The 56,917-nt window shown below is 65.4% G+C and carries 57 protein-coding genes, 1 tRNA gene and 2 pseudogenes (1 of these 60 cut by a window edge); 42 read left to right on the top strand and 18 right to left on the bottom strand.

All coding sequences use genetic code 11. The annotated features are described in order from the left end of the window. From ACFV9H_RS09110 to ACFV9H_RS08950, 33 genes and pseudogenes are all read left to right on the top strand, one after another. Positions 1-704 carry the final stretch of a phage tail tape measure protein gene (locus ACFV9H_RS09110; RefSeq protein WP_385395448.1) on the top strand. 1,486 nt of this gene lie to the left of the window's left edge, so 704 of the gene's 2,190 nt are visible here — the last part of the coding sequence; the start codon falls outside the window, past its left edge; it ends in the stop codon at positions 702-704. A gap of 39 nt (positions 705-743) precedes the next feature. Continuing rightward, positions 744-1,547 (top strand): hypothetical protein, encoded by an 804-nt coding sequence (locus ACFV9H_RS09105; RefSeq protein ID WP_385395445.1) that lies wholly within the window; start codon positions 744-746, stop codon positions 1,545-1,547. Then, entirely contained in the window at positions 1,547-2,605 is a 1,059-nt protein-coding gene (locus tag ACFV9H_RS09100; RefSeq protein WP_385395441.1) for a hypothetical protein, read from the top strand. Before ACFV9H_RS09105 ends, ACFV9H_RS09100 begins: the two co-directional genes overlap by 1 nt. Next, complete coding sequence (locus ACFV9H_RS09095; protein WP_385395438.1) at positions 2,595-3,410, top strand: hypothetical protein; 816 nt, start codon at positions 2,595-2,597, stop codon at positions 3,408-3,410. Before ACFV9H_RS09100 ends, ACFV9H_RS09095 begins: the two co-directional genes overlap by 11 nt. Positions 3,411-3,421: 11 nt before the next feature. After that, positions 3,422-3,712: a hypothetical protein gene (locus ACFV9H_RS09090; protein WP_385395436.1), complete on the top strand. Its 291-nt coding sequence runs from the start codon at positions 3,422-3,424 to the stop codon at positions 3,710-3,712. Beyond that, positions 3,709-6,045, top strand: coding sequence for a hypothetical protein (locus ACFV9H_RS09085; RefSeq protein ID WP_385395433.1), 2,337 nt, complete (start codon positions 3,709-3,711; stop codon positions 6,043-6,045). The genes ACFV9H_RS09090 and ACFV9H_RS09085 overlap by 4 nt, the downstream gene beginning before the upstream one ends. A gap of 53 nt (positions 6,046-6,098) precedes the next feature. Further along, complete coding sequence (locus ACFV9H_RS09080; protein ID WP_385395430.1) at positions 6,099-6,878, top strand: peptidoglycan-binding protein; 780 nt, start codon at positions 6,099-6,101, stop codon at positions 6,876-6,878. 245 nt (positions 6,879-7,123) lie between these two features. Next, entirely contained in the window at positions 7,124-7,696 is a 573-nt protein-coding gene (locus ACFV9H_RS09075) for a hypothetical protein (RefSeq protein ID WP_385395428.1), read from the top strand. Positions 7,697-7,826: 130 nt separating this feature from the next. Then, a complete protein-coding gene (locus tag ACFV9H_RS09070; RefSeq protein ID WP_385395425.1) occupies positions 7,827-8,012 on the top strand; it encodes a hypothetical protein in 186 nt (61 codons plus the stop codon). 126 nt (positions 8,013-8,138) lie between these two features. Continuing rightward, positions 8,139-9,641 (top strand): hypothetical protein, encoded by a 1,503-nt coding sequence (locus tag ACFV9H_RS09065; RefSeq protein ID WP_385395423.1) that lies wholly within the window; start codon positions 8,139-8,141, stop codon positions 9,639-9,641. A 292-nt stretch (positions 9,642-9,933) separates the two neighbouring features. Then, entirely contained in the window at positions 9,934-10,317 is a 384-nt protein-coding gene (locus ACFV9H_RS09060; protein WP_385395420.1) for a hypothetical protein, read from the top strand. A 261-nt stretch (positions 10,318-10,578) separates the two neighbouring features. After that, complete coding sequence (locus ACFV9H_RS09055; protein WP_385395417.1) at positions 10,579-11,421, top strand: hypothetical protein; 843 nt, start codon at positions 10,579-10,581, stop codon at positions 11,419-11,421. A gap of 1 nt (position 11,422) precedes the next feature. Next, positions 11,423-11,596 carry a hypothetical protein gene (locus tag ACFV9H_RS09050; protein ID WP_385395414.1) on the top strand — a complete coding sequence of 58 codons (174 nt, stop codon included), beginning with the start codon at positions 11,423-11,425 and terminating at the stop codon, positions 11,594-11,596. Positions 11,597-11,867: 271 nt separating this feature from the next. Then, entirely contained in the window at positions 11,868-12,599 is a 732-nt protein-coding gene (locus tag ACFV9H_RS09045) for a hypothetical protein (protein ID WP_385395411.1), read from the top strand. 156 nt (positions 12,600-12,755) lie between these two features. Continuing rightward, positions 12,756-13,055: a hypothetical protein gene (locus ACFV9H_RS09040; RefSeq protein WP_385395409.1), complete on the top strand. Its 300-nt coding sequence runs from the start codon at positions 12,756-12,758 to the stop codon at positions 13,053-13,055. 249 nt (positions 13,056-13,304) lie between these two features. Continuing rightward, positions 13,305-13,670 (top strand): HNH endonuclease, encoded by a 366-nt coding sequence (locus tag ACFV9H_RS09035; RefSeq protein ID WP_385395406.1) that lies wholly within the window; start codon positions 13,305-13,307, stop codon positions 13,668-13,670. 57 nt (positions 13,671-13,727) lie between these two features. Continuing rightward, complete coding sequence (locus ACFV9H_RS09030; protein WP_385395403.1) at positions 13,728-16,229, top strand: phage/plasmid primase, P4 family; 2,502 nt, start codon at positions 13,728-13,730, stop codon at positions 16,227-16,229. A gap of 28 nt (positions 16,230-16,257) precedes the next feature. Next, on the top strand, positions 16,258-16,758 hold the full coding sequence (locus ACFV9H_RS09025) for a DNA cytosine methyltransferase (RefSeq protein WP_385395400.1): 501 nt from the start codon (positions 16,258-16,260) through the stop codon (positions 16,756-16,758). A gap of 214 nt (positions 16,759-16,972) precedes the next feature. After that, on the top strand, positions 16,973-17,182 hold the full coding sequence (locus ACFV9H_RS09020) for a hypothetical protein (protein WP_385395397.1): 210 nt from the start codon (positions 16,973-16,975) through the stop codon (positions 17,180-17,182). A 70-nt stretch (positions 17,183-17,252) separates the two neighbouring features. Continuing rightward, positions 17,253-19,109 (top strand): DNA polymerase, encoded by a 1,857-nt coding sequence (locus ACFV9H_RS09015; RefSeq protein ID WP_385395394.1) that lies wholly within the window; start codon positions 17,253-17,255, stop codon positions 19,107-19,109. 530 nt (positions 19,110-19,639) lie between these two features. Beyond that, positions 19,640-20,665: a hypothetical protein gene (locus tag ACFV9H_RS09010; protein ID WP_385395392.1), complete on the top strand. Its 1,026-nt coding sequence runs from the start codon at positions 19,640-19,642 to the stop codon at positions 20,663-20,665. After that, positions 20,662-20,946 carry an endonuclease VII domain-containing protein gene (locus ACFV9H_RS09005; protein ID WP_385395389.1) on the top strand — a complete coding sequence of 95 codons (285 nt, stop codon included), beginning with the start codon at positions 20,662-20,664 and terminating at the stop codon, positions 20,944-20,946. The genes ACFV9H_RS09010 and ACFV9H_RS09005 overlap by 4 nt, the downstream gene beginning before the upstream one ends. 401 nt (positions 20,947-21,347) lie before the next feature. Then, positions 21,348-21,758 (top strand): hypothetical protein, encoded by a 411-nt coding sequence (locus ACFV9H_RS09000; RefSeq protein ID WP_385395387.1) that lies wholly within the window; start codon positions 21,348-21,350, stop codon positions 21,756-21,758. 12 nt (positions 21,759-21,770) lie between these two features. Then, on the top strand, positions 21,771-22,064 hold the full coding sequence (locus ACFV9H_RS08995) for a hypothetical protein (RefSeq protein ID WP_385395384.1): 294 nt from the start codon (positions 21,771-21,773) through the stop codon (positions 22,062-22,064). Next, the gene (locus tag ACFV9H_RS08990) at positions 22,058-22,243 is read left to right on the top strand and encodes a hypothetical protein (protein WP_385395381.1); all 186 of its coding nucleotides are present in this window, start codon (positions 22,058-22,060) and stop codon (positions 22,241-22,243) included. Before ACFV9H_RS08995 ends, ACFV9H_RS08990 begins: the two co-directional genes overlap by 7 nt. Before the next feature lie 50 nt (positions 22,244-22,293). Beyond that, positions 22,294-22,485, top strand: a complete 192-nt coding sequence (locus tag ACFV9H_RS08985) for a hypothetical protein (RefSeq protein ID WP_385395378.1) — start codon at positions 22,294-22,296, stop codon at positions 22,483-22,485. Positions 22,486-22,668: 183 nt separating this feature from the next. Beyond that, the gene (locus ACFV9H_RS08980) at positions 22,669-23,079 is read left to right on the top strand and encodes a deoxycytidylate deaminase (RefSeq protein ID WP_385395376.1); all 411 of its coding nucleotides are present in this window, start codon (positions 22,669-22,671) and stop codon (positions 23,077-23,079) included. Between the two features lie 50 nt (positions 23,080-23,129). Next, positions 23,130-23,471, top strand: coding sequence for a hypothetical protein (locus ACFV9H_RS08975; RefSeq protein ID WP_385395374.1), 342 nt, complete (start codon positions 23,130-23,132; stop codon positions 23,469-23,471). Positions 23,472-24,311: 840 nt separating this feature from the next. Next, complete coding sequence (locus ACFV9H_RS08970; RefSeq protein WP_385395371.1) at positions 24,312-25,064, top strand: helix-turn-helix domain-containing protein; 753 nt, start codon at positions 24,312-24,314, stop codon at positions 25,062-25,064. A 64-nt stretch (positions 25,065-25,128) separates the two neighbouring features. Next, entirely contained in the window at positions 25,129-25,389 is a 261-nt protein-coding gene (locus ACFV9H_RS08965; protein WP_385395368.1) for a hypothetical protein, read from the top strand. A 303-nt stretch (positions 25,390-25,692) separates the two neighbouring features. Beyond that, positions 25,693-26,055: a hypothetical protein gene (locus ACFV9H_RS08960; RefSeq protein WP_385395366.1), complete on the top strand. Its 363-nt coding sequence runs from the start codon at positions 25,693-25,695 to the stop codon at positions 26,053-26,055. Between the two features lie 79 nt (positions 26,056-26,134). Further along, a pseudogene (locus ACFV9H_RS08955) lies at positions 26,135-26,590 on the top strand (aminotransferase class I/II-fold pyridoxal phosphate-dependent enzyme); the annotation flags it as partial. Positions 26,591-26,730: 140 nt separating this feature from the next. After that, positions 26,731-27,921, top strand: a complete 1,191-nt coding sequence (locus ACFV9H_RS08950; protein WP_385395364.1) for a hypothetical protein — start codon at positions 26,731-26,733, stop codon at positions 27,919-27,921. A 3-nt stretch (positions 27,922-27,924) separates the two neighbouring features. Here the strand turns inward: ACFV9H_RS08950 and ACFV9H_RS08945 are convergent, their stop codons facing one another. Next, the gene (locus tag ACFV9H_RS08945; RefSeq protein WP_385395362.1) at positions 27,925-28,470 is read right to left on the bottom strand and encodes a YbjN domain-containing protein; all 546 of its coding nucleotides are present in this window, start codon (positions 28,468-28,470) and stop codon (positions 27,925-27,927) included. A gap of 113 nt (positions 28,471-28,583) precedes the next feature. Next, positions 28,584-31,184: an ATP-dependent chaperone ClpB gene (gene clpB / locus ACFV9H_RS08940; RefSeq protein WP_385395359.1), complete on the bottom strand. Its 2,601-nt coding sequence runs from the start codon at positions 31,182-31,184 to the stop codon at positions 28,584-28,586. 117 nt (positions 31,185-31,301) lie between these two features. Between clpB and ACFV9H_RS08935 the strand changes: the two genes are divergently transcribed. Then, a complete protein-coding gene (locus ACFV9H_RS08935) occupies positions 31,302-31,715 on the top strand; it encodes a pyridoxamine 5'-phosphate oxidase family protein (RefSeq protein WP_385395356.1) in 414 nt (137 codons plus the stop codon). A 131-nt stretch (positions 31,716-31,846) separates the two neighbouring features. Here the strand turns inward: ACFV9H_RS08935 and ACFV9H_RS08930 are convergent, their stop codons facing one another. Beyond that, a complete protein-coding gene (locus tag ACFV9H_RS08930) occupies positions 31,847-32,161 on the bottom strand; it encodes a (2Fe-2S)-binding protein (protein ID WP_385395353.1) in 315 nt (104 codons plus the stop codon). A gap of 305 nt (positions 32,162-32,466) precedes the next feature. Between ACFV9H_RS08930 and ACFV9H_RS08925 the strand changes: the two genes are divergently transcribed. After that, on the top strand, positions 32,467-33,489 hold the full coding sequence (locus ACFV9H_RS08925) for a helix-turn-helix transcriptional regulator (RefSeq protein ID WP_385395350.1): 1,023 nt from the start codon (positions 32,467-32,469) through the stop codon (positions 33,487-33,489). An 87-nt stretch (positions 33,490-33,576) separates the two neighbouring features. Here ACFV9H_RS08925 and ACFV9H_RS08920 read toward each other — a convergent pair whose 3' ends face one another. The 4 genes from ACFV9H_RS08920 to dnaK are packed head-to-tail and all read right to left on the bottom strand — an operon-like array spanning position 33,577 to position 37,780. Next, positions 33,577-34,047, bottom strand: coding sequence for a heat shock protein transcriptional repressor HspR (locus ACFV9H_RS08920; RefSeq protein WP_385395348.1), 471 nt, complete (start codon positions 34,045-34,047; stop codon positions 33,577-33,579). Positions 34,048-34,049: 2 nt separating this feature from the next. Continuing rightward, entirely contained in the window at positions 34,050-35,237 is a 1,188-nt protein-coding gene (gene dnaJ / locus ACFV9H_RS08915; RefSeq protein WP_385395345.1) for a molecular chaperone DnaJ, read from the bottom strand. Positions 35,238-35,276: 39 nt separating this feature from the next. Beyond that, a complete protein-coding gene (gene grpE / locus ACFV9H_RS08910) occupies positions 35,277-35,930 on the bottom strand; it encodes a nucleotide exchange factor GrpE (protein WP_385395343.1) in 654 nt (217 codons plus the stop codon). After that, positions 35,930-37,780, bottom strand: coding sequence for a molecular chaperone DnaK (gene dnaK, locus ACFV9H_RS08905; protein WP_385395340.1), 1,851 nt, complete (start codon positions 37,778-37,780; stop codon positions 35,930-35,932). The genes grpE and dnaK overlap by 1 nt, the downstream gene beginning before the upstream one ends. 316 nt (positions 37,781-38,096) lie before the next feature. On the opposite strand from dnaK, the gene ACFV9H_RS08900 reads away from it, so the two are divergent. Both ACFV9H_RS08900 and ACFV9H_RS08895 read left to right on the top strand, forming a co-directional pair. Beyond that, entirely contained in the window at positions 38,097-38,627 is a 531-nt protein-coding gene (locus ACFV9H_RS08900) for a sugar transferase (protein ID WP_385395338.1), read from the top strand. A 110-nt stretch (positions 38,628-38,737) separates the two neighbouring features. Next, positions 38,738-40,987, top strand: a pseudogene (locus tag ACFV9H_RS08895) ((Fe-S)-binding protein); the annotation flags it as partial. 479 nt (positions 40,988-41,466) lie between these two features. Here the strand turns inward: ACFV9H_RS08895 and ACFV9H_RS08890 are convergent. Continuing rightward, complete coding sequence (locus ACFV9H_RS08890; protein ID WP_385395335.1) at positions 41,467-42,444, bottom strand: hypothetical protein; 978 nt, start codon at positions 42,442-42,444, stop codon at positions 41,467-41,469. Between the two features lie 239 nt (positions 42,445-42,683). Here ACFV9H_RS08890 and ACFV9H_RS08885 point away from each other — a divergent pair, with 239 nt between their 5' ends. Beyond that, positions 42,684-43,583, top strand: coding sequence for a Yip1 family protein (locus ACFV9H_RS08885; RefSeq protein WP_385395332.1), 900 nt, complete (start codon positions 42,684-42,686; stop codon positions 43,581-43,583). 86 nt (positions 43,584-43,669) lie between these two features. On the opposite strand, the gene ACFV9H_RS08880 is transcribed toward ACFV9H_RS08885, so the two are convergent. After that, positions 43,670-44,170, bottom strand: coding sequence for a phosphoribosyltransferase (locus ACFV9H_RS08880; RefSeq protein WP_385395330.1), 501 nt, complete (start codon positions 44,168-44,170; stop codon positions 43,670-43,672). After that, positions 44,167-44,754, bottom strand: coding sequence for a dCTP deaminase (dcd, locus tag ACFV9H_RS08875; protein WP_365164857.1), 588 nt, complete (start codon positions 44,752-44,754; stop codon positions 44,167-44,169). The genes ACFV9H_RS08880 and dcd overlap by 4 nt, the downstream gene beginning before the upstream one ends. Before the next feature lie 459 nt (positions 44,755-45,213). On the opposite strand from dcd, the gene ACFV9H_RS08870 reads away from it, so the two are divergent. Next, positions 45,214-45,284 (top strand) — tRNA-Gly (locus tag ACFV9H_RS08870). A gap of 846 nt (positions 45,285-46,130) precedes the next feature. After that, a complete protein-coding gene (locus ACFV9H_RS08865; RefSeq protein WP_385395327.1) occupies positions 46,131-46,730 on the top strand; it encodes a restriction endonuclease in 600 nt (199 codons plus the stop codon). A 166-nt stretch (positions 46,731-46,896) separates the two neighbouring features. Here the strand turns inward: ACFV9H_RS08865 and ACFV9H_RS08860 are convergent, their stop codons facing one another. The 3 genes from ACFV9H_RS08860 to ACFV9H_RS08850 form a co-directional block, all read right to left on the bottom strand. Continuing rightward, complete coding sequence (locus tag ACFV9H_RS08860; protein WP_385395324.1) at positions 46,897-47,334, bottom strand: hypothetical protein; 438 nt, start codon at positions 47,332-47,334, stop codon at positions 46,897-46,899. Between the two features lie 29 nt (positions 47,335-47,363). Continuing rightward, the gene (locus ACFV9H_RS08855) at positions 47,364-47,792 is read right to left on the bottom strand and encodes a restriction endonuclease fold toxin-2 domain-containing protein (protein WP_385395322.1); all 429 of its coding nucleotides are present in this window, start codon (positions 47,790-47,792) and stop codon (positions 47,364-47,366) included. A gap of 68 nt (positions 47,793-47,860) precedes the next feature. Next, entirely contained in the window at positions 47,861-48,073 is a 213-nt protein-coding gene (locus ACFV9H_RS08850; protein WP_385395319.1) for a hypothetical protein, read from the bottom strand. A gap of 544 nt (positions 48,074-48,617) precedes the next feature. Here ACFV9H_RS08850 and ACFV9H_RS08845 point away from each other — a divergent pair. Then, a complete protein-coding gene (locus tag ACFV9H_RS08845; RefSeq protein ID WP_385395316.1) occupies positions 48,618-50,729 on the top strand; it encodes an MMPL family transporter in 2,112 nt (703 codons plus the stop codon). A gap of 156 nt (positions 50,730-50,885) precedes the next feature. Further along, complete coding sequence (locus tag ACFV9H_RS08840; protein WP_385395314.1) at positions 50,886-51,110, top strand: hypothetical protein; 225 nt, start codon at positions 50,886-50,888, stop codon at positions 51,108-51,110. Positions 51,111-51,232: 122 nt separating this feature from the next. On the opposite strand, the gene ACFV9H_RS08835 is transcribed toward ACFV9H_RS08840, so the two are convergent. The 5 genes from ACFV9H_RS08835 to ACFV9H_RS08815 form a co-directional block, all read right to left on the bottom strand. After that, the gene (locus ACFV9H_RS08835) at positions 51,233-51,850 is read right to left on the bottom strand and encodes a histidine phosphatase family protein (protein ID WP_385395311.1); all 618 of its coding nucleotides are present in this window, start codon (positions 51,848-51,850) and stop codon (positions 51,233-51,235) included. Between the two features lie 5 nt (positions 51,851-51,855). Continuing rightward, a complete protein-coding gene (locus ACFV9H_RS08830) occupies positions 51,856-52,371 on the bottom strand; it encodes an SRPBCC family protein (protein WP_385395308.1) in 516 nt (171 codons plus the stop codon). Further along, on the bottom strand, positions 52,368-54,128 hold the full coding sequence (locus ACFV9H_RS08825; protein ID WP_385395305.1) for a carbamoyltransferase: 1,761 nt from the start codon (positions 54,126-54,128) through the stop codon (positions 52,368-52,370). The genes ACFV9H_RS08830 and ACFV9H_RS08825 overlap by 4 nt, the downstream gene beginning before the upstream one ends. Before the next feature lie 55 nt (positions 54,129-54,183). Beyond that, positions 54,184-55,230, bottom strand: coding sequence for an NAD(P)/FAD-dependent oxidoreductase (locus ACFV9H_RS08820; protein ID WP_385395302.1), 1,047 nt, complete (start codon positions 55,228-55,230; stop codon positions 54,184-54,186). Positions 55,231-55,342: 112 nt separating this feature from the next. Beyond that, complete coding sequence (locus ACFV9H_RS08815) at positions 55,343-56,290, bottom strand: hypothetical protein (RefSeq protein ID WP_385395299.1); 948 nt, start codon at positions 56,288-56,290, stop codon at positions 55,343-55,345. Between the last annotated feature and the right edge of the window lie 627 nt (positions 56,291-56,917).

Here is a 56,917-nt window from a genome sequence, read left to right as displayed (position 1 = left end):
TCGCCTACATCATTTACGACAATTGGGAAAAGATCAAAGCGTGGACCCTTGCCGCATTCAATTGGGTGTGGGAAGCCGTCAAGGCCGTGTTTGGGTTCCTGGTTGATCTGTTCCTGAATTTCACGGGCCCCGGCTTGATTATCAAGCATTGGGACACCATCGTGAGCGCCACACGAACGGCATTCGATTGGGTGCGCAATCTCGCGAAGACCGCGCTTGATCAAGTGGTCGGTTTCATAACGGGACTTCCGGGGCGCCTTCTGTCGGCAGCTAGCTCCTTGCTGAATGTTGGCCGGAGCATCGGCGGGTACGTCATTGACGGAATCTCAAATGGCCTTTCCAAGCTGAGCGGCTTTGCCTCTTCGCTTGCTGACGCCGTATCGGGAGCGACGAAGAGCGCCATTAACAGTGTGGTCGATCTTCTCAACTGGGCAATTCCGAACTCGCTCGGAATGGGTCCCCTGTCGATTGACATTCCCGACAACCCGATTCCGCGCATCCGCGCAATGGGTGGCTCTGCCGCTGGTCTCACCCTCCTTGGTGAGCGCGGCCCCGAGTGGGTCAACCTGCCGAAGGGGTCAACGGTCATCCCGAATCACGCCACCGTAGCCGGCGGGGGGATCGTGGTTAACGTCCAGTCGAACGCTGATCCGTTCGCCATTGGGCGCGAAGTTGCTTGGGCGCTCCGTACGTCGCCCATGTAGTCAGCCGACTCACGGTGAGTCGGTTAGAGGGGGGTTGAAATGGCGGAGTTGGCTGACTGGACTTGCTCATTCAATGGGTTGGTCATGGGGGAACCTGACTCCGCCATTTCGATTGTTGCTGTGGACGGGCTACTGACGCTGCCCGATGTTCGGTCTTCGGATCTGACACTTGTGCAGCGTCACGGCCTTTACGCGGGTGACGACTACATGAACGGCCGTACTGTGACGCTGACCCTTGAGGTTTACGGCTCCTCGCGTGAGGAGTTCACGGCGGCCCTGAACGCCGTTCAGGCAGCCTTTCTGCCGGCTGAGGCTGAGAAGCCTTTGACGTTCCGGTTTCCGGGCGCTACAGCGGACCGTACGGCCTTCGTGATGGTGCGCCCCCGAAAGCGTAGTGCGCCCCTTGATCTCAATTTCGCGAACATGGTTTGCAACGTGATGGTTGAGTTGTACGCAACTTCGCCGTACATGGAAGCTGACGACCTGACTACGCTGCCAACGCTTGCGTCGCCATTTTCGGGCACCAGCCCCAAGCTGAACTTTGCCGTTGACTCAAACGTGCCGGTGCTGCCGCTCATCACGATTTCCAACGTGAAGAACGTGAGGCTGACGGACGAGATTACCGGCCAATACTTCGGAGTGGTCTACACGGGCCCCACGGTCATTATCGATTCGGTGAAGCAAGAGGTTCTGTCCGCTCCGGGTGAAGGCATGCCGGGTGCGATTACTCCCGGGTCTACGTGGCCGGAGTGGGGCTTTGGTGCTCACCGGCTAGCGCTCTACAGCGAAACCACAACCGCCCCATCTACGGCACTGATCGAATTCCGAGACAGGTGGGTCTGATGAGCGCTGCACGATATCGAGTGATTCAGATCAGCGCGCGTGACGGCGCATTCGTGCGTGAGTTGCCGGTTACTGGAATCGTCTACGCGGAAACGCTGAACGGGGACGGTTCCGCTTCTGTCGGCATTCCCCTCACCTGCCCAGAAGCCGACCCAGAAAGCCTGATACCCGGGATTTCCGGGCTGATCATTGAGCGTAACGGGGTTCCCGCATGGGGCGGGATCGTGTGGACGATGGCCGCTGATCTTGCTGCGGGAACTCTCACGCTGAACGCTGCGGGGTTCCACTCGTACTACAAGGGGCGGGTGCTGCATGACGGGTACACGCGCCGTGGCGATCAGACTGCCCTGATCAAGGATTGGATCAACGCGTGTAACGCTGACAACGGCGTTGGGACGGACGTCAGCGCGCTCGCCAATACCGGTCGGGAACGGTTCCGTACGTGGACTCAGTTCGAGCTTAAGAACGTCGCTGAGGCGATACAGGAGCTTGCCGAAGACGATGGCGGGTTCAACTTCCGGTACGTGCCGTATACCGGTGGCGGGTTTCACGGGCACCGACTTGTCATGTCTCCGCGTGGCGGAGCGGTAATCCCCTCCGCTCTAGTACATGGGACGAACTGTGATGTGACTCAGGTCAGCTACGACAGTGCGTCTATGGCTACGCGGGCTTATGCGGTCGGTGCAGACAACGGCAACGGCACAAAGCTTGTCGGGATCACGGACAACCTTGATCTTGCAACCCGCATGGCTACCAAGCATGTCGTTGCGTCGTTCAGCGACGTGAAGCACACAGAGACGCTTCTCAACAAGTCGGCAGCCATCATCAGCGCCGGCCGTGAGCCGGTGGCCATTCCCGCTCTGACCCTGTACCCGAACGTCTTTGATCCGACCACCTTCATACCGGGGGACAGTGGCCCCGTTCAGGTGGACTGCGGCTATGTGGCGTTGCTGGATGACTTCGTGATCACGGAGCGGCGGACGAGCGTGGACGCGAATGGCACGGAGATTACGACGCTCGCTCTAGCCAATAAGGAGCTGTTCACTAGTGCCGACTAACGCCAATGCGCTACAGCCTTCGCTTGTAAATGAGCTGAACGAACTGAAGCGTCGCCTCTCTGCTGTGGAGCGCAAGCCTGACGTTCTCGCGAAGTTCGACCGGTACCCAACTACGGAGTGGGCAGCGATCGAACGCGGGAGAGTTGCCGGCAACTTCTGGTCGTCGTGCGGTATCGCCAACGTGACCGGGCTTGTGTACGACCGAATTGAGTGCAAGTTCATTACCGACCGTTTCATCGTGGACAGGTCGGAGGGTGAACTTCGGCTCGCTGCGTTCCGGCACTTCGGAACCGGTCAGAAGGAATGCGTGAGCGCGTCCCGCTCATTCGTAATTCACGGTGCAGCTACCGCGATTGTCGGCAAGGGCATTCTCCGTTGGGTTCACGGAATCCCCTTTGGTTGGGATTACGAGGATGGCACGTCCACGTACACGATTGAGCTACAGCACCGGTACGTGACGGACCAGACCCCCGACGTTCCGGCGGTGTCTCAGATGTTCGGTTTCGTGAAGATGTCAGATCAGGCTGCCGATTGGCCGGAAGCGCTGATGACTGACGGAAATGGCAATTGGGTGCCGGCGCTCAAACCGGATGCTGGCAACGGTGTTCCTGCGTCGGGATGGGCTGATATAGCCGACCGCGATAACGCGTGGAACGGTGCATACGGCGTCAGCAATATGCACTACTGCGTTGGCCTGCCGGAGGAGCGAATTCCCGAAGCGACTCCCGACGGTTGGGCTTATTACAGCGGCGGAACCTCTGAATGGGGCGACGCTGGAAACATCAATGACCCGGTTATCGGATAGGGGGTACAGCAATGGAACTCCCTAACCTTGTGGGCATTGCTGAAATTGCCGGCGGCACGGTCGTCTTTCTCATGCTGGTTTACCGGCAGGTTAAGACTGGGGCGCGCGACGCGTGGCGTGAAGAGGCTGAGGCTCAGACTGCGAAGGCTGACCGGCTTTCACTGGACGTTGAAACCCTTGTGCGGGAAGTGCGCGCCCTGCGGGATGAGAACGCGGGCCTTCGCAAGGAAGTTGCCGAACTGCGCGCTGAGAATCGTGAGTTGCGTGAGCACATTGACCGGCTGATTGGGGGGAACGCGTGAGCACACCACTGCCGGTAGACATTCCTACGGTGCGGGTGACTGGCCAGTACCGCGCGCCGAATGGCCGCGCTCTGAGCGGGTCGGTGACCTTTTCTGGGCCGAGTCTGCTGACGTTCGCTGAGTCAAACCTTTTCATCGCAAGCCCGGTTGTTTCAAAGCTTGACTTGGTTGGCCGAATTTCTGACGATGCCGGTAATCCGTGGGTTGATCTTCCGGCCACGGACAGCCCGAACATGAATCCGGCAGACTGGTCATATGTGGTAAAGGAGAACCTGACTGGGGTTTCCGGTGTGCGTACGTACGCACTTCTGCTGCCGGCCGGTACGGGCCCGATTGACCTTGCTGACGTGGCGCCGGCTGACCCTTCTACGCCAACGTACGTTCCGGTTCCGGGGCCTCCGGGGCTAGTGACGTCGGTCAACGGCATCAGCATTCCGCACATTGTCCTCAGCGCTTCCGATGTGGGCGCCCTTTCGCGCTACACGGGCAGTCCGCGCGTGGACGTGTCGCAAGGGTCGGTTGATCTCTTCTACGAGAAGACCCTTACGCATGTGACCGTTGCGCAGTCTACGGCTGTTGACTACGTGAACGGCGTTGTGTACGTGGCTCAGCTAATGGGTGACGCGTACCAACTCCCGGATGAGCCTGCCCCGCTTTCGGCCGCTGAGCGTGACGAGCGTGGCGATATCTGCATCAATCAGCTCAGTCTTACCGGGACGCTTCTCGGCGCAATGCACGTTCGTGGCGCCGGCCATGGAACCAGCGTTGGCGTTGAGTACGGCCGTGATGGGCTTGTGTGGCTTTGGATTGACCGGGATGCAAGCAGTAGCGGTTTTGCGCGCTCTCTGTCGCGTATCCAGTTTGCTGCGGGCACGATTGTTGAGAGCGATTCGACAACTTCGTATGCGCCGTACACGGGCATGCATGGTGTGAGCTGTTTCATTGACAGCTACAACCGGCGTATTGCCGTTCGGTACACGTACCCTGATCCGTCTGATACGGGGCGCCGTTTCGAAATCTACGATCTTGATGATGCTGTGGCACAGCGTTGGGTGCCTCTGGGTTCGTTCCTTCAAGATGCGAATGCCAGTCCCCCGACTCTTCCGGGGCCGGCGGTCGGTGTTTTTCAGGGCCATACCATCTTCGGCAATTTCGTCTACACGGCGGATGGCAGCCCCAACACCGATAACGCGTACATAACCGTAATCAACTGGACTACGGGCAAGCAGGTGCAGCGTGTAAAGGTGACGTCGCATTACGGCCTCACCTATCGGGAACCTGAGGGTATGGCCATTCACATACCGAAGCTTGGTTCGCCGCACCGGTTCCAGCTCCTTTACGGTTTTGCGAGTGGCAGTAGCGGCGCGCGCAAGTACACGTTGGCGGCAATTGACGCTGATTCCCCGCCTCCGCGTATCGGCGTGAATTTGAACGCCGGCGAAACTCCGCAAGCAAACGTGGACGTGGTCGCCACAAGCGGTATTCCGGGTGTTTCGGTACGTGGCAGCGGCGGTGCACATATTTCGCAGTGGACCAACTCGGGGGCGGGCACTCCGGCCACGTGGGTTAGTTCCGGCGGGCACCTTGCCACGATCAAGAACGGGTACTTCGCCGGCGACGCGATCCAAGTCAACTCGCTCGCTACCGACGTTGGCGGCGGCAAGGGTGTTGTGGGTATCACGAACGCGACCACGGTCCCTACCGCGCACCCGAGTGCAGGCGTGATCCTGTACGCCACCGGGGGCGCTGCACGTGTGCGAGGTAACGGCCTTGCTGTGGTGGACAGTTCGGGGCTTGAAACGGAACTGACAGCCAGTCCGCTGCCGTCACCCGCTGATCACGGTTTCTTGGCATGGTCGATTGATCCGGCCACATCCAACGCGGGTACTGCGCCGGCAAGCGGCGTGATGCAGCTTGTACGCGTTCGGCTCCGCTCTCCTCGCACCGTGTCGTCCGTAGTGCTGTTCGTTAACACTGCGGGTGCCGGCTTGACGGCCGGTCAGAGTCTCGTAGGTCTCTACAACATGAGCGGTACGCGTTTGGCGATCAGCGCTGACCAGTCTGCCGCGTGGGCTACGAACGACGAGAAGACAGTCTCGTTCACGTCGCCGGTAACCAACCTTGCCGCCGGCAACTATTGGGTGGCGATCCTGTCGAACGGTACGACTCCCCCCGCGTTCACTCGTGCGTCCGCTCAGGGCGGCAACATGGGCATTCCCCTTGCTGAAACCCGCTTTGGCCTTTACAGCACTGGGCTGACGACGCTGCCCGGAACGATTACGCCGGCGTCGGTAACGCGGTCGGGTGTGGCGTACGCGGTCGGTCTTAAGTAGTGGCTAGGCGACTCACCGTGAGTCGCCTAGCTTCCCCCTTGAAAGGAGTATGCATGTCCACTGTTGAGCGCGTGCTGAGCATCGCGAAGGCAGAAGAGGGATACCGAGAGGGGTATTCCAACGGGAGTTGGAACAACAAGCAAAAGTACTCGCCGGCGGTACCGGGCCTTGAGTGGTCCGATTGGCAGGCATGGTGCGCGACGTTCGTTTCATGGGTTGCGATGACCGCTGAGGTTTCCGCGCTGTTCCCGCGCACTGCGTCGTGTTACACGGGCGTCCAGTGGTTTAAGCGGAAGGGCCGATTCTCGGAGTATCCGGCCGTTGGCGCTCAGGTCTTTTTCGGTTCCGGTGGCGGCACTCACACCGGTCTCGTGTACGCGTATGACGCTGACTACATCTACACGGTGGAAGGAAATACGAACGACCGGGGTAGCGCCCAGGGTAACGGGGTCTATCTCCAGAAGCGCGAGCGTCGGGATGCCTACGTGTACGGCTACGGCTACCCCGAATTCCCCGAGGGCATTGTGTCGGCTGACCCCGCATGGGCCGGCCAGAAGCCGGCTGAGCCCGCACCTGCCCCTGTCTCGTACGTGCCCTTCCCGGGTGCCGGCTGGTTCACGAAGGGCCGTAAGTCGCCGGTTGTACTGGCCATGCGGAAGCGCCTCATTGCGGTCGGCTGCAACCGGTACAAGTCGAGTGCCGACCCTGACGTGATCGGTTCGGGTGACGTCGCGTCGTACGAAGCGTGGCAGCGGAAGTGCGGTTACACGGGGTCGGCTGCAACCTGGCCTCCCGGCAAGACCACGTGGGACGCGCTCAAGGTCCCGAAGTAAACAACAACGAAAGGCAGGTTCCATCATGGGTGACCACAGCAAGCCCGGTGTCTGGTCGGTAGTCGAGTGGGCGCGAACCCACAAGAAGACCGTTGTAGCCGTTGCTGCGGGTGTTGTAGCCATCGTCACGGCCATACGGCCTGACTTCCCCGGAGCGGCGGTCATGGGCGCGCTGAGCATGCTTCTGGGGCTGTAGGAATCCCCTCCGCTCCCTTCTAGGCAACACCACCTAGAAGGGGGCACCCGTGGCCTACTACAAGCACGTAGGGCTGATCGGCAAGGCACGGAGCGGTAAGGACACTGTGGCAAAGCGGTTGGGCGAACGGTGGGCTTATACCCGCGTCGCGTTCGCTGACCCGCTCAAGGAAATGGCACTCGACCTTGACCCGCTGATTCCGACCACACCCGGAATTTGGGTACGGCTTTCCACCCTCGTGCGTGACACGGGTTGGGAGTACGCGAAGGACACGTACCCGGAAGTACGTCGCCTGCTACAGCGCATGGGTCAGACTGTTCGCCGGCAGGATGCGGGGTTTTGGATCGATGCAGCGCTGAGCAAGGTCGACGTTGCCGACTCGTGGAACCTACCGGTAGTCGTCACGGACGTACGGTACGAGAACGAAGCTCAGGCGCTACTCAACCGGGGCTTCGCGCTCATCCGCGTTGTACGGCCTGACGCCGGCCTCACAGACGGCAACGAGGGACACGAGAGCGAGATAGCCCTTGAGTCGTACGCCACTGCGCTGACCATTGGGAACACCGGCAGCCTTGCCGACCTGAACAACATCGTTGACCACCTGCTACTCCCCCGACGATGAACACAGCCCCTCACTGGCCTCACAGCCGGTGGGGGGTTTTCTTGTTTTTGCTTCGCAAGAGGCGACTCACGGTGAGTCGCCTGTGCTACGGTTGTGCCAACAACAACGGCGACACCGAAGGGGCGGGAACATGCTCAAGCGCGCAAAGGACGTCACCTACACGAACCTCCTCGTAATGGAAGAGGGGCTGTACGCGGTTCGCACCGTGGCTACCGACATGATGAGCGGAACCACTCGGGTCAGTGGTGACGGCTTCTCGATAATGTTCCGGTGGGATGAGCCGGTCGAGACCCTCAACGACTCGCTCGACAGTTAGCAGGATGGGGCCCCGCTTAGGTGGGGCCCTTTTCAGCCGACTCACCGTGAGTCGCTAGACAAACCAAAGATCAGCACGCTAGGCTCAGCACCGTAAGAACGGGCGGGCAGCGAAAGGGGCGGGGCAATGAACGAGAAGATCAACGTTGTGAGCGTACGCGGCGGCAAGGTTCACACGGCTACGCCGGACCACGGTGACCACCCGTTCCCGCTGTGCCGTACGGGGGACATGACGAATAGCGGAACGAAGTACCGCACCACTGCCGCCCCCGTTGATTGCAAAACTTGCGGCAGGTATATCGCGCTGCGAGAAGAACGTGAAGCGGCAGAAATGCAGCCGACTCACGGTGAGTCATCTGACGCTCCGTCTGATATGATGCCCGAAACCGACACGAAGGAGACGCCGACCATGGACGCTAAGAAGACCGCTCCCGCCGCTCCCGCCCCCGCAAAGCCGGACACCGATCAGCTCATCAGCGACGTGCACGATGTCATTGACCGCATCAAGGTCATGGCACACCAGGGCCCCAGCACCGCAAACGCCATCACGGAACTCACAGAAGAGGCTGACGCGCTGATCCGTCAGCTTCCGGCGGACAAGCGCGTCTCCCTCCGTGCGGACGTCAAGGCTGCCGGCGAACTCCCGTCTGGCGACACTGCCCCCGCTCCGGTGTCCGGCACGGTCGTTGTCCGTGAAGCCGAAGACTTCAATGAGATTGAAGGCGTGCCGGATCTTGTGGCGGAAGCCAAGGAAAAGTTCACGGCCGGTATCGCACTGGGAGTCAAGACCGCTGGTGTAGCCGAAGAGGTCGCTTCGGTCATCATCAACATGCGTTCGAAGATCACAAACCCTGACACGGGTCTGCCTGACCTTCTGAGCGACCGGAAGACCACGAAGAACGCGGCGGCCGAAATCTACAACGCCGTACGCAAGGGCGTTGACGACGACGACATGCGCGCCGTTGCCGCCTACGACAGTGTGGCCCGGTCGGTCCGTAACAAGATGACTGACGTCTTCGTGGACTGGGTTCGTGCCATGGACACTCCGGAGTCGTACGACGCCTTCAAGGAGCTGTTCCCCGCTGCCGCCGAAATGGTCGAGAAGTCGGCTGAAACGGCTACGGCCATGGCCAACGATCCGGACGTGGCGGAAGAGGACGTTCCGACCCCCCTGTCTCCCTCTGAGGCGCTCCACAAGCTGTACGCGTCGAAGGGCGTGAAGCTGCCGGAGCGTGGCCGTACGGAGATTGAGCGGGAGCGCAAGCAGATTGCCGCGCTGAACAAGGCACGCCTTGAACTGGCAGCGGCAACGGAAGCGGCGGAAGAAGCCACTGACGCCGAGAAGAAGAAGGAGCTTGAGGCGGAAGCCGAGAAGGCTGCCGCTCAGGTGAAGACGGTTGAGGCGAAGCTTCCCGAGAAGGTCCTGAAGGAGCTGCCGGCGCCGGTCGTGAAGACGAAGGGTGACCGCCTCAAGGAGAAGGTAACGAAGAGCCGGGACTTCCTCAGCGCTGCCACGGATGAGGCCGCGTTCAAGAAGTTGGAGGCGGACGAGAAGACTGCCCTTCTCGCGCAGCTTGAGGCACTGTCCGGCTTCATCGCGACTCAGGTTGCAGCCCTCAAGGCCAAGTAACCGTCCGGTCACACACAGTGAGCCCCGCCCTTTCCAGCAAGGGGCGGGGCTCTTCTCGTAAGGGAGTGCAGGAATGATCTACTGCCCGAACTGCAAGAGCACGCACGAGATTGACGACACTGACCAACACTCCTCGCTGTGTCAGGCGTGTGGCAGCGACGGACACGCCATGTGTCAGCACCGTGAAGCCGAAGCGGCTATGACGCGGTCCCCCTATGACGAGTCGGCTCTTCGGCTTATGGACAGCATCAGCGCGCGCCGTGCCCGCCGGTCTCAGGAAGGGGCGTAAGCCATGACTGACCAGTGGTGGATGCGCGTGGAAACCGCCGGCAACCGAAGCGAGTCTCACGCGGCGGAGAAGCCGGCTACGGTCACGCTGTGCGGGCAGTCTGTGACCTTCCCGTTGGGTGGCAACGACATGCCGACGTGTGAGGAGTGCGCGTACGCCGTAGTACAGGGTTCGATCAAGCGGGACTTCGCTCAGGTGGACACCGGCGCGGCTGCAAGCGCTCCGGAGCCGTCTGTTCTGTTCGGCTACTGCAAGACCAGCGGAGACGCGTACACGCACTCGATCAGCGGCGGGCAGGTGGTGTGTGAGGTCCCCATCACTGAGGTAACAGACGGGCCGCCTAACTGCCCTGACTGCTGGTACATCCTGCGCGACCGCAATGAATGAGCCGTAACCCCTAGGTGCCCGTCTAAGCGCCTCACAGCCCCGTTGGGTCTCCATGTACCGGCGGGGCTGTGCCATGCCCGCAGACGGCCGTACAGCGGCTAGTGCAGTAGTGCAGGTTTGTAAGCCTCTTCTGTATTGCTATAGGAAACCCTAAGAGAAAACAGAGTCAGCGTACAAAGCTGCACTTCTGCATTGCCCCGGTGGGAAGCCCCTCCGCGCTAGTAGACGTGAACCACTTACTAGCCGGAGGGGAAACCCACCATGCCCAAGATTCGCACCATCTATCGCGGCGGTAGCCGCTTCTACCTGCATCCCGAAATTCGGGACCTTGCGCACCCTGGGGTGACCAGCATTATCGGGATGCTCCCCAAGCAGAATTTCCTTAGCCCTTGGAATGCCCGCATGACCGCTGAACTTGCCGTCGACTCAATCGACTTCATTTCCAGCATGGCGGAGCGGGACCGTGAGGGCGCTGTTCAGTATCTCAAGGGCGCTGCCCGCCGGTACACGAAGATCCGCGCCGATATCGGCAGCGAGGCTCACGACATTTTTGAGCGCCTGATTCGCGGCGAAGAGGTCTACAGTGTGCGCGCTGACCTTGCGCCGTATCTGCGACACTTCCGTGAGTTCATGGAGGCCGTGAACCCCGAGCTTGTGCGCGCTGAGGATGTGGCTTGGTCCGACACGTACGGGTACGCCGGCAGTTTTGACGTGATTCTGTACGTGTGGCTTGACGAGAAGGGCAACCCGACCCCGGATCGTTCCGGTACCCGATATCTCGTGATGGCTGACTGGAAGACCAGCAAGGCCACGTACCCGGACGTTGCTCTACAGCTTGCCGCCTATCAGCGCGCCGATTTCATCATTGACCCTGAGGGTAAGCGTGAGCCCATGCCGGAGTTTGATGGCGCGTTCGTACTGCACATCACGGATGAGACTTGGTCTTTCAAGCCGGTCGTCACGGACGACGACGTGTTTGAGGAGTTCCTTCGTCTGCGCGGGACGTTCGATTGGGATCGTGACCTTTCGCGGCGTGTGATCGGTAAGCCCATTGCGAAGGCTGCCGGCGGCAAGATTGTTACCGGTACTCAGCGAAGGGCTTGACATGCGCGCGTACCACAAGCGGACACAGCAGCCCTTCTGCCTGTACCTGACATTGGACGAAACGGCACAGCTCCTTGAAGAGTTGGAGTGCCTCAACCTTCCGCAGTACGAAATGCTTGAGCGCGTGCACGTGGCGCTGAATCGCGTGTTTACGGCTCACGAAGAGCGGATGTGACTGTGGCCAACTGTCTCTGTAATCCCTACCGTTCCGGGCTGTGCCCCAACTGCGGTAAGTAGTACCCAACCCCCGACTACCTCACCTGAGGCGGTCGGGGGTTTTTGCATGCCCGTAGGGCGGGAATCCCCTCCGCTCTAGCCCCAGTGAGACACAACGGAGCGGACGGGAAGCTGGCCCCACGTGGCAGCGAGAAGAAGGCTTCGGCCGGATGAGACATGCCACGCGAAGCGCCCTTCCCGTTCGCTCCTCCTATTCCTGGGGAGTACGCATGGCGCTTGACATTTGGGTGACTGATCCGGAGAACAAGCCGGAACCGCGAGTTACCTATTCCGACGACACCGTTGGCCGGCTGCACTCCGGCTACATGGACGAGACCAACCCGAAGAAGCCTCAGCCGGTGGCGCTGACCGAGTGGCGTTTCTCGACTGGCGAACGGACCGTTGGCGACGCTGTGGCGCAGCTTTTCGGCGGTACTCCGGTGGAGAACGAAGAGAGCACGTCCGAGAACTTCATTGACGTTTTCACGAACGCTACGAAGATTCCCGTGATTATCGATCCGGACGGGATCGAGTCGGATATGAAGCAGTGGATTAACGGCAAGCTTGTGCATCACTGCACCGGCGCCCGTTTCCTGTCGCACCCGGACGAAGACAACATTGGTACGCCGTGCGGTTGCCCCGCGCTTTTTGCTGAGCGTAAGCAGCGCGCGAAGGATTACATGGGGCCGAACCCTTCTATCACGGTGACGTTCTCCCTTGCCGATGATCCGGAACTTGGGCTCTTCAAGTTCCAGACTGGTTCTTGGACTCTGGCCAAGATTCTGCATGAGTCGGAAGAGGCGCTTGCCCGTGTTGGCGCCGGCGGTTCCGTGCTTGCCGAGCTGGAACTCAAGTACGTCGAGTTTGTGCTGACGAAGGGCAAGGATCGCGGTAAGACCGTGTCCTACACAAAGCCGGAGATTCACATCAAGAAGTCGTACAACGATGCGATTGCCGAGTAATGGGCGCCGTTGTTACTTGGGCGGAAATTCTACGCGATGCGTCGAATGCAAAGGTGCGCGCGCCGTTGTGGGAATACCCGCCCGTCGCCCGACCCGCTGTGATTCATGAGCGCCGCGTTCGGTTCGGCGTGTACGACGAAATAGGTGATCCGGAGTATGGGTAAGCGCGGAACCGTAGTCGACTACGCGGGTGAGCCCCTGTACCGGGGTGATCTGATCACCTACTCGACACGATGCGGCAACCGGGTGCGCGCGTCCGACGCAATCATTGCCGAGAAGCCAAAGGCCGTGATGGTTGGCGGCCGGCTCACCCCAATGCTCAAGGTACAGCCGACCGGGGTCGATTCCGGCTACGGACTGGGTGAGCGCAAGACGCTGCGGACGGAGTGGATCAGCCCGGAGCATGTACGCCTACTGCGCAGCAACGTAACCGGCGAGCAACGAGAAGACCACTGAGCTAGGGCCGGACGGTTTCCAACACGGAGACTGTCCGGCCCTTTCTCTGTTTCAGCCGACTCACCGTGAGTCGGTTAGGAGGGGAACAAATGGCTTCGGTACTGATCAGCAAGGACACAGCGCCACCCTTGGGGGACCTTAGGCGTATGGGTGCGGGAGATTCCATATTCCTGCGTAGCGGATGGGCTGCCCGGCCGGATAGCGCGCGGTACACGGACGCAATCCTGAGCGCTGTTCACCGTGGCGCTGATGTCAGGTGGATACGCCGTGACGCATGATCCGAAGTGCCCGTGTGCGGCTTGTCGCAAGCGTCGCCAGAAGGCGCACATCAAGAATTTCTACCGCCGGTTGCCGCCCGACAAGCGTCATGAGTTGACCCATAAGAAGCGCGCTGAGGCGTACGGGGTTGAGCACGTTCCGTACAGCCGGACAGACATCATGCGCCGTTGGGGCTACCGGTGCGCGTACTGCGATGCGCGAGCAACGCACCTTGACCATGTGCACCCGCTCAGCAAGGGGGGTGCCGACAAGGAATCCAACATGTTGCCGGCGTGTGCGCGCTGCAACTTGAGCAAGGGCGCGAAGACGTTGGAAGAGTGGTCGCGCACGTTCTAGACCCCGTGGGAATCCCCTCCGCTCAAGGCATGGCAGCAACTGAGCGAAGGGGATTCCATGCACTTCCAAGACATACTTGCCCGGTTCCGTGACGTGTCCGAAGAGGCGGACGGGGGCTATCTTGCCGTCTGCCCCGCGCACGCTGACTCCCGTCCGTCGCTGCGCATTTGGCGGGGGGATGACAACAAGGTTCGGCTCACGTGTCGCGCCGGCTGTAAGACCGATGCTGTACGCGTTGCTGCCCGCCTCAACTGGGCCGACCTGTTCGACGCGATTGGCGAAGGGCAGACGGTGCCGAAGGAGAAGCCGGCGCTTGTCGGCTCCACCCTCGTCACTCAGTTGGCCATGTACGTGGATGCCACGTCGGCACGCTTCGGCAACTGGTCTGACTCGGGGGCCGGCGAAGCCCGTGATTACGTAGAGTCCCGCTTCGGCTTGTCCGCTGAGGCAGCGTCAGAACTCATGCTCGGCTTTGACGATGGCCGGATGCCGGGGCTTGACTACGTTGACGCTCACGGACGTGAGTGCACCTACCGGTCGCGTTCCTTCCGCCAGTACCCGCGCCTCACGGTTCCGCTCAACGACTTCCGTGGTGTGGCACGTGGGCTGCAAGGTCGGGACCTGTCTGGCAAGTGCCCCGGTCGTTGGCTGAGCCTGAGCAACCCTGAGGGGCAGCGGTGGGCGCCGTACGGGGTCTTCCGGGGTCAGGGTGGGTACGGGGCTGTCATCGTCTCTGAGGGGCCCGGAGACGGGCTTACAGCGGTTGCTGTGGGGTACGACGCGGTATGCATCCGGGGCGCCTCACTTGCCGGCAGCCCTGACCTACTTGCCGAACTTGCCGAAGGGCTCAAGGGCAAGCAAGTCATTGCCGCCGGAGACAACGACCCCGCCGGTCAGCGTTTCAATCTCGCCCTTGCCGAAGGACTCAAGCCGTACGGCATTGAGGTCTACGCGCTGCCTATTCCGGTAACGCTGGGCGCCAAAGCAGATATCACGGATTGGCGCGCGCACAACCCCGCAGAGTTCGCGCGTGACTTCCACACGAGCGTGAAGAACGCGCGCCCGGTACAGGATCGAGCCGTTGCAGAAGCGGCCCACCGTAAGGCAGAAGTTGTTCAGCGCACGGGTGCCGTAACCGTGTCCGATGACCAGGGCCGCGACGCTGCCAACATCCTCGCGGAGTTGGTCACCACATACGGCGATTCCGACGCGATGAACGCGCATGCGCTTGTGGCGTGGTCCGATGGCCGGATCAAGTTCGCCCCCGGATTGGGATTCCACGTGTGGAACGGCGTGGTATGGGAGCGCTCTGAGCAGAAGGTGCGTCAGGAGATTCACCGCATGGGTGCGGCCCTTGTGCTGTCCGGCAACGCGAAGGAAGCGCGGGGCTTCACAATGACGACACGCATTGACGCGCTGATGACTGAACTTCGCAGCGTGCCGAGTGTGTACGTGGACGCAGAAGCGTTCGACGCGCGCCCTCAACTCCTTAGCTTCCGCAACGGCGTTGTGGACCTTCGCACCGGGCAGCTCCGTCCGCACGACAAGTACGACATGCTGACTGTGTCGCTGCCGCTGGATTACGACGCGTCGGCAGCGTGCCCGCGCTGGGAGTCGTTCCTTACGGAAATCTTCCCCGGAAACCCTGACCTTGTCGGTTACATGCAGCGCCTCACCGGCTACGGCATCACCGGCAACACGTCCGAACAGTGCTTTGCGGTGCTGTACGGAAAGGGCGCCAACGGTAAGAGCGTGTTCACGGACACGCTGACCACGATATTTGGTGCGGTCACGAAGACCACGCCGTTCGCAACCTTTGAGGACAAGGGCAGCGGCGGAATCCCGAACGACATTGCGGCACTTCGCGGCGCACGTCTGGTCATGGCTTCTGAGGGTGAATCCGGCAAGGCCATGAGCGAAGCGGTACTCAAGCGGGTCACCGGTAAGGACAAAGTCACGGCCCGGTTCCTGCGGCAGGAGTTCTTCACGTTCGCGCCCACGTTCCTGATCATGCTTGCCACGAACCACAAGCCGCGCTTCCGTGGCGCTGATGAGGGTTTGTGGCGACGCGTCAAGCTGATTCCGTTCACGCGCTATTTCGCTCCCTCCGAGCGGGACTACGACCTTGATCGGAAGCTCCTCGCGGAGAGTGCCGGAATCGTCGCGTGGGCTGTGCGCGGTGCTGTCGAGTGGTACCGCGCCGGATTGGGCGATCCGGAATCCATCACGTCGGCAACGAAAGAGTACCGCGCCACGTCCGACGCGCTCGCCGGCTTCTACTCCGACGATCCGAGTATGCCCGCTGTTCTGATAAAGGACCCCAACTCGACCATGCTCGGAGCGGACGCGTTCAACGCCTATCTCGACTGGTGTGAGGCGGAAAACCTTCCGGGCAAGGAGCGTTGGACGCGCCGGACGTTCTTCGCTGCCATGGAGGAGCGCGGCGCTACCCGCAAGCGCGTGGCGAAGGGCAACGCACTGACCGGCATTCGACTTGCCGACACGGTTGAGGGCTTCGGCACCGGCCCCGGAATTTTCGGGAATCCCCTCCGCTCCTAAATGGGCAACCGACAGAAGCGGAGGGTCAGTGCCAATTCTTGAACTGTGCGCTGGGTACGGCGGTCTTGGGCTTGCCGTTGAAGAACTGACCGGCGACAGGGTTATGGCCTACGCCGAAGTTCACAGCGCTGCATGCGCGGTTATGGCGCACCGTTACCCGGATGCGGTGAACGTTGGCGACTTGACACACGTCACGTGGGAAGCGCTGCGGGGGGAAGTCGACACCATCACGGCCGGCTTCCCCTGTCAGGACATCAGCAACGCGGGAAAGGGTGCGGGCATCAATGGCGCGCGTAGCGGAATCTGGTTCAACATCGTTGACGGAATACGGATACTTCGACCGAAGTACGTGTTCTTGGAGAACGTTGGAGCGATCCGAAATCGGGGACAGGGCGCGCTGCTCGGATCGCTTCACGAAATCGGGTATGACGCTGCGTGGACGTCTATTCGAGCTTCCGATATCGGTGCACCCCACGCGCGCGAACGATGGTTCTGCGTTGCGACTCCTTCCGACACTGACGGTTTCTGACGCGAGCCGGGGGCCCGATTTCGCAAAGCGGGAACGGGGGTCAGGTGGTGACGACCTAGTTACGGCAATCGCGCGGCTATTTCCTCGCGACCGGGCTGATGCCCTGTTCAAGGGTGAACCCCCGAACGATGGCGCCCACTCCCCTACTGAGTGGTGGGGTGATTTTGCGCCGGCCATCCGCCATTGGGAAACGATCCGGCAGACATCCGCACCCATGCCGATCGTCCGGGGCCCGCGCGGCGGAGTGAAGATCTCACCCAAGTTTGCCGAATGGCTTATGGGCCTTGAGTCGGGTTGGGTAACCGACGTTCCCGGGTTGAGCCTCAAAGACATGCTTGAGCGTCTCGGCAACGGCGTTGTTCCACAGCAGGCACTGCACGCATTCCGCCATTTGAAATCCGCGCTGGACACGCAACGCGTGTAGGGCATGCAGCCGATTTGGGCTCAGTCGACTCACGGTGAGTCGGCTGGGCCCTTTCTCGTAAGGGGAGACCGTGAGGACGTACGAACACGACGTTGCCGGCGACATTGTCCGCATCAACATTCCGGAGACGGACACCGACCTACGTGAGTTCATGGGCTGGATGCGCGTTGCTGCTCACCGTGGACCCGTGGCGCTGGATACCGAGACGACCGGGCTGGATATCTACAGCCGTACCTACGGCCTTCGCACGGTGCAGTTCGGAGACGCGCACACTGCGTGGGTCATTCACTGGGAACGGGGCGGCCGATTCAAGGAGGCAGTCCTTTACGCGCTGCGCATCGGTCAGCGATTCCTGATCCACAACGCGCCCTTTGACTGGCTTGTGTTGGATCAGCACGCGGAGTACGCGCTTGAACTCCTCGCACCGAAGACCACGGACACGAAGCTTAAGGCTGCCCTGGTAGACCCACGTCAGGCCATGGAGGGTGGCATAGGAACGGGTCTCAAGCCCCTCAGCGCCTTCTACGTGGACCCGGGGGCGCCGGACACCCAAGGGGACCTGACGGCCGTGTTCCGGTCTCTGGGGCTCACCAAAGCAACCGGGTGGGCCGGCATTGACCTCAATCACCCCACGTACAACCTGTACGCAGGATTGGACGTGATCTACACGGCACGCCTTGACCCGTGTCTGACCCGTGAGCTTGCGCGCCTAGGCGTCCGTGACGCGCTCGTTCAGTACGAGCATGAGATTGCGCGTATGGGCGCGATCATGCAGCGCGCCGGTTTGGTGCTGGACACAGACTACGTCCACACCCTGAGCGCGGCCCTTCGCGAGGAAGAGGCCAAGTTCTCTGTCATCGCTGCCCGCTACGGGGTTGAGTCTGTGAACTCCGGTGCGCAAGTGGCTGCCGCACTCGCAGCGATGGGAGAGACGCTCACAGAGCGGACCGATTCCGGAAACATCAAGGTTGACAAAGCCGTACTTCTGGCCCTTGCGGACCTTGACCGGGAATGGAACCGAATTGGGGCGCGCACTCCAAACCCGTTGGCTGAGGCGGTGCTTCGCGCAAAGCGTGCCGGCAAGTGGTGTACCACATATGCGGACACGTTCCTTGAGACCGTTGACGAGAACGGGCGCATTCACCCCTTCGTGAATACGCTGATGGCGCGTACGGGCCGTATGAGCATCACGCGTCCAGCGCTGCAAACGCTGCCGTCGTCCGACTACATGATTCGTCGCGCAATGCTTGCCGACGAAGGGCACGTAATGGTCAGCACCGACTTTCAGGCAATTGAAATGCGCGTGTTGGCAGCGCTTGCCGACGTGAAGAAGATGAAGGCTGGTTTCGTTTCCGGCGGCACCGACTTTGACATTCACATGTATACGGCACAGCTCATCAAGGGCCCGAACGCTACAGCGAAGCACCGGAAGATTTTCAAGGGCGCCGGCTTTGGCAAGGTCTACGGCGGAGGGGTGACCACGGTTGCCCGCCAGACAGGGGCGCCGGAACACGAGATTCGTACGGCGTTCGCTGAGTATGACCGGGTGTTCCCTGAGATCAAGCGTGCGTCTACCCGGTGGCAGCGTGAGGCGCGCGGTACGGGCATGGTCACCGTGTCGGCTACGGGACGCCGGCTTCCGCTTGACCGGCACCGCATGTACGCCGTTGTGAACTACCAGTGTCAGAGCGCCGCGCGCGACGTGTTGGGCCAGGCCATGCTCAACATGGAGAAGGCCGGCCTTCTGGCCTCCATGCGCTTGCCTATCCACGATGAGATTCTCGCGAGCGTCCCGAAGGCTGAGGCTGCCGACTACGCCCGTGAGTTTGAGCGCTGCATGTCCATGGACCTCTTTGGCGTGCCGATCACGGCCGGCGCTGAGATTGGCGGTCGGTCTTGGGGTTCCCTGTACGGGGCCGACTACTGACCGTGCCGGTCGAACCGGACATAGCTACGCAGCGTGCATCCGAACAAGGATCGAAAACGACGACTACGCGTCAGTAGGTAACGGGAAGGTTTCGATTACAGCCGGCTCACGGTGAGTCGGCTGACCTACCCGAAATCGGGCAAAGCTTGGATCCGAAGGTGACCGGGCCGTTACCAGACGCATATGCCACTCATCCCTTGGGATGAGACCCGGTCACACCTGAGATTCAACGGACAACTATCCCGTCACTGAGTGGTCTCCTCTTGTGACGGACCTAGTCAGAGCCGACTCACCTCCATTGCGCGTGAGTCGGCTCGGGCGTAGGTTCCGTTTCAGACGTACGGCCCTGATCAAGCCCCGTCGCGAGTAAGCCCCCGGACGGGGTAGGGCCGTGACAACCAACTTCGCCATGCCGTGGCGAAGCCATGCCAAAAACAGGGTCTGACCTGGGCAAACGGCCTTTCTCCCTCCGGTGGGAATCCCCTCCGCTCCTTCACAGAGCAGAGACCACCACAGAGGAGAAGGCCCCCATGATTGACCTCACGCCGCAGCAGATATCCGACGCGAAGACCCTTGACCTTGACGCTGTAACGGCGGTCATCGCGGCCATGGAAGAGCGCGTTGCCCAGCATGCCCGCCACTACGCCACTGCCGGCGGACGCGTCGACTACGACCTGTCGGAAGACCTTGCTCAGGTGGGCCGCGTGGCTGTCTGGGAAGGACTCAGCCGCTTCAACGGTGAGTCCGTAGCCGAGTTCTTCACCTTCATGGACCGCACCATCAGCGGGAAGCTTGCGGACGAGCGCAAGGTACAGACCCGTACCGGTGTCTCACGCGAGATAGCGGCCCTGTTCGAACGCTGCCTGACCGAAGCGGCCGGCGACCCGTACCACGCTGAGGCACTGGCCCAAGACCGGGCCTTTCTTGACCGGCGCGTGATGTCTGCCGATATGGCCTACGCGGCCCGTGTCTCCTGGCAAGGCATGGAGTACCTTGACGCGCCTACCTCAAGCACGAATAACGCTCCTGGCATTGACTCCTACCTGACAGCCAAGTCTCACGACTACGGCATACCGCTTGATCTCCTTGAAGCAAGCGATATCGGAAGCGCTGCCCGCCGGGCAAAGATCGACAAAGTCAACGAGACGCTTGACCGACTTCCCGGAACTCAGCAAGCCGTCCTGTCCGCCGAATTCGGTATCGGGGACTTCCCGTGCTACGGCAACGACTACCGAGGTCTTGCCGACGTGGCCGGCGTTCCGGTTGCGAGCGTCGAAAGCTTCCGTGAGGCGGCACGCGAGAACTTCCGGACCGTGTATTTGGGTGGCAGCCCGGAAGCCGACAAGCGGGAATCGAAGTGCTGCACGACGTGTGGTCTCGACAAGCCGGTTGAGTCGTTCTACATCCGCAACAAGGCAACGGGCGCGCGTATGGCCACGTGCAGCGCCTGCAAGAAGGGTGCCACGAAGCGGTTCCGTGTTGAGAACGCGGACGCGCGCAATGCCCAGAAGCGCGCGTACGCCGCCCGTAAGCGTTCCGCTGAGGCTGCCGCGTGAAGCGTCGTAGTCAGGTATGGAATCGGGCCGGCCGGTACGGACTGGCCTACTCCGTGGCGCTAGAGCTACGGGCCCGCCCGTGTGAGCTGTGTGGTGCCCCGCCGAATAGTGAGGGTAAAGCTCACAGTATCGACCATGACCACGCTACGGGCGCTGTAAGAGGCGTTCTCTGCCACTCGTGCAACTTGGCCCTTGGTCACTTCAAAGACGACCCTGAGCGCCTTCTACGGGCTGCCGCGTACCTGACCCGCGACACCGACTATCGGCGCGTCGACCGGTAGGAATCCCCTCCGCTCCATAGATGGCAGCAACGACGAAGGAGACACACAGTGGTTACCTACCGACTCAGCAGCGGAAACACGGTTCGCGCCTTTCCCACTTCCGACCGGAGCGGGATTGAGTTCGTAACGATCAACGCGGCCGGCGACGTGATCAGCACGGTACGCAAGAACGTTGACGAATCCCTTCCGCTCCTTGCGTCTCTTCGCGCTGCCAGCGGTGCCCAGTGAGGAACAACGCATTCGGGAACGCGCTTCTGTTCATCATTCTGGAACTTGTCTTCCTGCTGGGCTTCATAGCCAGCGAAGCCTTCTAGCACACAGCCCCCGGACGGTTTAGCCGTACGAGCGTCATAGCTCACCGGGGGCGCGCAAACTCAACCCACATCGCGAGGAGTCCGACCATGCTGGTTTGGCGAGTTGCACACGAAAGCGCTGAGTACAAAGGCTTCCCCTCCGGCCCGTACGCGTGCGGGGAGTCACTTCCTGTAGGAACGCGCGACCGGCTTGAGGACATGCACTACGCACACTGCGGCAGCCATCACCCGTCGCCATTCAACGGGTACAGCGGACTGCCCGGAATCACAGAAGAGCAGCGTTGCGGATTCGATTCGCGTGAGGCGCTTTACGAATGGTTCGCCAATTTCACGGCCGTTCTGCACGAGTGCGGTTTTCGCGTATTCGTGTACGACGTACCCGACTTTGCCGCACACGTTGGCAACTTCGGGCAGACGGTGTTCGACAAGTACGAAGCCATTGAGCGTAGCCGCGAAGACCTTGACCTTACACCCGCACAAATCCCCCTGTTCGCCTGAGAAGGAGTTCCCATGCTGCGTGTCACCAAAGAGACGAAAGCTGTTCTGACCGCCGATACGGGCCGCGTGATCGGTTTCGTAAAGGACACCGAACCGGGTAAGGCTTCGCTTGCCGTTCCGGGCGACCGGGCCATTCTCACGCCGGCGCAAATGCGCGCCCTTGCCGCGTGGCTGAACGAAACTGCCGCCGAACAGGAGAAGGTCATTCCGCCCCGCGAAGCGGTCAGGCGCAAAGACTGGCTTACCGCCGAACGTGCGGCTCAGCGCATGTCGTCCGCCCTCAACAATCCGCGCGCAGCATGGTAGCGGGCAACTTCAAGCCCCCTGCCCTCACCTCGCGGGCACAGCGTGCGGCGGAAGACCTTGCTGAGCGGGTCGACTACTGGCGTACGGCTCAGACCCTGATTGAGTCGCGCGACTGGCCCGAAGTTGTGCCGGATGACGTGCTTGAGCTTGCCCGCTTTCTCGCGAAGGACACCGACTAGCTACTAGCCCAACCGACTCACCGTGAGTCGGTTGGGCCTAGGGAGAGACCATGAAGCCCGGTACGCGCGTCATCGTCGTCACGACTGACCCTGACTTTATCGAGCTGTACGGCATGACCGGCGCCGTTGTTGACGGGCCGAACGCTTGGGGCTCCATGGGTGTTCTGTTGGATCCGGAGCATGACCCGTACCAAATGCCCGCAGCGTTCGACGTCAACGAACTTGAGGAGATCACGGCATGACCGCTCCGGTTCCCGGCACCGGTAGGCGTAAGTGGAAATCCAAGCGAAATCGCGCCGGCAAACCCAACGGCCTTTCAGGAGCAAGCCGAGTCATCCCGCACCGGTATGCAGACGAAAGTGACAAAGGGCCCTGGTTCCGACGTTTGATTCGGAGACAGGAAGACCGATTTTGGAGACGCGAAGTTGATTGAAGCCGACCGGCCCGATTGGGACGAATACTTTTTGGCCGGCGCTGAGTGGGTTGCCACACGTGCCGACTGCATCCGCTCAAGGGTGGGCGCCATTCTCGTCAATGCGTCCAACGAAGTGCGGGGCACTGGCTACAACGGGGCGCCGAGTGGCGTTCCGGGCTGTCTCTCCGCCGGCGCCTGTCCACGCGGGCAGATGAGCACAGCGGAGTGCGCCCCCGAAAGCGACTACCACAACTGCACTGCCGATCATGCCGAACGCAACGCCATTAGCCACACGCCGGCGAATGAGCTTCCCGGGTCTACGCTGTATGTGACGCGCACACCGTGCCCGAAGTGTTGGACGCTGATTCGCGCCGCTGGAATCCGGAGGGTCGTTACGCCAACGCAGGAAATCACGCTCTGAATTAGCCCAATGGTAGAATGCGGCCCGTCAGCCAATTCGGAGGGGAATTCATGGACGCGACGGACCGTAAGAATGCCGAGAAGGCCGTAAAGCTGAACGCTGGTCTTCTCGGCATTCGTGTGTCGGATGGGTATTTCAAGCTTGTGGGTCAGCCGGCGGTACCGGTGGCCGGGGCAGTGGTGACGGTTGACCGGGGAGAAGCGGCGAAGCGCATCACGGCTACTCGCGTGGCACTGACGGGAATCTTCGCGTTGGCGCTCAAGAAGGACAATACGAAGCTTTTCGTCACCATTGAAGGTGCGGACGGAAGTGTCATGGTTCGGGAGGTAGCAGCCAAGAAAGAGGAGAAGGCGCGCATCCTTGCCGCTTCTCTGGCTTCGCTGAACGCTTAGCCGACTCACGGTGAGTCGCTTAAAGTGGCGCAAATCACTCTAGGCGCGTAGACCCAAACCCCTAGCTGACTCACAGTGAGTCGGCTAGGGGCTTTTTCATGACCTGACACATTAGATGGTACATACCAATGCGCTGACGATCAGTCAACTCCCTTTATGACTGGGGGAGTTGGGGCCGATGCGTAAATTGTCCTAGCGATTGTCAGTGGGTATCAGTAGTGTCGTGCAAGCGTTCGAACGAGGGTGCGTAAAAGACCGTGTCTGAACTCCAATTTACTTGGGTGTGGACGGAGTGTGAACGGGCCTTTACGATTCAACCGTTCGAAGTGGAACAGAACGTTCCGTTCCGCATGCTCACACAGTCTCAGGGGGGTCACTGTGCATAACGAGCCGTTCTATATGTCACTCAGCGTGTGGGTTCCGTCACAGACTGCTGCCGGAGGGTGGCAGACGTGTGAACAACTTAGCCCGCTGATGAGCGACGAGATGATCAGAACGTGTGACGAAATCCGACGCGTAGTCGGGGCTCAGGCACGCTTTGCCGCACGAGTGCTGAGCACGCCTCAGGCACCCGTATACCGGGCTTTCAGGCTGGTAGGCAGAGACAGACAGACGGATGAACTTGTAGGGCTTGCAGAGTGGTCTAGAAGCCGGGAAACCGGAGAGCTAGTACAGACGGCAGAAGTGTTCGTGGCCTGTCAGTGGGAACACAAGGAAACCGGGCTTGCTGCCTAGTCAGCGCGGAGCCTGCCACTCCGCGCGCACCCTCTTACACCCGTAGAAATCCCCTCCGCTCCTAGTCGGGTAACAACCCGTCAACTCCCCCTAGGAGCAAGGCACATGAAGCGCAGCAAGGCACTCACACCTACTGAGCGCGCAATCCGCATCGCGCGGAGAGTGCTGACCGGCGGACAGTGGTTCCTGATAATGGGACTCGTTTTCTATAGCTTGATGACGACGACTCCCTTCGTCGGCGCACACAGCGAATGGGAATGGTCCGGTTTCGTCCTTGGCCTGATTGTGGACGCAGCTTTCATCATGGCCCTGTCCGCCGAATCAACTCTCGCTCGTCACGGTGTCACACAGCTCGGAGGGTGGCCGGTCGCGTTTCGCTGGTTCACGGGACTCAGCAGTGTGTTCCTGAACGTGTGGGTCAGCGTGTCGGCAAGTGACTGGGTTGGTATGGCCGTTCACCTGATCGCGCCGGCACTCGTCATGCTCCTGGCCGAAGTAGGCCCGGTCTACATGGCAGCGCTTGCCGACGCAGAGAAGCGCGCGCTGAGTGCCCCTCAGATGATTGCCGATGTGCCCCTGTCGCTCATTCAGTCGGAAGAGCCTCAGGAGACCGCTGAGACGCCTGAAAAGCCGAACGTGGACCCGGTGACGGTTGCACCCCCGATGGAAGCTCAGACAGCCCCTGAGACCGTTGCCGAGTCTGCGCCAAAGCGCCTCAGCAACCGGGAAGCCAACGCACTGATCGAAAAGGGTTGGCGCCACAAGCTGAGCCCCGACGAAGTGGGCAAGGCTGCCGGCCGCCACCCTGCCACTGTCCGCCGCAAGTACGCCGAACTTGACGTTGCACTGAGCATCTAGAACACAGCCCCCGCGCTGACCTCACAAGGGTCGGTGCGGGGGCTTTCTGCGTACCCTGAGCCCCGTGAGAATCACATGGGCAATTGAGGGTCAGGGCAGCGGTGAGGCGACCGCCGAAACGGTGGACGAAGCGGCTGACGCACTGACACACGCCGTGCGGGAGTCCTACGCCGACCACGACACGGGAACGGTTGCGCACGTCATGCTGAACGTCGTTGCGCCCATCCGTATGCAACTCGTGACCGATGGCAGGTTTGAAGTCGAACGTGGGCACGTCTGGGAACACCAGGGGCAGGGAATCTTCGTAACTCTCTCCCCCAACTGAGAATACGGCGCTACGGTGCTCCCATGCTGCGATACACGGTAGATCGAGCAACGGATCACTTCCGTATCTGGGACGCGAAGTTGGGCGCTGAATGCGCACTCCCAGACGACGACGCCGGCAACGTGCCCCTACGGTGGACGTTCCGCAACGCGGAAGATGAGTACCGGGCACGCACTGAGGCGTACGGGTGGCTTGCCCACTGCTACCGGACGTGGGGCTACCGGCCAGTGATTGATCTGCCGTACGTAGACCCACACCCGTACAGCGAAATCAAGATCCCGCGACCCTGGTAGGGGAGACCACGTGAGGCGCTACACAATCACCAAACGACCGATTAGCCGGCAGCCCAACGGCGCACCGGTACTGACCGCCGAACGCCAATGGGTGATCTTTGACGAGTGGCTTGGGGCGTACTGCACGCTGCCGGCCAACGCGCCCAAGGGTGAAGCCCCAACGCTCCTGCCGCTCGAATTCAAGACACGCCTTGAGGCGGAAACTTGGATGGCGAAGTGCTACGCCACGTGGGCCGAGTGGTCGCAAGGCTATGGCGCGGATCGTGTGCCGAAGCATTGGCGGGGATTCATTCCGCCGGTCAAGTCTCCGTGGCTGATCGATCAAAGCCCCGGTGGCCGGTACGAGCCTGAGGCATGGACGCTGCACCGCTGAACAAGGGTCCCTCTCCACAACGGAGAGGGACTTTTTGCATGTTTCCGCTGGTCAGCGCGTGTACACCTAACTGGTGTAGTCTTTCTCCTTCACGGGTTGGAAGGTCGGCTGGGTCACCGCTCCGCCGGCGCTGATCACGGCGGTCCGCTCGGCGAAGCAGTTCCTCACGTACGTCTCCTCGGGCCCCTTCCAGTACGCGATCGCCGAGGCCCTGGCCCTCCCCGACGCCTACTACGACGGCTTCCGCGCCGATCTCGCCGCCAAGCGCGACCTCCTCTCCGAGGGCCTCGCGGCCGCCGGCTTCGAGGTCTACCGCCCGCGGGGCACGTACTTCATCACCACCGACATCACCCCGCTCGGCGAGAAGGACGGCCTCGCCTTCTGCCGCGCCCTGCCCGAGCGCTGCGGGGTCGTCGCCATCCCCAACCAGGTCTTCTACGACGACACCTCCGCCGGAGCCACCCAGGTCCGCTGGGCCTTCTGCAAGCGCACCGACGTCCTCCAGGAAGCCGTGTCCCGACTGCGCGGGCTCTAGGGCCTGTCGTCAAGGCCGGCCGGGCGCGCCCGCGCGTGGTTGCGGGGTGGCTGAGGCCGATGTGAAGCTGACGGTGCGAACGTGCCCGAAGTCCTCACGACCCCGTGAGCGGACCCACCACGAGCGGAGAGTCGGGATACATGGCAACGGGCAGAGCGACGGTGACCTCGTCGCCCTTGGAGATCCGCGCGCTCAGGGCCGTGCGTTCGGCCGCGCCGACGACGGTCATCGCGCTCACGCTCTTCGCCGCCGTACGCGGGGCCGGGGTGCTCGTGCTCGCCATCGGGTCCTGGTGGGCCGGGCGGGACCCGATGCGGGTCCTCGGGGTCTCCTGGGACTCGGTCTGGTACCTGAAGATCGCCGCCAACGGCTACGGGCGGACCCAGATGTGGCCCAGCCCCACCAACGGCACCGGGCTGATCCAGAGCGACTACGCCTTCTTCCCGCTCTACCCGACGCTGATACGGCTCCTCGGCTCCGTGCTGCCCGGCGGGCTCGTGCCCGCCGGGATCCTCATCGCCTGGATCTCCGCCGCCGTGGCCGCCGTCGGGGTGTACAAGGTCGGGGAGCACGTCATCGGCCCGCGCGCCGGGCTGCTCCTCGTGGGGCTCTGGGCGGCGCTCCCGCACGCCGTGGTGCTCTCCCTGGCCTATACCGAGGCCCTGCTGGCCGCGCTCGCCGCCTGGGCCCTGTACGCCCTGCTGCGCGGCCGCTGGATGTGGGCCGCCGGCCTCGCCGTGCTCGCCGGGCTGACCCGGCCCACCGGGCTGGCCGTCGCGGCCGCCGTCTCGGTGATGGCGCTGCACGCGATCGTCGTACGGAAGTCCCGCGCGCCCGAGGTGTGGGCGGCCGGGCTGTTGGCGCCGGCGGGCTGGGCGGCGTACGTCCTGGCCGTCGGGGTGCGCATGCGCGATCCCCTCGGCGGCTACTTCGCCGTGCAGCGGCACTGGGGGTCGAAGTTCGACTTCGGCGTCGGCGCGCTGCGCTCGGCGGAACAGGTGCTGACCGGCGGGCACGTGCCGCTCGCCACCACCGTGACCGTGGTGCTGCTGGCCGCGGCGGGGCTGCTGGCGATGCTGCTCCTGCTGGACCGGACCCCGCTGCCGCTGCTCGCGTACACCGGGATACTGCTGCTGATCGCCTTCGGCGGGGCCGGCTACTTCGAGTCGAAGCCGCGCTTCCTGCTGCCGGCGTTCCCGCTGCTCCTGCCGATGGCCGCCGTCATGGCGAGAGCCCGGCCGCGCACCGCGATCGTGGTGACCGGGGTGCTGGCCGGGCTCAGCTACGGCTACGGGCTGTACCTGCTGCTCGTGGCCCGCGTGCCGCTGTAACGGCTAGTTGTTGGTCTCGCCGTTGCCGTCGTCGTCGCCGTCGCTGGAGTCGATGTCCTTCTCCAGGCCGAGCTGCTCGACGAGCCACTTGTCGAACTCGATGGAGGCGCGGACCCAGCTGACCGTGGAGGACACGAAGTGCTCCAGGTTGACGCCGGTGCCGATCAGCATCTGCGCCTCACCGATCAGACGGACCGAGCCGTCGTCGTGCGTGTGGCTGTAGACCTTCGGCCACAGGGTGCGGCGGTTCCAGTCGTCGATCGACTCGAGAAGCTGCGGCTTCTCGTCGATCTTGTGCGGACGGTCGTAGAAGGTCCGCACCGAAAAGACCTGCTGCTCGTCCTCGCCGCGGAACATGAAGTACGTACGGAACTCCTCCCACGGCGCCGCGAGGTCACCCTCGTCGTCGACGACGTACTTGAGCTCCATCTGTTCCAGCAGCTGCTTGACCAGATCCTGGTCGGGGACGACGGGGCCCGCCGGTCCTGTGGCCTGCGGATCGGGCTGCTGCCCTCCGAAGTTCGGAATCGAGGCCGGGTCGATGCTCACCGTGTACTTCCCTTCGTGCGGATACCTGCATCCTCCCCCATCCCGCCCTCCCCGTGTCCAGCCCCGGACGGGCGATCCGCGCAGGGCGGACAGGACTCGTCCGCCCCGGAGGGCTACAAGGCCTTGCCGACCAGCAGGTCCTCGCCCACCACGTCCACCCGAACGGTGTCGCCGTCTCGGACCTCGCCGGCCAGGATCTCCTTCGCCAGCCGGTCGCCGATCGCCGTCTGGATCAGGCGGCGCAGGGGGCGCGCGCCGTACGCCGGGTCGTTGCCCTTGTCCGCCAGCCAGGCCAGGGCCTCCGGGGTGACGTCCAGGGTCAGGCGCCGGTCGGCCAGCCGCTTGGCGAGGCGGCCGATCTGGAGCTCGGCGATGTGGGCCAGCTCGGCCTCGCTGAGGGCGGAGAAGACCACCAGGTCGTCCAGGCGGTTGAGGAACTCCGGCTTGAAGCTCGCCCTGACCACGTCCAGGACCTGCTTCTTCTTCTCGTCCACAGGTGTGGACGGATTCATCAGGAACTGACTGCCCAGGTTCGAGGTGAGGATCAGGATCGCGTTGCGGAAGTCCACGGTGCGGCCCTGGCCGTCCGTGAGCCGGCCATCGTCGAGGACCTGGAGCAGGATGTCGAAGACCTCGGGGTGGGCCTTCTCCACCTCGTCCAGGAGGACGACGGAGTACGGGCGCCTGCGCACGGCCTCGGTGAGCTGGCCGCCTTCCTCGTAGCCGACGTACCCGGGCGGGGCGCCGACGAGGCGGGCCACGCTGTGCTTCTCGCCGTACTCCGACATGTCGATGCGGACCATGGCCCGCTCGTCGTCGAAGAGGAAGTCGGCGAGGGCCTTGGCCAGCTCCGTCTTGCCCACGCCCGTCGGGCCGAGGAAGAGGAAGGAGCCGGTCGGGCGGTCCGGGTCGGCGATCCCGGCGCGGGTGCGGCGTACGGCGTCCGAGACGGCCCGGACGGCCTCGCTCTGGCCGATCAGGCGGCGGCCCAGCTCGTCCTCCATTCGGAGCAGCTTCTGGGTCTCCCCTTCGAGCAGCCGGCCGGCCGGGATGCCGGTCCAGGCGCCGACCACGTCCGCGATGTCGTCCGGGCCGACCTCGTCCCGGACCATGCTGTCTTTACTGCTGCCCGCCTTCGAGGCCTCGGCCTCGGCCTCCGTGGCCTCCGCCAGCTCGCGCTCCAGGGCGGGGATCTCCCCGTAGAGGAGCTTGGAGGCGGAGTCGAAGTCGCCGTCGCGCTGGGCGCGCTCGGCCTGCCCGCGCAGGTCGTCCAGGCGCTCCTTGAGCTCGCCGACCCGGTTGAGGGACTGCTTCTCCTTCTCCCAGCGGGCGGTCAGGCCCCGCAGGTCCTCCTCCTTGTCCGCGAGGTCCTTGCGGATCTTGTCGAGGCGCTCGCGGGAGGCCGGGTCGGACTCGTTGTTCAGCGCCAGCTCCTCCATCCGCAGGCGGTCGACCGAGCGCTGGAGCTCGTCGATCTCCACGGGCGAGGAGTCGATCTCCATGCGCAGCCGGGACGCGGCCTCGTCGACGAGGTCGATGGCCTTGTCGGGGAGGAAGCGGGAGGTGATGTACCGGTCGGAGAGGGTCGCGGCGGCGACGAGGGCGCTGTCGTTGATGACCACCTTGTGGTGGGCCTCGTAGCGGCCCTTGAGTCCCCGCAGGATGGCGATCGTGTCCTCGACGGACGGCTCGGCCACCAGAACCTGCTGGAAGCGCCGCTCCAGCGCCGGGTCCTTCTCGATGCGCTCGCGGTACTCGTCGAGGGTGGTCGCGCCGACCATGCGCAGCTCGCCGCGGGCCAACATGGGCTTGAGCATGTTGCCCGCGTCCATGGCGGAGTCACCGCCGGCGCCCGCGCCGACGACGGTGTGCAGCTCGTCGATGAAGGTGATGATCTGGCCCTCGCTCGACTTGATCTCGGCGAGGACGGTCTTGAGGCGCTCCTCGAACTCACCGCGGTACTTGGCGCCGGCGACCATCGCGCCGAGGTCCAGGGAGACGAGGCGCTTGTTCTTCAGGGACTCGGGGACGTCGCCCTTGACGATGCGCTGGGCCAGGCCCTCGACGACGGCCGTCTTGCCGACGCCGGGCTCGCCGATGAGCACCGGGTTGTTCTTGGTGCGGCGCGAGAGCACCTGCACGACGCGGCGGATCTCGTGGTCGCGGCCGATGACCGGGTCGAGCTTGCCCTCGCGCGCGGCCGCCGTGAAATCCGTTCCGAACTTCTCCAGGGCCTTGTACTGGCCCTCGGGGTCGGGGGTGGTCACCCGCCGTCCTCCTCGTGCGTTCTCGAAGGCGGCGAGCAGCTTCTTCGCGCTCGCGCCCTGGGTGGTCAGGACCTCACCGGCCGCGCCGCCCTTGGCGGCGATGGCGATGAGCAGGTGTTCGGTGGAGAGGTACTCGTCGCCGAGCTTGCCCGCCTGGGCGTCGGCCTCGGCGAGTACGGCGAGCAGATCGCGGGTGGGCTGCGGGGGCGCGACGGTGGAGCCGGTGACGCTGGGCAGCGCGGCGAGGAGCCGTTCGGCGGCGCCGCGCACGGCGGCCTGGTCGGCGTCGGTGGCCACCAGCAGGTCGATGACGTTCTCGTTGTCCTCACCGGCGAGCAGCGCCAGCAGCAGGTGCGCGGGGGTCAGGTCGGCGTGGCCGTCCTTGACCGCCCTGCTGGTGGCCGCGTTCAGGGCGTCCCGGCTCTTGTTCGTCAGCTCGGCGTCCACTGCGTCTTCTCCTCTCCCCAAGGGGTAACGGCAACTCTGACATGGTCAGCGTATGCAAAGTTGAGTCTATTCCACTCAAGGGCGATCGGGGGCCGGGCTGCCCGTACCCTTCGGGCCATGTCCCATGACGTACTCAACCCGACGCCCGAGTACCTCGCCTTCTGGCGGGAGCGGCACGTCTGCACGCTGACCACCCCCAGGCCCGACGGCTCCCCGCACGTGGTCCCGGTGGGCGTGACGTACGACCCTGAGGCCGGCCTGGCCCGGGTGATCAGCAACAAGCACAGCAAGAAGGTCCGCAACGTCCTGGCGGCCCAGGCGACCGAGCCGGGCGGGCCCCGCGTCGCGGTCTGCCAGATGGAGGGGCGCCGCTGGGCCACCCTGGAGGGGCGCGCGGTGATCCGTACGGACGAGGCCGCGGTCGCCGAGGCGGTGGCGCGCTACGCGCAGCGGTACGGGCGCACTCCGTCGCCCAATCCCGACCGGGTGGTCCTGGAGATCACGCTGGAGAGGGCCATGGGCCGGGCCTGAGGCCGTAGCCGAAACTTGTCCGGTCGACGCATGGACGCGGACGCCACAACGGCGCCATCGTGGTCAGGTCCACGATGGCGCCGTTGTGTGGGGGTAGCACCTGAGCGATCTGCAACGACGGGGGAATCGCTTCAGGCACTGCGGGGGGTGGCGGTGGTGATATCGGGTTCGAAGAGCTGGTGGTCCCGCTGATCGAGGTTGACGAAGACCATTCCGTAGCGCACCTCGCAGCGGACGGGCTGCGGCGCGCCGCGGGGGCGACGCAGGCAGCGGTAGGCCCGGACGTCTTCATCCTCCTCGCGCACGACGACGATCGGCTGCCCGAACAAGGTGACGACCAGGGAGTCGCCGGGATGGGGGATCGCCGTGGCCAGATCGATGAACTGCCATCCGGAGCGGTACGCGGAGGCCATTTCGCGACGGAAGCCGCGATCGTCGGGGGTCATGCGTTCGCCCCGTCCGCCGGAGCAGTGTGCCAGCCCGTGTCCAACTCGCCGGCAGAGTCGTGCCTGCCCTGGTCCGACTGCACGATCGTCGCCTCGACGGACCCGGTGCCGCCGGAGCCGACACCACCGCCCCCGAGTGCGCCGTATGCCACCGTGGCGGAGAAAACAACGGCAAGCGCCGAGCGAAGCATTCTCTTATACATGGTCGGCTTCGTCCTCACTTGATGGAATCCTCTCCCCCGCGTGACTGACGATGGCTCATTCGGGCACGTCCGTGCCACAAGGACGATGCATCATGTTCTTGCATGTTCAGGACCCTGGGGGGTGGAGATTTGCCGAAAATCAGCACAACACCGACACATCCCCACCCTGTGACGACCCTGTGCGACGAGGGCGCACGCCTGTACGCCACCGCACTGAGCGCCGGCCGGGTCGCCCGAGCAGAAGTTGAAAACGCTCCTTGCCTGCTGGAATTCAATCTTCTGCATCCCGATCCAGACGACGAGAACTCGCTGCGTCCGGTTCCACCGTCCGTCGCACTCGCCCAACGACTGCATCCGCTCGAACGCGAGATCCAGGAGCGGCGGCGACACTCCGTAGAACTATCCGACGCTTTTGAGCCGTTCCTCGCGATCAGCGCGCAGACCCCGTCGAGCACCCACGCGATCACGGTCCTGGAAGGCTTCGACCACATCAGCGCGGCCCTCGACCTCGCCTCGGCCGAGTGTCACACGGAGGTGCTGACGGTACAGCCGGGAGGCGCCCGGCCGTCGATCTCGCTGAGCCAGGCGCTCGAACGCGAACAGCCCCTGATCGACCGCGGCGTGAGCATCCGCACGCTATACCAACACACCGTCCGCCACAGCCAGGGCACGCTCGCCTACGTGGAGCGGATGTCCGCGGGCAAGGTGGAGATCCGCACGCTGGAGGAGCTCATCGAGCGGCTCATCGTCTTCGATCGGACCGTCGCCTTCATCCCCGCGCGCGACGACCGCCGGGTGGCCCTGGAGCTGCGCCACCCCGGCCTCGTCGACTACCTCATCAAGGTCTTCGAGCAACTCTGGCGCCGGGCCGTCCCGCTGCGCGACGAGGTCACCTACACGCACACCCCCGACGGCATCTCCGGCGTGCAGCGCTCCATCGCCCAACTGCTCGTCGAAGGCCACGTGGACGAGGCCATCGCGCGCCGGCTGGGGATGAACGTACGGACCTGCCGCGCGCACATCGCCAAGCTGGCCGCCGCCCTGGGCAGCGGCAGCCGCGCCCAACTCGGCTTCCTCATCGCCCAGTCCGGCATTCTCGACAGCCCGGAACACCCACTGTCCTGAGCGCCCCCGGGTTCCCACACAAACGGAAGGCCCCCGCCCGTTCCCGGGCAGGGGCCTTGCGCATATGCACGAGTTGGCCGAAAACCGTCAGTCCATCGGACGCTTCGGCGCCGGACGCCAGACCACCAGGGCGTTGCCCGGCTGCGGCGGCTGGTACGGGACCAGGTCGCGCCGGTACGAGGCGTGTACCTGGGCCTCGCGCTGCTGCATGGCCACGGCCGCGCCGTCCACCGCGGCGGAGAGCTCGGCCACGCGCTGCTGGAGCGCGGCGACCTGGTTCTCCAACTCGATGATCCGCTTGATGCCCGCCAGGTTGATGCCCTCGTCCTGGGACAACGCCTGCACCGTGCGGAGCAGTTCGATGTCCCGGGCCGAGTAGCGCCGGCCCCGCCCGGCCGTACGGTCCGGGGAGACCAGGCCGAGACGGTCGTACTGGCGAAGGGTCTGCGGATGCAGACCGGAGAGCTGGGCGGCCACCGAGATCACGTAGACCGGGGTCTCGTCGGTGAGCTGGTAGCCCCCGCCCAAGCGGGAGGACTGTCGTCGGCGGCCGTCCATGGTCATGCTCCCTTCGCGGACTCGAACAGCGCGGAGCGCGGGTCCTGGAACTCCGTCGCCTCGCGGTACATCTCCAGCGCCTCACGCGCCTTGTCCGACAGCTCCGTGGGAACCGCGACCTCCACCGTGACCAGCAGGTCGCCGCGGGTGCCGTCCTTGCGGACCGCTCCCTTGCCGCGGGCCCGCATGGTGCGGCCGTTCGGAGTGCCCGGCGGCAGCTTCAGCGTCACCGCGGGGCCGTTCAAGGTCGGGACCTTGATGTCGGCGCCCAGGGCCGCCTCGGCGAACGTCACCGGCACGGTCACCGTCAGGTTGTCGTCCTTGCGGCCGAACACCGGGTGGGAGTCGACGTGCACGACGACGTAGAGGTCGCCCGCGGGACCGCCGCGCTCACCCGGAGCGCCCTTGCCGCGCAGCCGGATCCGCTGGCCGTCGGAGACGCCCGCCGGGATCCGGACCTGCATGGTGCGAGAGGAACGGGCCCGGCCGCTGCCCTTGCAGACCTCGCAAGGGGTCTCCGCGATCAGGCCGCGGCCCTTGCAGTCCGCGCAGGGGTCGGTCAGCGAGAAGCCGCCGCCGCTGCCGCGCGAGACCTGGCCGGTGCCGACACAGGTCGGGCACACGCGCGGCGTGCCGTTCTTGTCGCCGGTGCCCGCGCAGGCCTTGCAGGGCGCCTGGGAGGACATCCGGAGCGGGACCGTGGCCCCGTCCACCGCCTCCGTGAAGGAGAGGGTGACCTCCGACTCGATGTCCTGGCCGCGGCGCGGCTGGGTACGGGTGCCGGCGCCGGCCGTGCCGCCCCGGCCGCCGAACAGGCCGCCGAAGACGTCACCGAGGCCGCCGCCGAAACCGCCGGCCCCGGCGCCACCCGGCTGGGTGCCGCCGAAGAGGTCGCCCAGGTCGAAGTTGAACGAGCCGCCGCCCGCGCCGGGACCGGGGCGGAAGCCACCGTTCCCGAACAGCGCGCGGGCCTCGTCGTACTCCTTGCGCTTCTTGGAGTCGCCGAGGACGTCGTTGGCCTCGGAGATCTCCTTGAAGCGCTCCTCGGCGGAGGCGTCGCCCTTGTTGGCGTCCGGGTGGAACTCGCGGGCGAGCTTCCGGTACGCCTTCTTGATCTCGGCCTCGGTGGCGTCCTTCGGGACACCGAGGACCTTGTAGTAGTCCTTCTCGACGAAGTCCTTCGTGCTCATCCCCGGTGTCCCTCCTCCCGCTCCGCTACTTGTTCAACCTCAGCCGTTGTCGGCTGCATCCGCGTCCTTGTCGGACGACGCGTCGCCTTCCGACGACTCGGACTTGGGGGCCGCGCCCGGCTGGGGCTCGGCCACCGCGACCCGTGCGGGACGGATCGTACGCTCGCCGATCCGGTACCCCGGCTGCAGGATCGCCACGCAGGTCGTCTCGGTGACGTCCGGCGCGTACGAGTGCATCAGGGCCTCGTGGATCGTCGGGTCGAAGGGCTCGCCCTCCTTGCCGAACTGCTGCAGCCCCATCTTGGCGGCGACCGTCTCCAGCGATTCGGCCACCGACTTGAAGCCGCCGACCAGCTCGCCATGCTCCCGCGCGCGGCCGATGTCGTCCAGGGTCGGGAGCAGCTCCGTCAGGAGGGACGCGACCGCGATCTCCTTGACGGTGATCCGGTCCCGCTCCACCCGGCGGCGGTAGTTCTGGTACTCCGCCTGGAGCCGCTGGAGGTCCGTGGTGCGCTCGCTGAGCGCGGTACGGGCCTGGTCCAGCTGCGCCAGCAGGGCTACGTCCTGAGCTGCGCTTGCGTCCCCGGCCGGGGCCGCCTCGTCCTTCTCGGACTCGGCGGCCTTCGGCTCCTCGGGCGTGCCGTCGGCGGGGACTTCGGGCTTCTCCTCGAAGCCCGGGGTCTCCTCCGACATCAGGCAGCGCCGCCCTTCGGCTTCTCGTCGTCGACGATCTCGGCGTCGACGACGTCGTCGTCGGCCTTGTCCGAGGCGGCGTCACCGGCAGCGGCACCCGCGGCGCCCTGGGCGGCCTGCGCGTCGGCGTAGATCGCCTGGCCCAGCTTCTGGCTGACCGCGGCGAGCTTCTCGGTCGCGGTGCGGATCTCGGCGGTGTCCTCGCCCTTGAGCGTTTCCTTCAGCTCGGCGACGGCGGCCTCGACCTCGGTCTTGACCTCGGCCGGGACCTTGTCCTCGTTGTCCTTGACGAACTTCTCCGTCTGGTAGACGAGCTGCTCGCCCTGGTTGCGGGACTCGGCGGCCTCGCGGCGACGGTGGTCCTCGTCCGCGTACTGCTCCGCCTCCTGGCGCATGCGGTCGACCTCGTCCTTGCCGAGCGAAGAACCGCCGGTGACGGTCATCTTCTGCTCCTTGCCCGTGCCGAGGTCCTTGGCCGTGACGTGCATGATGCCGTTCGCGTCGATGTCGAAGGAGACCTCGATCTGCGGGACGCCACGCGGGGCCGGCGGCAGGCCGGTCAGCTCGAACATGCCGAGCTTCTTGTTGTACGCCGCGATCTCGCGCTCACCCTGGTAGACCTGGATCTGCACGGACGGCTGGTTGTCCTCGGCCGTCGTGAAGATCTCCGACCGCTTGGTCGGGATCGTGGTGTTGCGCTCGATGAGCTTGGTCATGATGCCGCCCTTGGTCTCGATACCCAGGGACAGCGGGGTCACGTCGAGGAGCAGGACGTCCTTGACCTCACCCTTGAGCACACCGGCCTGCAGCGTCGCGCCGATGGCGACGACCTCGTCCGGGTTGACGCCCTTGTTGGCGTCCTGACCGCCGGTGAGCTCCTTGACGAGCTCGGCGACGGCCGGCATGCGGGTGGAGCCGCCGACCAGGACCACGTGGTCGATCTCGGACAGGTTGATGCCCGCGTCCTTGATCACGTTGTGGAACGGGGTCTTGCAGCGGTCGAGCAGGTCCGCGGTCAGCTGCTGGAACTGCGAGCGCGTGAGCTTCTCGTCCAGGTGCAGCGGGCCCTCGGCGGAGGCCGTGATGTACGGCAGGTTGATCGTGGTCTCCGTGGAGGAGGACAGCTCGATCTTCGCCTTCTCGGCGGCCTCGCGCAGACGCTGGAGCGCCATCTTGTCCTTGGACAGGTCGACGCCGTGGCCGTTCTGGAACTGCTTCACGAGGTAGTCGACGACGCGCTGGTCCCAGTCGTCGCCACCGAGGTGGTTGTCACCGTTGGTGGCCTTGACCTCGACGACACCGTCGCCGATCTCCAGGAGCGACACGTCGAACGTGCCGCCACCGAGGTCGAAGACGAGAATGGTCTGGTCGTCCTTGTCGAGACCGTAGGCCAGGGCGGCGGCGGTCGGCTCGTTGACGATGCGCAGGACGTTCAGACCCGCGATCTCACCGGCCTCCTTCGTCGCCTGACGCTCGGAGTCGTTGAAGTAGGCCGGGACGGTGATGACCGCGTCCGTGACCTTCTCACCCAGGTACGCCTCGGCGTCGCGCTTCAGCTTCTGCAGGATGAAGGCGCTCATCTGCTGCGGGTTGAAGTCCTTGCCATCCAGGTTGATCTTCCAGTCAGTGCCCATGTGGCGCTTGACGGAGCGGATGGTCCGGTCCACGTTCGTGACCGCCTGGCGCTTGGCCACCTCGCCGACGAGGACCTCGCCGTTCTTGGCGAAGGCGACGACGGACGGCGTGGTCCTGGCGCCCTCGGCGTTGGTGATGACGGTGGGCTCGCCGCCTTCCAGAACGCTGACGACGGAGTTAGTGGTGCCCAGGTCGATGCCGACCGCACGTGCCATTTCAATTCCTCCAGCTGACTTGAGTGGAACAGACTCAACCATGACGCATCTCGGCGCGAACGTCAACAGAGCTGAGTCAGGTCGACTCAACCTTTAGGCCGCCCTTACGCGCAACCCTTTGGGGCGCCCGCGGCCCGCCCTCCTGGGGCTCCGCCCCACACCCACGCCTCAAACGCCGGCGGCGCTGGATTTCAGCCTCGCCGGCGTTTGAGGCGCGGGGTTCGGGGCGGAGCCCCGGCGGCGGCGCCGCAGCCGAACGGGTCACCACGCCGCGCGGCACCCCAAGACCGCCGGAGGCGTACGGCACGGTGCTGGCATGCCCCTCACACTCATCGCTCCGCGGGTGCGGGTACCCGCCGCCCCGCAGGCGAAGCGGGTGCTCGACCTCGCCGGGGCGCTGATCCTGCTGGCCCTGTGCGCCGCGCCGCTCGCACTGGCGACCGGGCTGCTGTACGTGACCCAGGGCGGGCGGCCCTTCGTACGGGAGCCCGCGGCCGGCCTGACCGGACGGCCGTTCCGGACTTGGCGGCTCCGCACCGCCGACGCCGGCCGGCTCGGCTCGGCCGTGGAGCGGTGCGGGCTCGACGCGATGCCCCAGTTGATCAACGTGCTGCGCGGAGAGATGTCCCTGGTCGGCCCGCGCCCCGAGCCTCGTACGGACCGCGCCGACCGGCTCCTCGTACGCCCCGGAATGACCGGACTCTGGCAGGTGAGCGCGCGCTCGGACCTCCCATGGGAGGAAATGGCGCTGCTGGACCGACACTATGTGGAGAACCACTGGCTGGGGATGGACCTGGCGATCCTCGCGCAGACCCCGCGGGCCGCCTACCGGCAAAGGCATGCCTGAGCGACACAGATCACCGCGCGCTCAGCTACATTGCGGCGTCGGGAGTGGGTAACCTCATGCCTTGACTCAATAAGTTACCGCTTAGTAAGTGCCGCCCGAGGAGCCCTCCCATGCAACTCGCCGCGATCATCGTGTCGCTGGTCATCACGGTGGTAGCCGTCGCGCTGTTCGGCCGTGCCACCGCGCAGATCTACCACTTCGTGCGCCTCGGCCAGCCAGTGCCCGCGGGCACGCGCACCGGCGACCCCACGCAGCGCACCATCACGCTGGTCAAGGAGTTCCTCGGCCACACCCGCATGAACCGTTGGGGCATCGTCGGGTTCGCGCACTGGTTCGTGGCGGTGGGCTTCTTCTCGCTGCTGCTGACCATCGTCAACGCCTTCGGTCAGCTCTTCCAGGCCGACTGGCTGATCCCGATCATCGGTGACTGGCTGCCGTACGAGATCTTCACCGAGTTCCTCGGCCTGATGACCGTGCTCGGCATCGTGACCCTGATCGTGATCCGGCAGCTGAACCGGCCGGGCGGGGCGGGGCGCAAGTCCCGTTTCACGGGCTCCAAGACGGGCCAGGCGTACTTCGTCGAAGCCGTCATCCTGATCGTCGGCGTCTGCATCATGACGCTGCGCGCGCTGGAGGGGGCCCAGCACGGCGTCGACGGCTGGGAGCCCGGCTTCTTCGCCTCGTACCCGCTGATCGCCGCGTTCGACGGGCTGAGCCTGAGCACGCTGCAGCACCTCACGTACTTCTTCGCGGCGCTCAAGATCGTCACGTCCTTCACCTGGATGATCACGGTCTCGCTCAACACCAACATGGGTGTCGCCTGGCACCGCTTCCTCGGCTTCCCGAACATCTGGTTCAAGCGCAACGCGGACGGTTCCACCGCCCTCGGCGCCCTCCAGCCGATGACCAGCGGTGGCAAGGAGATCGACTTCGAGGAGCCGGGCGAGGACGACGTCTTCGGCGTCTCGCAGGTCGAGCAGTTCTCCTGGAAGGGCATCCTCGACTTCTCCACGTGCACCGAGTGCGGCCGCTGCCAGTCGCAGTGCCCCGCCTGGAACACGGGCAAGCCGCTGTCCCCGAAGCTCCTGATCATGTCGCTGCGCGACCACGCGCACGCCAAGGCCCCGTACCTGCTCGCCGGTGGCGGCAAGGACATGGAGGGCAACGAGAAGGCCACGGCGGAGCAGCTGAAGGACGTCCCGGCGTCCGCCCTCGCCGAGGCCGAGCGCCCGCTGATCGGCACCGCCGAGGAGAACGGCGTCATCGACCCGGACGTGCTGTGGTCCTGCACCACCTGCGGTGCGTGCGTGGAGCAGTGCCCGGTCGACATCGAGCACATCGACCACATCGTCGACATGCGGCGCTACCAGGTGATGATCGAGAGCGCGTTCCCGTCGGAGGCGGGCACGATGCTCAAGAACCTGGAGAAGAAGGGCAACCCCTGGGGCCTGGCCAAGAAGCAGCGCGTCGAGTGGACCAAGGAGGTGGACTTCGAGGTCCCGATCATCGGCAAGGACGCGGAGGACCTCTCGGAGTTCGACTACCTGTACTGGGTCGGCTGCGCGGGCGCCCTGGAAGACCGGGCCAAGAAGACCACGAAGGCCTTCGCGGAGCTCCTGAACATCGCGGGCGTCAAGTTCGCGATCATGGGCGGCGACGAGAAGTGCACCGGTGACTCCCCGCGCCGCCTGGGCAACGAGCCGCTGTTCCAGCAGCTGGGCCAGGAGAACGTGGCCATGCTGAACATGGCCTTCGGCGAGGACGACGAGGACGAGTCGACCAAGAAGCCGAAGTCGGCGAAGCGGATCGTCTCCACCTGCCCGCACTGCTTCAACACCATCGCGAACGAGTACCCGCAGCTGGGCGGCGAGTACGAGGTCATCCACCACACGCAGCTGCTCCAGCACCTGATCGACGAGGGTCGGCTGACGCCGGTCACGCCGGTCGACGGGCTGATCACGTACCACGACCCGTGCTACCTGGGCCGCCACAACAAGGTCTACACGCCGCCGCGCGAGATCATGTCGGCCGTGCCGGGGCTGCGCCAGCAGGAGATGCACCGCCACAAGGAGCGGGGCTTCTGCTGCGGCGCGGGTGGCGCGCGGATGTGGATGGAGGAGCGGATCGGCAAGCGCATCAACAACGAGCGCGTGGACGAGGCCCTCTCCCTGAACCCGGACATCGTCTCGACCGCCTGCCCGTTCTGCCTGGTCATGCTGACCGACTCGGTGAACGGCAAGAAGAACGACGGCCAGGCCAAGGAACACGTCCAGGTCGTCGACGTCGCCCAGCTCCTCCTGGAGTCGGTGAAGGCGCCGGGCCCGACGGAGGCGGAACTGGCCGAGGCCGCCGCCGCGGAGGCCGCCGAGGCCGCTGCCGCGGAGGCCGCCGCCAAGGCCGAGGCGGAGGCGAAGGCGAAGGCTGCCGCCGAGGCGAAGGCAAAGGCGGAAGCCGAAGCCGCGGCCAAGGCAGAGGCCGAGGCCGCGGCCAAGGCGGAAGCCGAAGCCAAGGCAGAGGCCGAGGCGAAGGCCGCTGCCGAGGCCGAGGGCGAGGGCGAGGGCAAGGGCGAGCCGGTCGCCGAGACCGCAGAGGCCGAGCCCGCGCCGAAGGCAGAGGCTCCGGCCGAGGCTGGGGCCGAGCCCGAGGCGAAGGCAGATGCCGAGCCCGAGGCCGAAGCCGAGCCCGAGGCGAAGGCAGAGGCTCCGGCCGAGGCTGAGGCGAAGCCCGAGGCGAAGCCCGAGGACGCCAAGTAGGCCCTGGGCGCACCCTCACACCGCACCACGCCGGAACGGCCGGTCCCCACTCGGGGACCGGCCGTTCCGGCGTTCAGGGCAGGACGTCAGGCCTGGTCGGAGGACCGGTTGCGACGCAGCATGGCGAAGCCCAGACCCGCCGCACCGACCGCGGCCATGCCGCCGCCCGAGGCGAGCAGCAGAGGGGTGTCGCCCTTCGGCGTGGTGACCCCTTCCGCGCCGGCCTTCACGCCGCCCTTCGGGACGACCTTGTCGACGACGGGCTCGGCGACGTACGTCTTGGCGTCCTTCTTCGGGTCCACGGTGTACTTCTCGATCAGCTTGCCGTTGGAGTCGTAGACCCAGCTGTTCCCGCCGCCCTTGCCGTCGATGACGACGAACTTCACCCGCTTCCCGTCCTGGACGAGCTTGTACGCCCAGCCGTCGTTCCACAGGCTCGGGTGCTTCAGGTCGATCGTGCCGAGGGCGTTGCCGTTCGGCAGGGAAATGTCGACGCGCTTGCCGCCGCGGCCGTCGACCAGCTTGGCGATCCGCCCGTCGGGCGTGGTCACCCGGACCGAGCTCTCCTTCTTGACCTCCGGCTTCGGCTTCGGCTTCGGCCCCGGCTTCTCGCCGCCCTCGACCCACGAGGTCACGGTGCCGTTCGGCTGGAGGACCACGTGCAGTCCGTTGCTCTGCCCGTACGCCGCGCCCCCGCCCTTGCTGACCAGCGTGTCCAGCTTCGTGGAGCCGGAGAAGATGTCCGCCTCGAAGTGGCGGTCGGAGATCTTGTAGACCTTGGCGACGGAGCCGTCGGCCAGCTTCACGGTGGTGACGTACGCACGCACGCTCCGGCTCGGCTTGGCCGGCGGGACGGTCGGGTCCACCGAGGGCTTCACCGACGGCTCCACCGACGGCTCCACGGACGGGTCCACCGACGGCTGCTCGATGCCGGGCAACACCTCCGGCTCCGGGACGGCCGGGGAGTCCGCGAAGGCGGACCCGACCGGGAGGGCCAGGACGGCGGCCGCGCCGGTGACGACGGCGGCGGTACGGAGGGTGGTGCGGCGGGTGGTGCGGCGCATGGCGGGTGGCTCTTCTCGTGCTCGTTCGGTCGGTCTGTCTTCCGTCGACACACACGAAGCTACGGACCCGATATGTGCGTATTCCGTCGGCAACGTAACGAAGGCCCGCAGAATGCGACGCAAACGCGTAAATCAGACAGCTCGGGGTTCCCCTAAGGGATGTCACAGGTCAGCCGCAAAGGGTGCGTGTTCCGGCCGCCCGGCCACCAGGACCCGCAGGACCAGGTACGTTCGATCACGTGGCTGGATTCAGGATCGGACGCGGCCGGGACAACAACCGCCCGCCCCAACAACCCCCGCAGCAGCAGCCGTACGGCCGGCAACCGCCACCGTACGGCCGGCAGCCCTACCCTCCCGCCGGACCTCCGCCCCCGCAGCAGCAGTGGCCGCAGCCGGGCGCCGGGGGGCACGGTGAGCCCGAGTACTTCGACCCGTACGGACAGCAGCCCCCGCAGCAGCCCCCGTACGGCCACGGAGGGCCCGGCCCGGGCTACACGAACGACAACCCGGGGCACACCCAGGTCTTCGCCTTCGGCGAGGACCCGTACGGCCAGGGCGCGACGTACCAGGCCGGCGGGGCCCCGCCGGCGCCGGCCGGGCCGCGACTGCCCTGGAAGGAGCTGCTCCGCGGCATCGTGACCCGGCCAGGGCAGACCTTCCTCCAGATGCGCGACCACGCCGTCTGGGGCCCGGCGCTGACCGTGACCTTCCTCTACGGGCTCCTCGCGGTCTTCGGCCTCGACGACGCCCGCCAGGACGTGATCAACGCGACCCTGTCGAAGGCCGTCCCGATCGTCCTCTCCGCCGGTGCCGCCTTCGTCATCTGCGGCCTGCTCCTGGGCGCGGTCACGCACACGCTGGCCCGCCAGCTGGGCGGCGACGGGGCCTGGCAGCCGACCGTGGGCCTGTCGATGCTGGTGATGTCGCTGTCGGACGCCCCGCGCCTGCTCTTCGCGGTGTTCCTGGGCGGCGACAACGGCGTGGTCCAGGTCCTGGGCTGGGCCACCTGGGTGGCGGCCGGCGCGCTCTTCACCTCGCTGATCAGCAAGTCGCACGACCTGCCCTGGCCGAAGGCGCTGGGGGCGTCCGCGATCCAACTGATCGCGCTGCTGTCGATCATCAAGTTGGGCACGCTGTAACCCTCGGACACGCAGAAGCAAGGGGCCCGCCGCGCGATCACCGCACGGCGGGCCCCTTGCTTCTGCCCGGAGTCCCCGGAGTCCCTCTAGGCGTCGAGGACCTGTCCCTCACGCTTCACGACGGGCGGCTGGACGGACCAGGGGAACTCGATCCAGTCGTCGGTGCGCTTCCAGACGTACTCGCACTGCACCAGGGAGTGCGACTTCTCGTAGATGACGGCGGAGCGCACCTCGGCGACGTGGCCGAGGCAGAAGTCGTGCACCAGCTTCAGCGTCTTGCCGGTGTCGGCGACGTCGTCGGCGATCAGCACCTTCTTGTTCGTGAAGTCGATCGCCTCGGGCACGGGCGCCAGCATGACCGGCATCTCCAACGTGGTCCCGACGCCCGTGTAGAACTCCACGTTCACGAGGTGGATGTTCTTGCAGTCGAGCGCGTACGCCAGCCCGCCCGCGACGAACACCCCGCCCCGGGCGATGCTCAGGATGATGTCGGGCTCGTAGCCGTCGTCGGCGATGGTCTGCGCCAGCTCGCGCACGGCGCGCCCGAACCCCTCGTAGGAGAGGTTTTCGCGTACTACGTCACTCATGCCTCGTGCCTCACCTGGGTGCGGTGGAAGTTCTGGAAGGAGCGCGAGGCGGTCGGTCCGCGCTGCCCCTGGTACCTGGATCCGTAGCGGTCGCTGCCGTACGGGAACTCCGCGGGCGAGCTGAGGCGGAACATGCACAGCTGCCCGATCTTCATGCCCGGCCAGAGCTTGATCGGCAGCGTGGCGAGGTTCGACAGCTCCAGGGTCACGTGACCCGAGAACCCGGGGTCGATGAACCCGGCGGTCGAATGCGTCACCAGGCCGAGGCGGCCGAGGCTGGACTTCCCCTCCAGTCTGGAGGCGATGTCGTCGGGCAGCGAGATGACCTCGTACGTCGAGGCGAGGACGAACTCACCGGGGTGCAGGATGAAGGCTTCATCCCCCTCCGGCTCGACCATGCGGGTCAGGTCGGCCTGCTCGATGGCGGGGTCGATGTGGGCGTACCGGTGGTTCTCGAACACCCGGAAGAACCGGTCGAGGCGTACGTCGATGCTGGAGGGCTGCACCATCGATTCCTCGAACGGGTCGATGCGAACCCGTCCGCTGTCGATCTCGGCCCGGATGTCTTTGTCAGAGAGAAGCACGTCCCGAGGATACGCAGGCGCACGGGCCACCCCCAATCGAGAGCGGCGCCCCGCGCGCCCCGGCCCTGCTCCTACCGCTTGGCGCCACCCACGGGCACGGCCTGCCGCAACCGCGCGCACCGCGGACACCGCAGCAGCCGTCCCGGCCCGATCCGGCCGGCACCGAGATGCTGCAGCGGGAAGGAGGCGGTACTGAAAACGTGCCCTTCGGCACAACGGACGACGGTGTGCTCCATCGAGTCCCTTTCCCCACGAGCTGTACTGCGACGAATCGCCACATTAGGGGATGATCGGGACCCACTCCAGCCGCCGCTCCGAACCCATACGGTACGCCCCAACTCCCGCGCACACACGCTCCGGTGCACACCACACATGACAACGACCCCGCGGCAAATACACCGGGGGTCGACCATGGGGTACAGTGAGCAACGATACGGCTCCAGGCAACTGGACCGATATGCGGATGTAGTTTAATGGTAGAACATGAGCTTCCCAAGCTTATAGCGCGGGTTCGATTCCCGTCATCCGCTCTTCCAAGAAGGCCCGGGTCACAGACCTGGGCCTTCTTCGTTGTCTGGACCTCTCAAGCCTTGTCATGCCCTTCGCGTGCCCCAACTCCCGCGAATGCCCTACCCAGAGGGCCCTTCATGCACCACTTGCACCACCCAGGCGCGGGGGCGTCCCATATCGCGAGATCCATTTCATGCGATCTGGGCCACAAGCAACCCCCTGTTCGCAAATTCACCTCCCCAAAGCCGCACGGACGCCCGCGCACGCAGACAGCCCGGTTCGCGCGATACGCACGGACCTCGCCAGCGAGAAGACGCCCCAGGCAGCGCGCAGCATCCGATACCTCTGATCCGGTCGATGATCACAGGAAGCGACCGATCGGTGACGTGTTGTCAGTGGCAGGTGCTTTCATGGGTCAGTTGCGCAGGGAGGCGTAACGCGACTGGTGGGGGAGATGCAGCTGTGCCCTGGATCAAGGACTACGTGCGGTCGGACGGCACTCCGGTCAGAGGTCACGTCCGACTCCCGGTCGGCGCACGCCGGGAGACCGCGCTGCTGGGCATATTCGTGGCCGGAGCGTTCATCCTCGGCAATGGCACGACGACGGCAGGCGCGGGTACAGAGCCAGGACAGGGGTTACCCCAGCCGCAATCCACGGTGGTCTACCCGATCAGGTGGCCTGCATGGGAGAACCAGCAGGCACCGCTGCCGCAGCCGACGGTCTCGTATCCGATTGTTTTCCCCGGCGCAGGGAGCGGCCGGTGAGCCACCGTCCCACTCGGCGCCGGCCAATCCGAAGCCGTCGGCCCCGTAAGCAGAAGGGTTCCGACTTCCAATTCTTCTTGGTGATCGGCATGGTCGGCGCTGTGGCAGCCAGCTTCATCGTGTCCATGGCGTCCTGGGTGGCCGAGCACCTGTGGATCCTCCTACTCCCGCTCGCCGCTCTAGCAGGCGTGGTCGCAGTCGGGATGTACCTGCAGAGAGAGGCAGCGCGCCGGGAGGTCATACGAGCGCAGGGCCTCCGGTACGTGGTGGAACATCTGGACGGCCTGCACTACACCCAGTTCGAGTATGCCGTGCGCGACCTGCTGCGCCGAGACGGCTGTCAGGACGCGGAGCAGGTTGGTGGGGGTGGCGACCAGGGAGCCGATGTGAAGGCCACGGACCCGTTCGGGAGACGTTGGGTGATTCAGTGCAAGCACCGCAAGAAAGGCTGGTCCGGGTCTGCGGTCGGCACCCCCGACCTCCAGCGCCTCAACGGCACCGGCCGCCAGATCCACGGCGGCGACGTCATCGTGATGCTCACCAACGGCCGGTTCTCCAAGGAGGCCCCCAACTTCGCCAAGTCCCAACGCCTCCACCTGGTCGACCGCCACCTCCTCGCCCAGTGGGCCAGCGGATCACACCCCCTGTGGGAGCTCCTCCCCGCCGTCCCACCACCCCGTAAGCCCACCTCTCTCTCGTGACCACAGCCAGGGGACAGTCCGACCGCCTCGACAAGCTGCGGCGTGGAAACGCCGTTGGGGCCAGGCACGCTGTGCCTGGCCCCAACAGGAGAACCTCCCAGGGGAGCCCACCTGCACCAGCGTCCTCTTCGTACGCGGCGGCCACTGCTGCATCGCCGCTCTGCACTCATTCCAAGCCGGTGGCTTCAAGGTGGGCGATGAAGGCTGCGATGAGCCGGGGGCGCGTCACATCGGGGACAGCCGCGTCGGGCAGATCCTCTTCCAGCCCCCATGCGGTGTTGAAGGTCATCGCCGCCCCTTCGGGGACGACGTGCTCCCGGAGCCAGCCGACGAAGTTCGCAGCCGCCTGGGCGGTGGAGTCGAGAATCGAGATGCCTTCCGGCTGAACCCGTGCGTACCCTTCCAGCTCTTCGCCTTCGAGGGTGATGCCGTAATGCATGGCCGAGCCTCGGATCTGCCCGCCCTCCTGCACCCGGATGAACTCGTCCGGATCGCGCTCCAGAAGCCTGGCCTTCAAGCTGTCGTACGTCAGGCCCCAGTTTTCCCCCTCTATGGGGGTGAAGACGTACATGGTGCGCAGTTCGGCGAGCTGGGACGCGTCCACGGGTGTACTCCTTGGCGGTGCAGGGTGGGTCAGGGAACGTAGCGGGCATAGCCCTTGACGCCGTATGCCGCCATCATCACGCGCCAGTAGGCGACAGAATCGGGATCGTTGGTGACCGTCTCCACTCCGCGCATCTCGGTGTTGCGGGGGTCGTTCAGTGCGGCGGCATACTTCTGCAGCTCGTTCCGGTCAGGGTCGAAGAGGAACTCCTTCTTGCCCGTCTGGTGATTGGCGCGGAGCTCTTCGAGCGACCGGTAGCACTTCTTGCCAAAGGGCGAGACGGCGACCGCGGTGGAGCAGGTGCAGTGGCGGCACGACCAGGACCACGGCGAGGAGGCGTGGCCGCAACCGCGGAAGCGTCTGGGTCTCGAACCATCCGCCGGAAGCGAGCATGTGACGGCGAGCTGTGCCGGGGGTGGGATCGCCGAGTTCCGCCGGGTCAATGCCCAGGTTGGCAACTTCGACGATCTGGTCGGCGACGGCCTTGACCTCATCGCGCACAACCTTCGGGTAGCCGACCTCATCCTCAGCGTGGAAGGCGTACTCCCATACCCACCGGTCCTCGGTCACCGGGCGGCCCGCCGACCGTACGGATACCTGCTTCGGTGGCGGCGGCATTGCGAATGCGGCTGATCTCGGCGGCGACGTCACGCGCCTCGGCGAGGTCGGTGACCTCGCCGGCGCGGGCCTCGAGCACGCGAAGCCGGGCGGCGGTCTCCGGATGCCGGGCAATGGCCACCCGGTCCGGGCGGAAGCCGCCGGGACAGGAAACGGCAGGTCAGAAGCCATATGGGTCACTGCGCGCCAGAGATTCCCAAGCTTATGGCGCGGGTGCGATTCCCGTCATCCGCTCCATGGCAAAGCCCCAGGTCAGCGACCTGGGGCTTTTGCGTTGCCCAGGCCTCTCAATGCTCGCCGCACCCTCCGCGTACATCAACTCGCGGGAATGCCCTGCCCGGAGGGCCTTTCGCGCACCACTTGCACCCCCTAGTCCACGGAGGCCCCCCGGCGCCTTTCTCCGGACCCACCGGCGAAGGGCGCCGCCGTGCCCACGGCACGGCGCGCCCGGCCGGCGCCGCCTGACCGCCGAGACGGCCTCCGCCCTGTCGGACATCAGAGGCCGCCGATGAGGCGTGGATCACATTCCGGGGGTGGGGCCTCACACTTCGGGGTTCTGAATCGCTCAAAGCCCGTAACGCATCCGCGACGGGAGAGCCTCGATGTCCCACACCGTCGCCAATACCGGCAAGTTCTCTTACGTCACTGCACATTGAGGAACCGACATGATGCGAAAACTGGCTTCGTTGCCCGGTGGAAGAGTGGGGAAATGGGTCGTCCTCGCGCTCTGGGCGGCCCTACTGATCCCGGTTCTGATGCTGGCCGGCCAGCTCGGCGACGTCGAGGAGAACGACAACTCGGCCTGGCTGCCCGGTAACGCGGAGTCGACCAAGGTCGTCGCCCGGACCGAGAACTTCCAGCGCGCCGATACCGTGCCCGCGATCGTGATCTACGACCGGCCCGACGGCGTCACCGCTGCCGACATGGCCGAGGCCCAGGCCGACACCGAAGCCTTCAAGGGCATTGAAAACGTTGTCGGGGAGCCACAGGGGCCGTTGAAGGCCCAGGACGGCAAGGCCATCCAGACCGTGGTCCAGGTCCGCAAGGACAAGACGGGCTGGGAAGGGATCGGCAGGACCGTCGACGCGATCACCAAGGTCGGTGAGGAGAACGCCAACGGTCTCGGCTTCCACGTCACCGGACCGGCCGGTTACGCGTCCGACTCGATCAAGGCGTTCAGCGGAGGGGGCGCCCTGACCACGATCACCGCACTGGTCGTCGTCGTGATGCTGCTGCTCACCTACCGCAGCCCGTTGCTGCCACTGCTGCCGCTGCTGACCGTGGGCGTCGCCCTGGCCACGTCGGAGGCGGTGATCTACCTGTTGGCGAAGAACGCCGGACTCGTCGTCAACAAGCAGACCAGTTTCATCCTGACCGTGTTGGTGTTCGGCGCCGCCACCGACTACGCCCTCCTGCTCATCTCGCGGTACCGGGAGGAGTTGCTGCGGCACGAGGACCGGCACGAGGCGATGGCAGAGGCCCTGTACCGCTCCAGTCCCGCGATCATCGCCAGCGCCGCGACCGTCGCGGTCAGCCTGACGCTGCTGATGCTGGCCACTCTCAGCTCCACCCAGGGGCTCGGACCGGCCTGTGCCGTCGGCATCCTCGTCGGGCTGCTCGCCATGGTCACCCTGATGCCGGCCCTGCTGGTCATCTGCGGCCGCTGGATCTTCTGGCCGGTGAAGCCCTCGTACGGATCGGCCGAGGCGACCAAGGAAGGCATTTGGAACCGGGTCGGCACCGCTGTCTCCCGTCGACCGCGGATCGTGTGGATCGGCACCACGCTCGTCCTCGGCATCATGGCGATCGGGGTACTCGGGCTCAAGGCCGACGGACTTTCCAACAAGGACCAGTTCACCAGCACACCGCAGATGGCCGTCGGCGAGAAGATCCAGTCCGAGCACTTCCCGGCCGGGGCGGGCGATCCCGTCTACGTCGTGGCCAAGGCCGCCTCGGCGGAGCAGGTGAGGGCCGCGCTGTCCGGCGTACCGGGGGTCGTCGGTGTCTCGCCGCCGACGGTCAAGGACGGCGAGGCCATCATGCTCGGGGAACTCGAGGACGACCCCAGCGGCAAGGCCGCGATACGCACCGTCGAGCAGGCCAGAATCGCGGTCCACGAGATCGAGGGCGCGGATGCCCAGGTCGGCGGCAGCACGGCGATCACGCTCGACACTCAGGAAGCGGCCGCCCGCGACTCCAAGGTGATCATCCCCATCGTGCTGGTGGTGGTGCTCCTCATCCTCGCGCTGCTGCTGCGGGCGATCGTCGCGCCGCTGTTGCTCATGGCGACGGTGGTGCTGTCGTTCGGAGCGGCCCTCGGCGTGAGCAGTCTGGTGTTCAACCAGGTGTTCCACTTCGCCGGCGCTGAAGCCTCGTTCCCGCTCCTGACGTTCGTGTTCCTTGTCGCCCTGGGCATCGACTACAACATCTTCCTGGTCACCCGGGTGCGCGAAGTGGCGCTGGTGGAGGGGACCCGGCGCGGCGCGCTGCTGGGTCTGTCCACCACCGGGGGTGTGATCACCTCAGCGGGTCTGGTGCTGGCCGGCACCTTCGCGGCGATGGCCTCGCTGCCGCTGGTGTTCGCGGCCGAACTCGGGTTCGCGGTGGCGTTCGGCGTGCTGCTGGACACCATGATCGTCCGCTCGGTGCTGGTCACCGCGCTGACGCTGGACGTCGGTCGATGGATGTGGTGGCCCGGCAAACTGTTCAGGGACCACGACGCCCCCCGGCCGCCGGCGGCCAAGCCCGAACTCGAACCCGCTCTCAGGGGCGTGTGACAACCTCAATGAAGGCCCAGGTCAGAGACCTGGGCCTTCGGGCGGGCGTCACCCGTGTGCCTCGCTTCGCGGCCGACGTGATGCAGACCGCCACCGCGCGTGTGAGCGTGGTTCCGAGAGGAATCCGCACCCCACGCACCAAGAGGAGTCGCCGTCATGGACGGTAAGCAGGACAAGCGACAGGAGCCGGGCAAGGGCCGCGAGGCGCAGAGCCACCATCGCCCCGGGGACCCCGCGCACCCCCAGCCGGGCAAGCCGTCCCACGAGCAGGCACAGAAGCAGGGACAGAAGCAGGGACAGAAGCCGGGTCAGAAGGAGACCTCGCGCCGCCGCGAGGACGACCTGCTGCGCGAAGAGGACCTGCACGACGAGTCGTTTTGACCAGAGCAGCACTCCTGCGCACGCCCAGAGCCCGGCCGGTCCCCAGTCACCCCGGCCTGGCTCTGTTGCGTCCAGCCCGGCACGAAACCACGTGGCGCGTGCCGGGCCCCTTGGCGCGCGGTTCAGCTCAAGTGATGGATGTCGTTGAGGGCCTGCACCGTGGCGGTGCCGTCCTCCTCGTACGTCACCGTCGACAGGGAGGCCGCCGCGACTTCCATGCGGAACAGGCTGTGTGGCGGGGCCTGGAGGGCGAGGCGGATCAGGGTTCTGACCGGTACGACGTGGGAGACGACCAGGACCGTGGCGCCGGCGTGCCGGGCCAGGAGACCGTCTCGTACGGCGGCGACCCGGCGGGTGACCTGTCGCATGGTCTCGTCCGCGCCCGTGGGCGGGCTCTCGGGCGAGGCGAACCATGCGCTCAGGTCGTCCGGGTAGCGTTCGCGGACTTCGCCGAAGGTCAGACCCTCCCAGGAGCCGAAGTCCGCTTCCCGCAGGTCCGGGTCGACCCGGACGCTCAGGCCGAGGCGCGCGGCCACGGCCTGAGCGGTCTCCTGACAGCGCCGCATCGGTGACGTGACGACCGCCTCGATGTCGCCGCGGTGGGCGAGGGCGTCTGCTGCCGCCTGGGCTTGGCGGCGTCCGACCGGTGAGAGTCCCGGGTTGGATCCTCCGCTGCCGGAGATCCGCCGCCCGGGGGTGAGCAGGGTTTCGCCGTGCCGCAGCAGTACGAGCGTCGTCACGTCACTCACTTCGAGGTCTGCGCGAAGTGGTCGCGTACGCAGTCGGTCTGCTTCTCCATGATGTCGATGATGCCCTCGACCACGTTCAGGTCGGCGTCCTCGGCGATCTCCAGGATCCGCGACCAGTCGAAGAAACTGCGGGTCGGGTCGTTGGTGATGGGGAAGATGCGGATGGTGGCCTCGTAGTTGGCGACTCCGCTGGTGGGGGCGACGGCCCGGTAGGACTGGGTCCTGTTGATCTCGTCGCGGGCGGCGATCTCCTGCTGGACGACGTTGCCGCTGAGCGTGAGCTTGAAGTCGTAGCGCGCCGGGACCGTTTCCACCGAGCCGCCCTCGACCCAGCTGACGTCCCGGTGGACGTCCAGGTCGCCGGGGGACACCATCTCCAGGATCTGCATGGCGTCGCGGACGGTCGCCCACACGGTGTCCGGGTCGGCGTCGAGGATGGTGGAGTGGTACATGGTGTGCTTGCGCTGGATCGTCGGCACGGAATTCTCCTTCTTGCGGTGGTTGACGGTCATCGCTTGGTGATGACGTGGTTCCCGAGGATCAGGTAGTCGATCTCGGTACCCATGAAGCAGTTCAGGGCGTCGGTCGGCGTGCACACGATGGGCTCGCCGGCGACGTTGAACGAGGTGTTGATCAGGCAGGGCGTGTCGGTGAGTTCGATGAACCTCCGCAGCAGCGCCGTGAGCCGCGGGGTTCCCTCGTCCGTCAGGGTCTGGATGCGCGAGGTGCCGTCCACGTGCACGGCGCCGGGGATCCGGTCCTTGTACTCGTCGCGGACGGGGAAGACGAACGTCATGTACGGGGAGCTGGTCTTGCGCCCCATGTCGAAGATCTTCGGCGCCTGCTCCTCGAGGACGAGGGGAGCGAACGGGCGGAAGGGTTCGCGGTGCTTGACCCGGGTGTTGATGATGTCCTTGATGTCGCTGAAGCCCGGGTTGGCGATGATGCTGCGGTGCCCCAGCGCGCGCGGCCCGTGCTCGACGCGGCCTTCGAACCAGCCGATGACGACCTTCTCCGTCAGCAGCTTCGCCACGTGCTCGACGACCTCGCCGTCGTCCAGGCGCGAGGCGACCACGCGGTCGGCGAAGCCCTCGATGGCCTCCTCGATCGCGGCCTCGTCGTAGGCCGGGCCCAGGTACGGGCTGACGGGTGCGGCGGCGGCCACGATGTCGGCGGGTGCGGTGTCGGGGTGGTTCAGCCAGGCGTGGGCCGCGGCTCCGATGGTGATGCCGGTGTCGGAGGCGCCGAAGCTGACCTGCATGTCCTCGAAGCGCGAGCCCTCGAACAGTGGGGTGTTGTTCAGGCAGTTCAGGGCGACGCCGCCCTCGAACAACAGCCGGTCCAGATCCGTCCGCTTCTCCAGGTGGCGAACCTGGTGGGCGGTGGCGACGTTCAGCATCTCCTGCGCTGCGGCGGCGACGCCGGACGTGTATTCGAGGGTGTCCTCGAAGGGTCCGAAGTACTCCTCGAACAGCGCGTCGTGGCTGTGGAGGTTGTCGGTCTCCAGGGGCTTGCTGAAGGTGTACGTGCCGTCGTCGTGCAGCCTCAGGAGGTTGTCGATGAACGGGTTCGGAACGGGCGGCTCGGCGTAGCCGGCCAGGCCCATCACCTTGTACTCGTCGTTGTTGGGGACGAAGCCGAGGAAGCGGGTGATGGAGGAGAACAGGGTGCCCATGGAGTAGTGGGCGCCGGTGACGGTGTCGTCGAAGACGGTGATCCTGCCGTCGCGGATCTCGCCCGTCAGGGTCGAGAAGCGCTCGGCGCGGCCGTCGCTGACGAGGAACGCCGCGTCCTTCATGCCGGCGAGGTAGTAGCCGGTCGTGGCGTGGGCCAGGTGGTGGGGAACGAAGCGGACCTTGGCCGGGTCGGGGCGGTGTCCGGTGCGGGCCTCGAAGTCCGCGAGGATCGCCTCGTGGCTGACGACCTTGTCGAACAGGTCGGTCATGTTGCCGATGAGGCCGGCCTTCGTGTCCTCCGGCGCCGCCGAGGCGCGGATACCGTCCTGGATCTCCTCCAGGATCTGGGCGGACCAGTTCCAGGGGAAGGCGAACACGTCGACGTCGTCGAACGTGATCCCGGCTTCCTTCAGGCACCAGTCGATCGCGTTCACGGGGAAGTCGGTGGTCTTCTTGTCCCGGTTGAGGCGTTCTTCCTCCACCGCGGCGACCAGGCGGCCGTCGATCAGGAGTGCGGCGGCGGCGTCGTGGCCCAAGAGGTAGTGCTTGTTGATGCCGGTCGCGCCGAAGCGTTCGGAGAAGAACTCCGACACCCGACTGAAACCATTACATCCGAGAACAATCACAGCATTCTTTCCTGTTATAGGTCTACTTGGCGAGCAACAGGTCGCGGAGCTTCTCCCCGGCCGCGGGTGCCTGGCACAGGCCGGCGCCGGTGAATCCGGCCGCGTACAGGAAGCGGCGGGTGGGGTGTTCCCCGATGAAGGCGCTGTTGTCGGGGCTGGCGTCGAAGTCACCGCTCCACCCGCGGTGCAGGCCGATGCCGTCCAACGCGGGGAACAGCGCGCCGAGATGGCCGGCGATGCGGCCGAGCCAGGCTTCGCGTGTTTCCCCCGCCTTGGGTGCGCCCATGGCGAGGAGGACGCGGTCCTTCCACGAGCGGATCCGCAGACCGGATGCGGCGTGCATCGTCATGGGCAGCTCGGGATGCGGGGCGGGCAGGACGTCGGTGAGCAGCATCTCCATCGTGTGGGGCGTCAGCGGCAGGTCGACCGATGCCATGGACGCCACCTCGCCGGCCCAGGGCCCGGCGGTGCACACGATGGTGTCCGCCTTGATGCTGCCCTGCGGGGTGTGGACGGTGTTGTCGTCGTCGATGCCCGTGACGGGTGTGTGGGTGAACAGGCGCGCGCCGTGATTGCGGGCGCCGGCGGCGTACCCGCGGACGATGTCCAGGCCGTCCACGTGGTACGCCTCGGGGGACCATGCGGCGGCCAGGACGGCGCGCTCGTTGACCAGCGGGTTGAGTTCGGCCGCTTCGCGGGCACTGATCAGGTCGACCTGGACGCCGGCGGCCCGCTGGGCCTGGTGACCGGCCTCGAAATCGGCGATCTGCTGTTCGTCGGTGAACAGCGCCATGAACCCCAGCCGCTTCAGGGCGAGGGGAGCCGCGGTGCGGCGGGCGAAGTCGTGATAGGCGTTCAGGCTGCGCACGGCCCTGCGACCGGTGTCGGGGTTGCCGGGGAAGTAGGTGCGGACCATGCCCGCCGTGTGCGCGGACGCCCCTCCGCCGAGGCCTCCGCGTTCCAGCAGCACGGTGTCCACGCCGGCTTCGGCGAGGTGGTGGGCGGCGGAGGTTCCGATCACGCCCCCGCCGATGACGACGGCATCAGCGCGGGCAGGCAGGACGCTCAAGGTCTTCCTTCTCCTGTGGTGAGGGGGTTCGGGTGGCGGGGCTGAGTGCCGGTGTCGTCATCTCCTCGGCATCTCCTCGGCATCTCCTCGGCGGACTCGGCCCCGGGCACGGCTACGCGCCCTGCTGGCGCAGGTGGTCCCCGGTCTCCCACGGGTACAGCTGGAGGTTCCAGCCGCCGAGGCAGTTGATGTAGAGGGCCATCTGACTGGCGACGGCGTAGAAGTCGTCACGGTCGAGGTCGTCCAGGACGGCGAGGAAGCGCTGGGTGAACGCCCACAGCTTCTCCAGACCGCAGTAGCCCAGGAACTCGGCGGGGACGCCGACCAGGAGACGGGTCATGTGGACGAGGGACTCCATGGGCATGCCCTGGACGACGGCGCGGACGATGCCGCCGTACGCCGCGTAACCCAGGGGCCTGGTCTCCCCGTTGACGAACAGCAGGGTGGGCAGGACGGTGCCGAAGTTGCCCGCCTGGGAGGGAATGATGCCCCGGTGGAGGTCGTCCAGCTCGGCCGGGGGCTCGAGCCAGATCTTCTCGGTCTCGGCGACGATGTCGGCGATCAGGCCACTGGCGTCGGCGTTGTTGGCGTGGAGCGTCGGGATGCGGTGGCCGCCCGGCTCGCCCGCGCGACGGACCTCGGCGCGGATCAGCTTCTTCGTCGAGTAGACGGCGTCCCAGATCGCGGCCCCGGCCTCCAGCAGGGCGGGCATGTCCGCCTCACGGATCTGGCCTACCGGGGTGGCGGGCATCGGCTCGGTCAGGGTTCCGTACTTGATGCCCAGGTGCTGCAAGCCGGAGAGGAACACCGTGCCGTTGGGGGCCTCACGCCGGTCGGGGATGCGGGTGGCGTGGGGGGTGTGCAGCAGGGCGGGTATCGGCGATACGTGGTAGAGGTGCTCTCCCGCGATCAGGGCGTGGCCCTGGAGGCTCTGGTAGGGCAGGGACTCCCACAGGGCATCCGCGAGTTCCGGATTGCGGTCATCAAGGTCGGCGGTGACCGTGATGCCGAGGTCCGGCCAGGAGATCTCGACCTGACGGCCAGGCAACTTCTCGGACAAGACTTTCCCCGTTCGTTGGTTCTGCTTGCCCATGGAGTACATCGCCAACAGGCCTGCTTCAGGCAGGCGTTGAAAACATGATCTTGAGCAGCCCGAGATCCCCGTAGTTCGTGCGTTTCTACGAAACCGCAGCTCAGGTGGGTTTGTGGGCGGCGGGTTGGTGGTTCCCGGCTCGGCCGCGCCTGCCCCGGAGACCCGTCTACGATCCGCCGCCGCGCCGGTACGCCCCCGGACCGCGAGGGGGGAGCGGGGATGTCCGAGTCGGAACGGATCACGACTCGCCGGGCGAGCCGGACGCATTCGCCGAGTCACCGGGCAGGTGGTGTGGGGAGGTTCGAGCGTTGCGGGAGTAACCAGGGAAGAGACGCATGGCGGTTCAGGCGCCGCATGAGCAACTGGGCCGTGTGGAAGGGCTGCCGCACCGTTCGCCGGAACAGGACCGGGTCGACACCCTTCCTGGCGCGGCTGCTCACCTGGTACCACGGACCCGGAGGGACGCGCCGTGACCCGGTGAACCTTTCCGGTCACAGCACTAGTAGGGCTTGGTCAGGTTGATTCGCGTGCGGGTATGTCGCGGTGGCAGGTGGGGCAGGCGCCGGCCCAGGTGGCGAGGAGGATCCGGAGTTC

This window comes from Streptomyces sp. NPDC059874 (genome assembly GCF_042731135.1).
Lineage (GTDB): Bacteria > Actinomycetota > Actinomycetes > Streptomycetales > Streptomycetaceae > Streptomyces.
Note: the sequence above shows the minus strand (reverse complement) of the source record. Positions and strands in the feature narration are given on the sequence as shown.

What these genes read in the sequence shown, in the direction of transcription:
- ACFV9H_RS09105 (WP_385395445.1), top strand. Translation starts at nt 744, where the DNA reads ATGGCGGAGTTGGCTGACTGGACTTGCTCATTCAATGGGTTGGTCATG.
- ACFV9H_RS09100 (WP_385395441.1), top strand. Translation starts at nt 1,547, where the DNA reads ATGAGCGCTGCACGATATCGAGTGATTCAGATCAGCGCGCGTGACGGC.
- ACFV9H_RS09090 (WP_385395436.1), top strand. Translation starts at nt 3,422, where the DNA reads ATGGAACTCCCTAACCTTGTGGGCATTGCTGAAATTGCCGGCGGCACG.
- ACFV9H_RS09080 (WP_385395430.1), top strand. Translation starts at nt 6,099, where the DNA reads ATGTCCACTGTTGAGCGCGTGCTGAGCATCGCGAAGGCAGAAGAGGGA.
- ACFV9H_RS09070 (WP_385395425.1), top strand. Translation starts at nt 7,827, where the DNA reads ATGCTCAAGCGCGCAAAGGACGTCACCTACACGAACCTCCTCGTAATG.
- ACFV9H_RS09065 (WP_385395423.1), top strand. Translation starts at nt 8,139, where the DNA reads ATGAACGAGAAGATCAACGTTGTGAGCGTACGCGGCGGCAAGGTTCAC.
- ACFV9H_RS09060 (WP_385395420.1), top strand. Translation starts at nt 9,934, where the DNA reads ATGACTGACCAGTGGTGGATGCGCGTGGAAACCGCCGGCAACCGAAGC.
- ACFV9H_RS09055 (WP_385395417.1), top strand. Translation starts at nt 10,579, where the DNA reads ATGCCCAAGATTCGCACCATCTATCGCGGCGGTAGCCGCTTCTACCTG.
- ACFV9H_RS09050 (WP_385395414.1), top strand. Translation starts at nt 11,423, where the DNA reads ATGCGCGCGTACCACAAGCGGACACAGCAGCCCTTCTGCCTGTACCTG.
- ACFV9H_RS09045 (WP_385395411.1), top strand. Translation starts at nt 11,868, where the DNA reads ATGGCGCTTGACATTTGGGTGACTGATCCGGAGAACAAGCCGGAACCG.
- ACFV9H_RS09040 (WP_385395409.1), top strand. Translation starts at nt 12,756, where the DNA reads ATGGGTAAGCGCGGAACCGTAGTCGACTACGCGGGTGAGCCCCTGTAC.
- ACFV9H_RS09035 (WP_385395406.1), top strand. Translation starts at nt 13,305, where the DNA reads ATGTCAGGTGGATACGCCGTGACGCATGATCCGAAGTGCCCGTGTGCG.
- ACFV9H_RS09030 (WP_385395403.1), top strand. Translation starts at nt 13,728, where the DNA reads ATGCACTTCCAAGACATACTTGCCCGGTTCCGTGACGTGTCCGAAGAG.
- ACFV9H_RS09020 (WP_385395397.1), top strand. Translation starts at nt 16,973, where the DNA reads ATGCCGATCGTCCGGGGCCCGCGCGGCGGAGTGAAGATCTCACCCAAG.
- ACFV9H_RS09010 (WP_385395392.1), top strand. Translation starts at nt 19,640, where the DNA reads ATGATTGACCTCACGCCGCAGCAGATATCCGACGCGAAGACCCTTGAC.
- ACFV9H_RS09000 (WP_385395387.1), top strand. Translation starts at nt 21,348, where the DNA reads ATGCTGGTTTGGCGAGTTGCACACGAAAGCGCTGAGTACAAAGGCTTC.
- ACFV9H_RS08995 (WP_385395384.1), top strand. Translation starts at nt 21,771, where the DNA reads ATGCTGCGTGTCACCAAAGAGACGAAAGCTGTTCTGACCGCCGATACG.
- ACFV9H_RS08990 (WP_385395381.1), top strand. Translation starts at nt 22,058, where the DNA reads ATGGTAGCGGGCAACTTCAAGCCCCCTGCCCTCACCTCGCGGGCACAG.
- ACFV9H_RS08985 (WP_385395378.1), top strand. Translation starts at nt 22,294, where the DNA reads ATGAAGCCCGGTACGCGCGTCATCGTCGTCACGACTGACCCTGACTTT.
- ACFV9H_RS08975 (WP_385395374.1), top strand. Translation starts at nt 23,130, where the DNA reads ATGGACGCGACGGACCGTAAGAATGCCGAGAAGGCCGTAAAGCTGAAC.
- ACFV9H_RS08970 (WP_385395371.1), top strand. Translation starts at nt 24,312, where the DNA reads ATGAAGCGCAGCAAGGCACTCACACCTACTGAGCGCGCAATCCGCATC.
- ACFV9H_RS08950 (WP_385395364.1), top strand. Translation starts at nt 26,731, where the DNA reads ATGGCAACGGGCAGAGCGACGGTGACCTCGTCGCCCTTGGAGATCCGC.
- ACFV9H_RS08935 (WP_385395356.1), top strand. Translation starts at nt 31,302, where the DNA reads ATGTCCCATGACGTACTCAACCCGACGCCCGAGTACCTCGCCTTCTGG.
- ACFV9H_RS08930 (WP_385395353.1), bottom strand. Translation starts at nt 32,161, where the DNA reads ATGACCCCCGACGATCGCGGCTTCCGTCGCGAAATGGCCTCCGCGTAC.
- ACFV9H_RS08925 (WP_385395350.1), top strand. Translation starts at nt 32,467, where the DNA reads ATGTTCAGGACCCTGGGGGGTGGAGATTTGCCGAAAATCAGCACAACA.
- ACFV9H_RS08920 (WP_385395348.1), bottom strand. Translation starts at nt 34,047, where the DNA reads ATGGACGGCCGCCGACGACAGTCCTCCCGCTTGGGCGGGGGCTACCAG.
- dnaJ (WP_385395345.1), bottom strand. Translation starts at nt 35,237, where the DNA reads ATGAGCACGAAGGACTTCGTCGAGAAGGACTACTACAAGGTCCTCGGT.
- grpE (WP_385395343.1), bottom strand. Translation starts at nt 35,930, where the DNA reads ATGTCGGAGGAGACCCCGGGCTTCGAGGAGAAGCCCGAAGTCCCCGCC.
- dnaK (WP_385395340.1), bottom strand. Translation starts at nt 37,780, where the DNA reads ATGGCACGTGCGGTCGGCATCGACCTGGGCACCACTAACTCCGTCGTC.
- ACFV9H_RS08900 (WP_385395338.1), top strand. Translation starts at nt 38,097, where the DNA reads ATGCCCCTCACACTCATCGCTCCGCGGGTGCGGGTACCCGCCGCCCCG.
- ACFV9H_RS08890 (WP_385395335.1), bottom strand. Translation starts at nt 42,444, where the DNA reads ATGCGCCGCACCACCCGCCGCACCACCCTCCGTACCGCCGCCGTCGTC.
- ACFV9H_RS08880 (WP_385395330.1), bottom strand. Translation starts at nt 44,170, where the DNA reads ATGAGTGACGTAGTACGCGAAAACCTCTCCTACGAGGGGTTCGGGCGC.
- ACFV9H_RS08845 (WP_385395316.1), top strand. Translation starts at nt 48,618, where the DNA reads ATGATGCGAAAACTGGCTTCGTTGCCCGGTGGAAGAGTGGGGAAATGG.
- ACFV9H_RS08840 (WP_385395314.1), top strand. Translation starts at nt 50,886, where the DNA reads ATGGACGGTAAGCAGGACAAGCGACAGGAGCCGGGCAAGGGCCGCGAG.
- ACFV9H_RS08830 (WP_385395308.1), bottom strand. Translation starts at nt 52,371, where the DNA reads ATGACCGTCAACCACCGCAAGAAGGAGAATTCCGTGCCGACGATCCAG.